This window comes from Shewanella sp. Actino-trap-3, from assembly GCF_002836275.1.
Lineage (GTDB): Bacteria > Pseudomonadota > Gammaproteobacteria > Enterobacterales > Shewanellaceae > Shewanella > Shewanella psychromarinicola.
Genome location: NZ_PJCE01000001.1, coordinates 922744 through 980414 on the forward strand (window position 1 = coordinate 922744; position 57671 = coordinate 980414).

The 57671-nt window shown below is 41.4% G+C and carries 43 protein-coding genes and 1 pseudogene; 21 read left to right on the top strand and 23 right to left on the bottom strand.

Annotated features, from left to right (window positions below; genetic code table 11):
• The first annotated feature begins 140 nt into the window (after positions 1–140).
• A complete protein-coding gene (locus tag CXF80_RS03940; RefSeq protein WP_101031436.1) occupies positions 141–590 on the top strand; it encodes a 5' nucleotidase, NT5C type in 450 nt (149 codons plus the stop codon).
• Positions 591–672: 82 nt separating this feature from the next.
• On the opposite strand, the gene CXF80_RS03945 is transcribed toward CXF80_RS03940, so the two are convergent.
• A complete protein-coding gene (locus tag CXF80_RS03945) occupies positions 673–1098 on the bottom strand; it encodes a hypothetical protein (RefSeq protein ID WP_157822174.1) in 426 nt (141 codons plus the stop codon).
• Between the two features lie 8 nt (positions 1099–1106).
• Complete coding sequence (locus tag CXF80_RS03950; RefSeq protein WP_101031440.1) at positions 1107–3530, bottom strand: winged helix-turn-helix domain-containing protein; 2424 nt, start codon at positions 3528–3530, stop codon at positions 1107–1109.
• Between the two features lie 457 nt (positions 3531–3987).
• Between CXF80_RS03950 and CXF80_RS03955 the strand changes: the two are divergent.
• Positions 3988–4203 (top strand): annotated as a pseudogene (locus CXF80_RS03955) (IS3 family transposase); the annotation flags it as partial.
• Positions 4204–4218: 15 nt separating this feature from the next.
• Here the strand turns inward: CXF80_RS03955 and CXF80_RS20730 are convergent.
• Entirely contained in the window at positions 4219–4428 is a 210-nt protein-coding gene (locus CXF80_RS20730; RefSeq protein ID WP_443018993.1) for a hypothetical protein, read from the bottom strand.
• 163 nt (positions 4429–4591) lie between these two features.
• Here CXF80_RS20730 and CXF80_RS03960 point away from each other — a divergent pair, with 163 nt between their 5' ends.
• On the top strand, positions 4592–5527 hold the full coding sequence (locus CXF80_RS03960) for an ATP-grasp domain-containing protein (protein ID WP_101031442.1): 936 nt from the start codon (positions 4592–4594) through the stop codon (positions 5525–5527).
• A 1007-nt stretch (positions 5528–6534) separates the two neighbouring features.
• On the opposite strand, the gene CXF80_RS03965 is transcribed toward CXF80_RS03960, so the two are convergent.
• Both CXF80_RS03965 and CXF80_RS03970 read right to left on the bottom strand, forming a co-directional pair.
• Positions 6535–7728: a conjugal transfer protein TraF gene (locus tag CXF80_RS03965; RefSeq protein WP_101031444.1), complete on the bottom strand. Its 1194-nt coding sequence runs from the start codon at positions 7726–7728 to the stop codon at positions 6535–6537.
• 809 nt (positions 7729–8537) lie between these two features.
• Positions 8538–9407, bottom strand: coding sequence for a LysR substrate-binding domain-containing protein (locus tag CXF80_RS03970; protein WP_101031446.1), 870 nt, complete (start codon positions 9405–9407; stop codon positions 8538–8540).
• Between the two features lie 309 nt (positions 9408–9716).
• On the opposite strand from CXF80_RS03970, the gene CXF80_RS03975 reads away from it, so the two are divergent.
• The 9 genes from CXF80_RS03975 to CXF80_RS04015 all read left to right on the top strand — a co-directional run bounded on the left by CXF80_RS03975 (position 9717) and on the right by CXF80_RS04015 (position 18354).
• Complete coding sequence (locus CXF80_RS03975) at positions 9717–10868, top strand: iron-containing alcohol dehydrogenase (protein WP_101031448.1); 1152 nt, start codon at positions 9717–9719, stop codon at positions 10866–10868.
• A 55-nt stretch (positions 10869–10923) separates the two neighbouring features.
• Positions 10924–11481 carry an S-(hydroxymethyl)glutathione synthase gene (gene gfa / locus CXF80_RS03980; RefSeq protein WP_101031450.1) on the top strand — a complete coding sequence of 186 codons (558 nt, stop codon included), beginning with the start codon at positions 10924–10926 and terminating at the stop codon, positions 11479–11481.
• Positions 11482–11912: 431 nt separating this feature from the next.
• Positions 11913–12179 (top strand): DksA/TraR family C4-type zinc finger protein, encoded by a 267-nt coding sequence (locus CXF80_RS03985; protein ID WP_101031452.1) that lies wholly within the window; start codon positions 11913–11915, stop codon positions 12177–12179.
• Positions 12180–12400: 221 nt separating this feature from the next.
• Positions 12401–13531: an S-(hydroxymethyl)glutathione dehydrogenase/class III alcohol dehydrogenase gene (locus CXF80_RS03990; protein WP_101031454.1), complete on the top strand. Its 1131-nt coding sequence runs from the start codon at positions 12401–12403 to the stop codon at positions 13529–13531.
• Positions 13532–13661: 130 nt separating this feature from the next.
• A complete protein-coding gene (fghA, locus tag CXF80_RS03995; protein ID WP_101031456.1) occupies positions 13662–14501 on the top strand; it encodes an S-formylglutathione hydrolase in 840 nt (279 codons plus the stop codon).
• 220 nt (positions 14502–14721) lie between these two features.
• Positions 14722–15048, top strand: a complete 327-nt coding sequence (locus CXF80_RS04000; protein WP_101031458.1) for a DMT family transporter — start codon at positions 14722–14724, stop codon at positions 15046–15048.
• Between the two features lie 557 nt (positions 15049–15605).
• Complete coding sequence (locus tag CXF80_RS04005) at positions 15606–15998, top strand: hypothetical protein (protein ID WP_101031460.1); 393 nt, start codon at positions 15606–15608, stop codon at positions 15996–15998.
• Positions 15999–16023: 25 nt separating this feature from the next.
• Positions 16024–16629, top strand: coding sequence for an S-(hydroxymethyl)glutathione synthase (gene gfa / locus CXF80_RS04010; protein WP_101031462.1), 606 nt, complete (start codon positions 16024–16026; stop codon positions 16627–16629).
• A gap of 375 nt (positions 16630–17004) precedes the next feature.
• Positions 17005–18354, top strand: coding sequence for an NAD(P)/FAD-dependent oxidoreductase (locus CXF80_RS04015; protein WP_332871096.1), 1350 nt, complete (start codon positions 17005–17007; stop codon positions 18352–18354).
• 258 nt (positions 18355–18612) lie between these two features.
• Here CXF80_RS04015 and CXF80_RS04020 read toward each other — a convergent pair whose 3' ends face one another.
• The 3 genes from CXF80_RS04020 to CXF80_RS04030 are packed head-to-tail and all read right to left on the bottom strand — an operon-like array spanning position 18613 to position 20033.
• Positions 18613–19185 carry a hypothetical protein gene (locus tag CXF80_RS04020; RefSeq protein ID WP_101031466.1) on the bottom strand — a complete coding sequence of 191 codons (573 nt, stop codon included), beginning with the start codon at positions 19183–19185 and terminating at the stop codon, positions 18613–18615.
• Positions 19178–19276, bottom strand: coding sequence for a proprotein convertase P-domain-containing protein (locus CXF80_RS20735; RefSeq protein WP_101031468.1), 99 nt, complete (start codon positions 19274–19276; stop codon positions 19178–19180). The genes CXF80_RS04020 and CXF80_RS20735 overlap by 8 nt, the downstream gene beginning before the upstream one ends.
• Before the next feature lie 52 nt (positions 19277–19328).
• Positions 19329–20033, bottom strand: coding sequence for a DUF4386 domain-containing protein (locus tag CXF80_RS04030; RefSeq protein ID WP_101031470.1), 705 nt, complete (start codon positions 20031–20033; stop codon positions 19329–19331).
• Positions 20034–20909: 876 nt separating this feature from the next.
• Here CXF80_RS04030 and CXF80_RS04040 point away from each other — a divergent pair.
• Both CXF80_RS04040 and CXF80_RS04045 read left to right on the top strand, forming a co-directional pair.
• A complete protein-coding gene (locus CXF80_RS04040) occupies positions 20910–22061 on the top strand; it encodes an efflux RND transporter periplasmic adaptor subunit (RefSeq protein ID WP_101031472.1) in 1152 nt (383 codons plus the stop codon).
• 9 nt (positions 22062–22070) lie between these two features.
• A complete protein-coding gene (locus CXF80_RS04045) occupies positions 22071–25208 on the top strand; it encodes an efflux RND transporter permease subunit (protein ID WP_101031474.1) in 3138 nt (1045 codons plus the stop codon).
• A gap of 590 nt (positions 25209–25798) precedes the next feature.
• Here the strand turns inward: CXF80_RS04045 and CXF80_RS04050 are convergent.
• The 9 genes from CXF80_RS04050 to sufB form a co-directional block, all read right to left on the bottom strand.
• Complete coding sequence (locus CXF80_RS04050; RefSeq protein ID WP_101031476.1) at positions 25799–26302, bottom strand: cytochrome c; 504 nt, start codon at positions 26300–26302, stop codon at positions 25799–25801.
• 160 nt (positions 26303–26462) lie between these two features.
• A complete protein-coding gene (locus CXF80_RS04055) occupies positions 26463–27245 on the bottom strand; it encodes a ferredoxin--NADP reductase (protein ID WP_101031478.1) in 783 nt (260 codons plus the stop codon).
• A 454-nt stretch (positions 27246–27699) separates the two neighbouring features.
• Entirely contained in the window at positions 27700–28158 is a 459-nt protein-coding gene (locus CXF80_RS04060) for a SufE family protein (protein ID WP_101031480.1), read from the bottom strand.
• The gene (gene sufT, locus CXF80_RS04065; RefSeq protein WP_101031482.1) at positions 28158–28694 is read right to left on the bottom strand and encodes a putative Fe-S cluster assembly protein SufT; all 537 of its coding nucleotides are present in this window, start codon (positions 28692–28694) and stop codon (positions 28158–28160) included. The genes CXF80_RS04060 and sufT overlap by 1 nt, the downstream gene beginning before the upstream one ends.
• 39 nt (positions 28695–28733) lie before the next feature.
• Positions 28734–29087 carry a HesB/IscA family protein gene (locus CXF80_RS04070; protein ID WP_101031484.1) on the bottom strand — a complete coding sequence of 118 codons (354 nt, stop codon included), beginning with the start codon at positions 29085–29087 and terminating at the stop codon, positions 28734–28736.
• Between the two features lie 33 nt (positions 29088–29120).
• Complete coding sequence (locus CXF80_RS04075; protein ID WP_101031486.1) at positions 29121–30368, bottom strand: aminotransferase class V-fold PLP-dependent enzyme; 1248 nt, start codon at positions 30366–30368, stop codon at positions 29121–29123.
• 3 nt (positions 30369–30371) lie between these two features.
• Positions 30372–31712 (bottom strand): Fe-S cluster assembly protein SufD, encoded by a 1341-nt coding sequence (gene sufD, locus CXF80_RS04080; RefSeq protein WP_101031488.1) that lies wholly within the window; start codon positions 31710–31712, stop codon positions 30372–30374.
• Positions 31713–31714: 2 nt separating this feature from the next.
• A complete protein-coding gene (gene sufC, locus CXF80_RS04085) occupies positions 31715–32488 on the bottom strand; it encodes a Fe-S cluster assembly ATPase SufC (RefSeq protein ID WP_101031490.1) in 774 nt (257 codons plus the stop codon).
• A 79-nt stretch (positions 32489–32567) separates the two neighbouring features.
• A complete protein-coding gene (gene sufB / locus CXF80_RS04090) occupies positions 32568–34010 on the bottom strand; it encodes a Fe-S cluster assembly protein SufB (protein WP_101031492.1) in 1443 nt (480 codons plus the stop codon).
• Positions 34011–34473: 463 nt separating this feature from the next.
• On the opposite strand from sufB, the gene CXF80_RS04095 reads away from it, so the two are divergent.
• Complete coding sequence (locus CXF80_RS04095) at positions 34474–34923, top strand: SUF system Fe-S cluster assembly regulator (RefSeq protein WP_101031494.1); 450 nt, start codon at positions 34474–34476, stop codon at positions 34921–34923.
• Between the two features lie 309 nt (positions 34924–35232).
• Here CXF80_RS04095 and CXF80_RS04100 read toward each other — a convergent pair whose 3' ends face one another.
• Together CXF80_RS04100 and CXF80_RS04105 are read right to left on the bottom strand one after the other, a co-directional pair.
• Entirely contained in the window at positions 35233–36093 is an 861-nt protein-coding gene (locus CXF80_RS04100; RefSeq protein ID WP_101031496.1) for an EamA family transporter, read from the bottom strand.
• 164 nt (positions 36094–36257) lie between these two features.
• A complete protein-coding gene (locus CXF80_RS04105) occupies positions 36258–38117 on the bottom strand; it encodes a TonB-dependent receptor plug domain-containing protein (protein WP_101031498.1) in 1860 nt (619 codons plus the stop codon).
• Between the two features lie 381 nt (positions 38118–38498).
• Here CXF80_RS04105 and CXF80_RS04110 point away from each other — a divergent pair, with 381 nt between their 5' ends.
• A complete protein-coding gene (locus CXF80_RS04110; protein WP_101031500.1) occupies positions 38499–39008 on the top strand; it encodes a peptide-methionine (S)-S-oxide reductase in 510 nt (169 codons plus the stop codon).
• Between the two features lie 381 nt (positions 39009–39389).
• Positions 39390–41096 carry a dihydroxy-acid dehydratase gene (ilvD, locus tag CXF80_RS04115; RefSeq protein ID WP_101031502.1) on the top strand — a complete coding sequence of 569 codons (1707 nt, stop codon included), beginning with the start codon at positions 39390–39392 and terminating at the stop codon, positions 41094–41096.
• A gap of 394 nt (positions 41097–41490) precedes the next feature.
• On the opposite strand, the gene CXF80_RS04120 is transcribed toward ilvD, so the two are convergent.
• Positions 41491–43113 (bottom strand): BCCT family transporter, encoded by a 1623-nt coding sequence (locus CXF80_RS04120; protein WP_101031504.1) that lies wholly within the window; start codon positions 43111–43113, stop codon positions 41491–41493.
• Positions 43114–44367: 1254 nt separating this feature from the next.
• On the opposite strand from CXF80_RS04120, the gene CXF80_RS04125 reads away from it, so the two are divergent.
• On the top strand, positions 44368–44811 hold the full coding sequence (locus tag CXF80_RS04125; RefSeq protein WP_101031506.1) for a SirB2 family protein: 444 nt from the start codon (positions 44368–44370) through the stop codon (positions 44809–44811).
• A 206-nt stretch (positions 44812–45017) separates the two neighbouring features.
• Here CXF80_RS04125 and CXF80_RS04130 read toward each other — a convergent pair whose 3' ends face one another.
• Positions 45018–45422 (bottom strand): GFA family protein, encoded by a 405-nt coding sequence (locus CXF80_RS04130; protein ID WP_101031508.1) that lies wholly within the window; start codon positions 45420–45422, stop codon positions 45018–45020.
• Between the two features lie 775 nt (positions 45423–46197).
• Here CXF80_RS04130 and CXF80_RS04135 point away from each other — a divergent pair.
• The 3 genes from CXF80_RS04135 (at position 46198) to CXF80_RS04145 (ending at position 51705) form a co-directional block, all read left to right on the top strand.
• Positions 46198–47568 carry a sigma-54 dependent transcriptional regulator gene (locus CXF80_RS04135; protein WP_101031509.1) on the top strand — a complete coding sequence of 457 codons (1371 nt, stop codon included), beginning with the start codon at positions 46198–46200 and terminating at the stop codon, positions 47566–47568.
• 42 nt (positions 47569–47610) lie between these two features.
• Positions 47611–48402, top strand: a complete 792-nt coding sequence (locus CXF80_RS04140; RefSeq protein WP_101031511.1) for a DsbA family protein — start codon at positions 47611–47613, stop codon at positions 48400–48402.
• Between the two features lie 957 nt (positions 48403–49359).
• A complete protein-coding gene (locus tag CXF80_RS04145) occupies positions 49360–51705 on the top strand; it encodes a hypothetical protein (protein WP_101031513.1) in 2346 nt (781 codons plus the stop codon).
• Between the two features lie 126 nt (positions 51706–51831).
• Here the strand turns inward: CXF80_RS04145 and CXF80_RS04150 are convergent, their stop codons facing one another.
• Both CXF80_RS04150 and CXF80_RS04155 read right to left on the bottom strand, forming a co-directional pair.
• On the bottom strand, positions 51832–54888 hold the full coding sequence (locus CXF80_RS04150; protein WP_101031515.1) for an Ig-like domain-containing protein: 3057 nt from the start codon (positions 54886–54888) through the stop codon (positions 51832–51834).
• A 957-nt stretch (positions 54889–55845) separates the two neighbouring features.
• Complete coding sequence (locus CXF80_RS04155; protein WP_101031517.1) at positions 55846–57123, bottom strand: MFS transporter; 1278 nt, start codon at positions 57121–57123, stop codon at positions 55846–55848.
• Positions 57124–57671 lie beyond the last annotated feature (548 nt).

Here is a 57671-nt window from a genome sequence, read left to right on the forward strand (position 1 = left end):
CCTCAGCGATGACAAAGTATGAGAATCATCTATAGCAAGTGCCCTATTTCTGTCATCCATGACTTAAGGTTTCATGGAACGTGCGCGAAAACGACCTAGCTGTATAATGCTTTTAAAGAGAATGTAGTGGAAATGAGTATATGAGTAAGAAAATTATCTATATCGACATGGATGATACCCTGTGTGATTACGCAAGTGCCCATCAACTAGCATTGAAGCTTTATTCTGAAATTCAATTCCCCCAAAGTAAGCCTGGTTTCTTTCATGATTTGCTACCAATAACAGGTGGCATTGAAGCTATGAGACAGTTATTAGCATCTCAGCATTACGATCCATTTATCCTGACAGCACCTTCCGTCATGAATCCACTTTGCTATACGGAAAAACGAACTTGGGTTGAAACACACTTAGGTATGGATTATGTGCATCGACTAATAATCTCTCCACGAAAAGATCTACTAAAAGGAGATTTTCTTATTGATGATTACAATGAAGGAAAAAGACAGGAGTTATTTACAGGTAAAGTCTTACACTTTGGTACCGATCCTTTCCAAGACTGGGCAAGCGTGCGGGCTTTTCTCGGAATATGAAAATAAAACTATACCACTACATTGCTGTTATCATAGTGGCTTTTTTTAACCATTTCGGTACGTTTGCTGATGTCTATGTCAGTTATTGAATGATAATTCTTGGATCCGAACCATTATCGCAGCCTTGCATCACCACTTGATAATCAAAAAATTGGCCAACGGTTAATGATTCTTTCACTTTGCATTTGTGTTCGCTTTTTTTAAAATTTTTGCCACAATTGTCTTTTAAAGGTGAATCACCAGAAAATTTAAGTTTAAAGTCTGAATCAACTTCATTGTCTAATTTCCAAGTAATAAAATCCCCTTTCTTTGTGCATATACAGCCAGCTTCACTAGCACATTGATCGGCATCACAGCCACTGCCACCGTTTACCGAAGCTGATACGGCACATTCATTAACGGTTAACGCTATCTGTTTGTCAGCCCCAAACGAATTCCCAGACAGCATAATTGCAATACCGAAAATAATAGTGACTAAGCTTTTTAAGTAGTTTCTTGTATAATTCATGGCCAATTTCATATTAATTTTCCTTCTTTTTCTAGAGTACTAGTTGAATAAATAGATATAAATTGAATATCTCGAGCAAGTATTTTTCTTGGATAACCTAGTGTCAATGCAGTATTAATCAGTGTTTGTGCCAATGATTTTTGACCACAATTAAGCGCTACGATTGCGGTGTCGTAATAAATATAAGGATCGTTACTTTGTGACGTCCGTAGTGTCTCAATACTGTTTAGGGCACTATCACATTGTAATAATTCGGATTGGTAACGTGCTAATGATGCTTGCATGGTTTCTTGATTGGGATTTACTTTTAATTGTTCTTTGGCAAGACCAAGCGCTTTAGTATATGACAATCTTGCATTTTTTATATCTCCAGAAAATTTTTGCGCATCGGCTAAATTCCCCCATAGCGTAGGGTCAAACGGCGTTAATTTGGTGGCCAGTAAATAATTTTTAGTCGCGAGGGTAAATTGCTTTTGGAAAAAAAATGCCGTGCCTAAATTTGAATAAGTAATGGCATTTGGGCTAATGCTTAATGAATGTTGCCATGCATCACTCGCCTTATCTAACTCATCATTAAGATAGTATGAAGAACCTAAATTACTAAATCCTTTTTCAAAATCTGGCTTCAATAAAGTGACTTTGGTATATTGTTCACTCGCCTGTGCAAAATGACCAATACTAAATAAAAAGTGACCATATATTTGATAATTTTTCCAATATCCTGGCTCAAGTTGAATCGCCTTAGCAAAGAGTAAATCAGCTTGCTTTATATCACCTTGGGTATGCTTATTTTGAGCGATACCTGTTATCGCGGGTAAGTTTTTATCGTTTAACGTCAATGCTTGTTGATAAAACTGGTCAGAAATAGCGTATTGTCCGCTAATGCGATTTAGGTTTCCTAATGCGATGTAAGCTTCTTCTTTTAATTGTGAAACTTGGGTTAAGGCACTACAGATCCTCTTTGCCGATTGAAATGACGCTATATTTTTTGAAAGTGCATATTGTTCAAGATAGGTTTGGCACAAGCCTGCATTGGCTAAAGAAAAGTTTGGATCTAATTCAAGCGCATTTAAGAAATGAATTTCAGCCGCCGCGGTTGTTTCCAGCGTAGGGATATTAGCCAGTTGGCCACGTCCTTGAATATAACTGTCGTAAGCTTTAAAATCGTCCGTGCTTATTAATGTTTCAACATTTGTAGTAGAAGATTTTGCAATAAGATCTAACGCGTTAAATACTTTACGATAAAGCTCTTTTTGTACATGCAATAAATTATCTGGTGCACCTTTAATTAACGATGCCCAAACTTGAAGAGCCGTTTCGGTATCGGTAATGTTAAGCATAACTATTATTTCTTCATTATTTGCAACGACTTGTCCATCTAGTAAATATTTAGCCCCTAACTTTTCGGCATATTGTTTAATTGTGCTACTAACAGCTACCTCATTAATAGCCCGTTGAGATACCAAATTAAAATTCTTTTGATTTGATAAAGCGTTAATGACTTCACCTTGAAAAGTGGCTTTAAAATAATCGGGTACATTGGAGTGGCTATCAAATTTAAACGGAATGACAGCTAATAAATCATGTTGAAGAGTAACAGAAGGTGGTAAGCGGCTGTTGTTAGTCAAACCATTTTGTTCTAATTCTATAGAATCAATTAGATGCATAGATAAGAAGCCAACAAATGAAGACAATAAACCAATAAATATAAAATCAAAGAGCAGTTGTTTATAAAATAATTTTTTGCGTGGGCTGTTGTTATTTATATAAAATAGATTTTTCTTTATTTTTATTTCTTGTAACCAAGTATAAAGTAAGATGAGAGGAAATCCGATAACCAATAAGAGAACAACAATTTTCAGACCCCATTCAGGCACATTAAATATAGGAAATACCAGTGCAATAATTTGAATAATAACCCAAGTACTAATAGAAAATGCTACTGTTACTTTAAATAATCGCGAATTTTTCAATAATGCGACGGATAAATGCCAATTGTCATTGCTCAATTGAGGTGCAGGCACTTCATTCGAAGGCCATAAATTGGGATAAAGCACTTTATCATCGACACTTTTTACGGCGGCAATTAAACGATACCCTCTACGGTTTAGTGTTTGAATAAACTCAGGAGATTCTTTATGATCATCCAATACATGTCTTAATTCACTAATGACATGTGATAAATTTCCCCGTTTGGTTACTTTTTCTCCCCAACCTATTTTCAACAATTGCTCAGTTGACAGTAATTTATTTTGATTACTGGCCATAAACAACAGAATTTCTAAGGCTTTAGGAGAGATATGACGTCGTTTGCCATTAAATATGGCGACATTATCATTAGGTATGATGACAATATCTCCGAGCATGAATCCTTTTAAAAGTTCAGCATTAATAGCGGCGTTATCACTTGCGCGTCTCTCTCCATATTCCATAAAAAAGGGCCTTATTCCTTATCTTACTCACGTCGCTAAGTGGGTGGAATACCATTCTTTTAGCTTGAGCTACATAGCTCTAACAGCAGAAGTCATCAATAACATTAGGTTGAATTTACCTAAATATCAAATGAGTGAATTGAACATGATTGATGATAATGTGCTTAACATCAAATTAGGTTCAAGCGGTAGGTCGTCTATTAAATGATGTATCACTATGAATTGTTATGAATAAAAGTGACCGTTACATTGCTATTTATCCGAAATTTTACTTCGACGTGCAACACACACAAATTAAATGAATAATTAAGCGAATAACTAAGCCACTCATTAAGTTATTAATTAAGTTACTCATTGTTGAAAAACAATAGTGAGCTGTTCCTTTTGCTTTTTCTACTTTCTCTCCATATTTCAACTCTATATTGTTCTGGCGGAGGCAAAGCTGCAATCATCAGATTATTGGTACAACAACGTGCATCTCCATAGCAGGATTAAGTTTGTGACACCAAACCAGAGACATGATGGTCTTGATGTTGGGATACTGGAGAAGCGAAAAGTGTTGTATCAGACAAAAAGAAATGAACATCCAGAGCGATGGTCAAAATGAGAGCGAAACTGGCAGCCCATAGGCGCTGTGGAGTTAAATCCAGAGCAAAACAAAGAAGCTGCTTAACAATTTAGGCGACAACTATCCTGACACAGGGGGTACCGAAACCATAGCGCCATCTGAAAGGTGGATACCATCTGAAATGTATTGCAGGCACAATCTGCACGTACTTCCCTCACCTCCTGTAATAAACCGTCCGCATGAACCACATTTTGCCCTCTGAACAATTCCATCTAGAGGAACCCTGTTTTTCTGATTACAAAAAGAACATTTAATGATTTCAAATGACATAACTCAACCTCTATGCAGAATACAAGAAAGGCGTACATAAATATGTGGGGATGATATCCATCCCCACGAATATCGAAACTTATTATCGAACAACCTGGGCACCATTATCCTTACTACCCAAACATCGGTATAATCGCACCATATTCACTAAGCGGGTTCAATCATGTCTGATATTTACGTTTTGCACGAAAATAGCGAGTGGGTAACGCCCCTTCATCAAGCCTTTAATGATATAGGCATTAATGCTCAAGAATGGTTTTTAGATCAAGGCCAAGTCGCGTTAGAACAGGAACCGCCTCAAGGTGTTTTTTACAATCGGATGAGTGCCTCATCGCACACTCGTGGTCATCGATTTGGGCCTGAACTCACCAGAATGGTTCTAACTTGGCTAGAAAAACATGGTCGCCGCGTGATCAATGGTACCGATGCTCTGTATCTTGAATTATGTAAAATCTCACAATATGCCGCACTAAATCGCGCCGGAATTAAAACCCCTCGAACCACGGCAGTAGTCGGCAGAGATAAGCTAGTCAGCAGTGCAAAAGAGTTTGATCAATTTCCGTTTATCCTTAAGCCAAATCGTGGTGGCAAGGGTCTTGGCGTCCAATTATTTCATAGTACAGAAGCGTTACAAACCTACCTTGACAGTACCGATTACGAAGAACCGCTCGACGGAATTTGGTTAATTCAGCAATATATTAAAGCGCCGGAAGCCTATATTACCCGTTGTGAATTTGTCGGCGGTAAGTTTATCTATAGTGTGCAAGTGAGCACTGAAGAGGGCTTTGAGTTGTGTCCGGCCGATAGTTGTCAAATTGGCGAAGGATACTGTCCAACCGTAGCACCGATTAGCAAGTTTAAAATCAGCACCGAGTTTAACGATCACCCGATCATCAAACAATATCAACAATTCTTAAGTGACAGTGGCATCGAAATTGCCGGAATTGAGCTGATTAAAGACAGTAATGGCGATATCTATACTTACGATGTTAATACCAATACTAATTATAATCGTCAGGCAGAAATCGACGGCAACGCCCCAGCCAAAGGGATGGAAGCTATTGCAGCATTTTTAGCTCAAGAGTTGCAACAGCAATAATTGTCTCAGGTGCTCAATCTATCGTAAGGAAATAGATAAGCATCGAATCAAATGCTAACAAATCAAGTGATTTGGACGTTTCAAAACACGCCGTTTCTTGAGGCGTTGCATTAAAAAAATTAATGAATGGGCATCTAAATAAAGTAAACGCTCTAAGTTGCTAACGCCCCCATTATACCCTTAGAAATAGATTTAGATCCGTCAATTTCCCTTGGTAAATATAGAAACGACAAAGTCCCTTGGTGTTCACACAAGCGAGTTCCATCCCCTAACCCATTTGGGGACATAAATGAGTTTGTCTGCTCAAGTGAAAATGTACAAATTCAACTCTTAACTTGAGGACGTTGAAGAAAATGACGTGAGCTGGCAATGGCCTTTCCCGCACATCCATGTGCTTCAAGGCATTCAGACATCCTGTCTATCATAGCTTTCGAGGGGAAGAGACGCCCCATCGAAAGCGTTAGCATTTTCGAATAAGGCCGAAGCAGGCTTCAAATGAAGTTAAAAGCTGGATCAATCCCCATGGCGACCTTTTCGCATCAGTTGTTTACGTAAATAAGGAAAATGTTGCGGGGCAGCTGGGCTAACTCTTTTATAAAGAGTAAAGAGGGAATAGCCGTTGATTTCCTCTTGGTCTGGTGTGGGTGAAGCGCCACGACGTTAGTGGCCGCAGGCCATAGCCTAAACACACAATGGGGCAAAAACGTTTTAAGGCGTATTCGTCTTTTGTGAAAAAGAATGCTAGAAATTATCAAACTATATTATAAATGGTCAGACTTTAATATAAACGCACAGGAGCAATTTGGAATGCAATGATATGTGTTGTTGGGGCTCTGTTTGCTACCAGGGTTTTCTGAGTCACAGACTCTCAGGCAAACTGGTGCACAAGATCGACAAACAAAAACCAAGGCCGAAACCTTGGTTTTATGTAGTGCAGTGAATTGTTGTTTGTCGTCAAAACCACATTAGCACTGCTCTAGCAGATCTTGCCAATAATCATCCCTCGACTAGAAATGATAAGACGTCTGGATCACACCACCGACGGCGTTATCACTGCCAAACATTCCGGTAAAATCAAAACGAAATGCATCACCCACGTTAAAGCCAGTCCCAACCGAATAAATATCGACAGTGGTATCTTCCAAATCATGGCGATAGCCTACACGCAGAGCCAGCCAGTCCGTCGGGCGCATTTCGCCGCCAACGCGCCAGTATTGAGTGCCGGCAAGCGACTCAAAACGCTGGTATTCAGTCAAATCGATATCGCTTGTTATCGTAAAGTCTGACCAATCATAGGCAATACCCGCTGTAACTAATGGTTCTACTTGGTAGCTAACTGTACGATTGTTAATCGCGAGTGTATCGACATCTTGGCTGATGAGGTTTTTACCCACCAATGCCAAGGTCATCCCTTCCATTGGCTGCAACGCAATGCCCACATCCACATTGAATGAAGTCTCATCGGTACGGTATTTATCATCATCGAAGTCTGAAGCTTCAAAGTTGTTGGCACTCACCGCATAAAAATAGGCATCTACACGCTGAATTTTAGGACTGATCCCCACAGTCACAGGCATATTGACGATAGAAAAAGGCATACTGAATGCCACACCAATATCGGTGGTCGAGCCCGCAGCGACAATACCAGCAGAATCAAGATCGTTAATCTGTGGCGGGTTCAAAGGATCAATGGTCGACAACATATCAATATCAGATTGCTCAATAGCAGCCAAGCCAATAGCATCCATATAAGTATTTAAGAAAATAGCCATGGGAATGCGCGTTGTCGGCAATGCCAGCGCAAAACCAAAGCCTGCACTCACATAACCAGAGGTATTTTGCAAGGCCTGCAAGTCGTCAATTAACTCACCACGATATTGATTAATATCACTGACATCGCTAGCACTGATTGCTGCATCGAGTCCATCATAAGAGTCCTGCAGGTTATCGAATTTATCAATCATATCGTCTTTATCAGCGCCATCAGCCCCTAGAACTGGCAAAAGTAAGGCATAATCATCGGTCTTGTTAGCGTAAAAGCCTATCAAAGCCGGGTTGGCTAACGCCGCCCCTTCTAGACTCGATGAAGCAACGGCAGCTCCTCCCATCGCATCACTTCTTGCTTCATAATAATGCTGGCCCGCGAAGGCTGTCGAGCATGGCATCAATGCTAAGCAAAGCGCCAGTTTTGTCATTCTCATCATACTATCCCTAAGTCTTTTATTTATTTTTATGAATATATACTAACAAAATGTACATTACCTTGATGAGAGACCATTTTTATTCATAAAATTGCTATGTTCCATAATACTTTTGCCCAGCATTAGCCGACTTTTATACTTGCTGTTTATCTCGCTTTGCACAACGTTACCCCCCAGTATCCAAACCTACTAGGACCGTTGTCGCTTCAATTAATTTTATCAATAAACAGGGTGCGGTAAGTTAAAACGAGTGGATTATCAAAGGTATTCAAATCAGTTTAAAGAAGCCATATTAAATAAGCTCAATTGATTGCAACAATGTAAGAATTACAAGCTTATCGACCGGTGGTTCAGGCGGTGAAGACCGTTTGACCGAGAATTTATCATTCAGTTTTAGCGATGCTACCTACACTTATACACCGCAAACAAGTGATACAAGTCCCGGCACGCCGATTACTGCAACTATCGGCGGTTGCTAATATCGTGCATTCGTAAATATTAAATTGCGCTCAACGATCTTAGCAAAAATTGGTTTGAGCGCATCATTAATAAAAGTTGAACGGTATGGCTGAAATTTCGCTGCGTTGTTTCTAGTCACATCAATATTGAATACTTGTCTCAACTAATTAAACTTTCAAATTTTTCAATCGGCAGAGGTTTGCTAAATAAATGTATCCGTCCGGCGATTGCCGTCTAGTCTTGCCTAACTTAACATCCCATGGTAGCAAATGCTCGATGCTCGGCTCAAAATACATAGCCAGATATGGCTATGTTAATTCAATAGCCAGAGCGATAGACCCAAGTTACTGTTAGCTTAAAGCCTCACCTAGGTAATCCAGTAGCATGCGAACTTTTGGTGATAAGTGTCTATTATGCGGATAGAGAGCCCAGATCCCCTCTTCGGGTTGTCGATTAAGCTCTAAGACTGGCACCAGCTGACCAGATTGAATGAAAGGTAAAACATAATAATCGGGTAATTGTATTATGCCTATACTCTTGATTGCCGCATCGACAAGTGCATGACCGCTATTGCAGCTTAAATTACCTCTGACTCTGATGTTTCTTGTCTTACCATTTTCTTGAAAGCGCCAGTAATCGAGTGTGCCTTGCAAGCAATTATGTTGATCTAACTCAGACAATGAGTGAGGCAAGCCATATGTTGCAAGGTAATGAGGTGAAGCGCAAACATATTGAGTCCTCGAACCTAGCCTTTTTGCCATCATACTTGAGTCTTCGAGTTGTCCCAGCCTAATGGCGAGATCGAAGCCTTCATCAATCATGTCGACCTTCTGGTTTGTTAAGGTTATTTTGATCTCAAGTTCGGGGTATTTGGATATAAAATCATTGATTAACGGTGCTATCGTCCCTTCACCATAGGTTACTGGAGCGGTAATCTTTAACAGTCCCCTAGGCGTGCTCTGCAAGTTAGTGATGGCACGCTCCGCTTCTTCGAGTCCATCGAGTACCTGGCGACAATGTTGATAATAGACTTTTCCCACTTCAGTGACTGATACTTTTCGTGTGGTTCGATGAAACAGTTTAGTTGCCATTCTGGTTTCCAGCGCGCTGACCTGTCTGCTGACTTGCGCTGTGGAGATCTCCAGATGTTGTGCTGCCTTGGTAAAGCTTTCAGCTTCTGCTACAGCAACGAATTCACTTACCCCTTCCCACTTCATCATTGTTACCCTTATGAAATTATTCTCAGCAAATATAGAGTAATTATTACCAAATTTAAGTTAAAAGCAATTTAAATTTAAATCTCATTTAAAATCGCTATCACATCCTAGCCATCGTTATAGCAAGAGTGTTAATGGTTTTTATTATTACTACAAGTAAAAAGTGTTTTCCAATTTACATGGATTATCAACTTATTCATAAAGAATATAATCACTGCCATCGAATGACCAAGAAGTCGTCCAGCCTCAGTTTAAATCGTTCCATATGATGTAGATAGGCTGCAAATATTTTTTTAATCTAAGGAAATACACATGAGTACAACATTTTATATGCCTGCGATGTCGATGATGGGACCCGATGCCATTAAGCAACTCGGTAGCGAGCTCAAGGCTAGAAACTTTAATAAAGCGCTTATCGTGACAGATAAGACGCTGGTCGATATTAAATTAGTCGACAGGCTGACCGATGAATTATCTGCTCACGCTATCGCGTTTACCATCTTTGATGGTGTAAAGCCTAACCCAACAGAGAAAAACATCGAGCAAGGTCTTGAGTTACTTAAGATTGAAGACTGTGATTTTGTTATTTCATTTGGTGGAGGCTCTCCTCACGATTGTGCTAAAGGCATTGCCTTAGTCGCTACTAATGGTGGTCATATTCGTGACTACTCTAAAGGTGTGCATTTATCAGCTAAGCCACAATTACCTCTGGTCACAGTAAATACCACCGCGGGTACTGCGGCAGAGATGACCATATTTGCCATTGTTCATAATGAAGAAGATGAGACGAAATACCCGATTGTAGATAAAAATATGACTCCGATTATTGCAGTAAATGATTCAGAACTTATGGTAGCGATGCCTAAATTTCTCACAGCGGCTACGGGTATGGATGCATTGACCCATGCGGTTGAAGCTTATGTCTCAACCGCAGCAACGCCAATAACAGACGCGTCTGCCATTAAGGCCATTGAACTTATCTCAATGAACTTACAGAAGGCTGTTGATAACGGTGAAGACCGCGAAGCACGTGATGCTATGCAGTACGCTGAATACCTAGCAGGCATGGCTTTCTCCAATGCCTCATTAGGGTATTCACATTCTATGGCACACCAACTAGGGGGAGTTTATGACTTAGTGCACGGCTTATGTAATGCGATTTTGCTGCCTTATGTTTCTCGTTTCAATGCAACCGTTAGTCCTGATCGATTTGCCGACATTGCCAAAGCAATGGGTGTCGATACGAGAGGCATGGATGCAGCCGATGCCGCAGAAGCAGGTATTGTCGCAATCGAGCAACTTTCAACTTCAGTGGGTACCGCGCAGAAGTTTACTGATCTTGGCGTAAAGCAAGAAAGGCTCGAATTTATGGCAATAAATGCCTTAAATGACGCGTGTTCTTTAACCAATCCAAGAAAAGCCAACACACAAGATATTATCAATCTTTTTAATCAAGCTATGTAAATAGCCTTGCTAAGCCTTGAACAACAAGGCTTAGCTAAACTTTGGAGTCATCATTATGAAAACGTTAATTCATCCCCAGGTCGATAGTGGCATAGTAGCAACGGCAGAAGCTTTTACCGGTGGTTCATTGCAATGCCAGTGCACTCATAAGCCTGTAGAAGTGCTTGTGTCAGCGCAAACTGCGCATAACCATGTCTGCGGTTGCAGCAAATGCTGGAAGCCAGAAGGCGCTTTGTTCGCTCAAATAGCCGTAGTCGCCAAAGACAAAGTCAGCGTGACTGCTAATGCGGATAAATTGCAGATAGTTGATGATTCGGCCGCCATTCAGCGCCATGCTTGTACAGAATGTGGTACTCATATGTACGGCAGAATCGAAAATATTGGACACCCTTTCTATGGTTTAGACTTTGTGCATACAGAGCTATCTAAACAGCAAGGGTGGTCAGCGCCTGAGTTCGCTGCCTTTGTCTCTTCAATCATTGAGTCAGGTACTGCACCTGAAGCGATGACAGATGTTCGTAATACATTAACTGACTTGGGATTAGCACCATATGACTGTTTATCACCAGCATTAATGGATGTCATTGCAACTCACGTTGCGAGTCATAAGTAATCTTGTATTTTGTGTCAGACTTAACTGGCATCAACATAAAAAAAAGCGCTTAGGCGCTTTTTTTTATGAACCTATTTTTTATGTATCTTTTATTAATTTCAGTTTGAACTGACAGTGTTGAATGTTAATCGCTTCTATTATTACCAATAGGTAAAAGAGTTTTATATATGTAGCCGATTATCATTTATATTAAAACGACTATAATGTTTGTAATCCAATGACGTCATTTAATGATATTTAAAGCATGGGTTATTTAACCCAATGTAGAGTGAAATAGACAAGTTAAATATTAGTCACTATCAAAAATTGATTGACTATTTAACCCTAGATATTGCAGGACACTGTCCATCTCATCGACAATAGATTAATGGCAGCAAAATGGGCTAAATCAGCTAAGGGATAAGCGTTAATTGTTATAGTGAGGTATTAGTATGGCTGGAGGATGGTCGAAAGATGGTGCGGTACAAGAGCAAATCGATAGTAGTGTTGAAGATGCTGTGGCCGCAGTAAGAAGCCAACTCGGCGCTGGCGATAGTTTACTGCATTGTGAAGAGTGTGGTGAAGCGATCGCTGATGCAAGGCGTATTGCGGTTCCAGGGGTTAAACTCTGTATTCATTGTCAAAACGAAATAGACAGCAATCAGGCGAAACAACACCTGTTTAATCGTAGAGGCAGTAAAGATAGCCAATTACGTTAATTTGCCAGAAAAAAATGGTTAACAAGCTAACTTGAACTGAGATGTAGCCTAAAGCCCCTTCAGTCTTAAATAAAATCAATTTACACGTAATTATTACCATATGGTAAAAGTTAATTGCCTATTGATGGGATTATCAATATAGCAAAGATCGTTATAATCGTTGCCATACCATCACGGTGACATACACCGTATTTAAAGTTTATTCAAAGTAGGAATACAAGATGACAGCACAAACTCTTAAATCTAAAGCCGCCGTTGCTTGGGCTGTAGGTCAGCCTTTATCTATGGAAATCGTAGATGTTATGCCTCCTCAGCAAGGTGAAGTACGCGTTAAAATGATCGCCACTGGGGTATGTCATACCGATGCGTTTACGCTTTCCGGTGATGATCCAGAAGGTATCTTCCCTTGTATTCTTGGTCACGAAGGCGGCGGGATCGTCGAGTCTATCGGTGAAGGTGTTACGAGCGTACAAGTGGGGGACCACGTTATTCCACTTTACACGCCTGAATGTGGCGAATGTAAATTTTGTAAGTCTGGCAAAACTAACCTTTGTCAAAAAATCCGTGAAACACAAGGTAAAGGCTTAATGCCTGACGGCACCACACGTTTCTCTAAAGATGGCGTAGAAATCTTCCATTATATGGGCTGTTCCACTTTTTCTGAGTACACAGTACTACCTGAAATATCACTTGCCAAAGTGAACCCAGAAGCACCACTTGAAGAAGTGTGTTTATTGGGTTGTGGTGTGACAACCGGTATGGGCGCAGTAATGAATACCGCCAACGTTGAAGAAGGTGCCACGGTGGCTATTTTCGGCATGGGGGGGATCGGCCTTTCGGCAGTTATCGGCGCGACAATGGCTAAAGCTTCTCGCATCATAGTCATCGACATTAACGAGAGTAAATTTGAGCTGGCACGTAAACTTGGTGCTACCGATTTTATTAACCCTAAAAATTACGATAAACCAATTCAAGATGTGATTGTCGAATTAACCGATGGCGGCGTTGATTACTCATTTGAGTGTATCGGTAACGTTAACGTGATGCGATCAGCGCTTGAATGTTGTCATAAAGGTTGGGGGGAATCAGTGGTGATCGGTGTTGCTGGCGCAGGACAAGAGATCTCAACGCGTCCGTTTCAGTTAGTGACTGGGCGTGTATGGAAAGGATCAGCATTCGGCGGTGTTAAAGGTCGCACTGAGTTACCTCAATATGTTGAGCGTTACATGGCGGGTGAATTTAAGTTAAGTGACTTTATTACTCATACCATGGGACTTGAACAAGTTAACGAAGCATTCGACTTAATGCATGAAGGCAAAAGTATTCGTACTGTTATTCATTTCGATAAATAAGTCGTCATTCCAAAAGACAAGCGCCCTAGGGCGCTTGTCTTTTTTTAAAGAAAACAATCGATAATAGCTATTGAGAGCAACGCTAGAAAGTATAGTGCTCTGAAGCAGATTTTATAGGAGTCGATATTAAATGACCGTTGAAAATATCAGTGTAAATAAGAGTTTTGGTGGTTGGCATAAACAGTATAGCCATGATTCAAAGACTCTTAATTGCGCCATGCGATTTGCCATTTATTTACCGCCTCAAGCGTCTAATGGTGAGAACGTCCCCGTACTTTACTGGCTTTCCGGGTTAACCTGTAGCGATGAAAACTTCATGCAAAAATCGGGAGTACAGCGTATTGCTGCAGAGCTGGGTATTGCTATTGTCGCCCCAGACACGAGCCCAAGAGGTGATGATGTTGCCGATGACGAGGGTTATGATCTCGGCAAGGGAGCAGGCTTTTACGTTAATGCGACTCAAGCGCCATGGAATCGTCACTACCGTATGTATGACTATGTGGTCAATGAGCTACCCGATCTGATTGAAACGATGTTCCCCGTTACTAATAAGCGATCTATTGCCGGCCACTCTATGGGAGGTCATGGTGCATTAGTCATCGCGCTGCGTAACACCGATGCTTATCAGTCGGTATCGGCCTTTAGCCCTATCAGTAACCCCATTAATTGTCCTTGGGGGAAGAAAGCGTTCGCGGCCTACTTAGGTAGAAATACTGCAAATTGGGCTCAATATGATGCGAGCTTATTGATGCGTCAAGCGAGTCATTTTGTACCTGCATTGGTCGATCAAGGTGATGCCGATGACTTTCTTGTTGAGCAGCTGAAGCCGGAAATACTTAAAGCTGCGGCTCAGGTTAACCGTTATCCGTTAGAGCTTAATTATCGTGAAGGTTATGATCATAGTTACTATTTCATCTCTAGCTTCATCGAAAACCACTTACGTTTTCATGCCAAATATCTAACAAAGTAACTTCTGTTCCGTCCACAGATGTAATTAAAAAAGGTGTCTACATTTATGTCGACACCTTTTTACTTTGGTTTAAATTACTTTATTACCAATGGGTAAAAGTAATTTGCTATTTAGCTAGATTATCATCTGAGTGGTTATACATATAATAACCGCAACTAAACAGTATCCCAATCAATGCGCGGGCTTAGCCTGCCGACCACTTTACATTAAGGCTTATTTTATGAGTTGGATTTTTCTACTACTGGGTGTCATGGCCGAAGCGTTATCTCATGTGGCGTTAAAAGCAACCGATGGGTTTAGTAAACCTTTACCTGCGTTGATGGTGATTTTGGGGCATTTAGCCGCTTTTCTGTTTCTAGGTCAAGCGATGAAGGGGATGCCTGTAGGGGTGGCACATGCGCTTTGGGCTGGCTTAGCCATCGTGACCGTTACACTGCTATCAGCTTTGTTTTATCGACAACATTTAGACTTAACCGCTTGGGTTGGCATGGCGTTGGTTGCCTCTGGTGTAATCATGATTAATTTATCTCAGGGACATAGCCATTAATGAGTTCGTACTCCCTTTTCTAAATACTTCGGAGGCCTTCGCTCATTGTTCAGAATAATGGTTGTCATTAAAAAAATAAGTATGGGTTATAAAAGTAATGGATCAGCAAGCCTAAGGTGTTTTTTGTGAAATGTAGCTTTCGTGTCTCAAGCACAACTCAAGATGTTGTACTTATCTAAAGCACCGTAATTATCCGTATCAGTAATACTACGCTATAAGAATTAAGGCTGAAAGAGTAATAATCTTTTACCAAAAACCGGTATTATCATTATTTTAAAATCAATTAAACTACCTTCATTACTTAAAACATGAAAAGGGAAAAATTTTATCTTTATACTTAGTCATTAAAGTTACTTGGGAAGTGGTTGCTTAATTTCCTCGTGTCAATTTAGTGGAAACATATTTGTTATGCCATCTTGTTAAATGGAGAACAACAGTATCAACATTTCTTAGGGATTATAATCCTTGATAAAGTTAATTACATACAATGAATTTCAACCATATTGAAATAATCAATAGTGGATGCAATGCAACAAACAAAAACAAAGGAACATATGATGAACACGCTATCATATAAGCCAGGGATAACCCTATTAAAGTCAGGCTCATTTAAACTAAATGATTTGAGTCAACTTCTTGAAGTTGACGGTTTAAAAAGCCAAATGGCAGAAGTTGCAGTAACAAATAATTCGGAAGCACTCTCGATTGGTCACTTTACTATGCAGCCAGGAGTTGAATTCGAATATTTCTATGATTCTGTAGAATATAAAGTAATTATAAAAGGTAAAATAGTAGTACGAGATCTACAAGGTAATAAGTATATTGCTGAAGTTGGTGACGTGATTATTTTTTCAGCTGATGTAGCTGTTATTTTTGATGCCGAAAGTGATGGTGAAGCTATTTATACCGCTCATCGAAAAGCAGCAACTGAATTTGCACCACAAGTATAATACTTAAACTTAAGAGTTCAATTAAATGATAAATAAAATTATAAGTAAATATAAAGCAACATTCTGTTGTACCAATGGTGTTCTTATCCATCCTAATATTGACAAAGGCATTCAGCCAGCATTGAATAATTTTAAGGGCGGCGAGTTAAAATGCCATTGCCGCTCAAAAGCAGTTATAGTCGAGATTAAAGGACAAAGTGCTCATAATCACGCTTGTGGCTGCTCTAAATGTTGGAAACCTGCTGACGCTCTTTTCTCAGTGGTAGCAGTGATCTCAAAAGATAACCTTAAAGTAACAAATAATGAGTCAAAGCTTAAGGTTGTTGATGGCAGTGCTGCAATTAAGCGATTTGCCTGTAAGGAGTGTGGAGTTCATATGTACGGTCGCATTGACAATACAGAACATCCTTTCTTTGGCTTAGATTTTATTCATACTGAACTCTCTACGCAAAAAGGCTGGTCTGCACCAGAATTTGCAGCGTTTGTATCGTCAATTATTGAAACAGGAACGAAGCCTGAAGATATGGATGCAATACGTCAGCAATTAACATCACAAGGGTTAACTCCTTATGATTGCCTTTCTCCTGCATTGATGGATGTAATCGCAACACATACCGAAAATAATAAGTAACTATAAATGCTCTTTTGAGCCTTTTTGATCCACTTACGTCTAGCTTTACCCATTTTTATATTTTGATAATCATATTGGAATAACAGAACGTATAAGCTGAAAAAAATTCAATTAATTTAGAAAACAAGATCAATTTTTGATTCCGCAAATTCAAATTCACTATTTTCACTGATATTATTACTTATTAGTAAAAGTGATTTAACAAACGTGGGTATTACCTTTTTCAGCAACGCAATATAATATATTTCATCTAAGAGAAGGCTTTCCTACCTATTATTTGAGCATAAATTCCTGCTATTTGGCTTCTTAAAAAATAAGAGTTGAGAGTATTGTCTTTTTACATTTGAAAATATAACTGTTAAGGCATAAGTCAGATTGAAATCTGAAAAGCAAATACGGGAATACATTTTAACATTTACTAATTTGGAGTTTATGATGACTAATATTATTGTTGTTGGTGGTGGTGCCGGTGGTATGGAGTTGCTGGGTAAAATCGGAAAAAAACTGGGAAAAAATGGCAAAGCTAATATTACGTTGGTGGATATAAGTGCCTACCATATATGGAAACCACTCTTGCATGAGTTAGCAGTAGGCAGCTTGGATGAAGGCCTCAATGCGGTAGATTATCGTGCTCACGCCTCTAAGAATGGTTATAAATTCGAACAGGGTGCCCTTACAGGTGTAGACCGTAGCAATAGAAAAATCATTCTAGCTTCAATGAAAGATAAGAATGGCGTTGAAATTCTCCCTGAGCGCTATATCGATTATGACTATTTGGTACTTGGTATCGGTGCTATCACCAATGATTTTGGTATTCCGGGTGTTCGTGAACATTGTGAATTTTTGGACCTTACCGAACAGGCTATGACTATGCGCCAAAAAATTCTCAACAGATTCTTGCAACATGCAAAGAAGCCTGATCAAGGGTATTTCGATATCACAATCGTAGGAGCCGGTGCCACAGGCACCGAGATGGCTGCCGAGATGCACCACGTTGCCGACACCCTTAGTGGTTATGGATATGAAATCGCCAAAGATCTTCTGAGAATAAACCTGATCGAGGCCTCAGATCGTGTCATGCCTAGCCTTAAAAAGGAGTGTCTGTACGAAGCCGTCGATAAACAGCTACGAGCTCTGGGTGTAAATATCATGACCAATACAATCATTACCGAAGTGACTGCTGAAGGGATGTACACCAAAGAAGAGTGGTTTATCAAATCAGATATGATGATTTGGGCGGCGGGAGTCAAGGGACCTGATATCCTAGGGACGCTCGATCTTGAGGTCAATACGATGAACCGGCTGATTGTTCACGCGAATTGCCAAAGTACCACAGATGAACGCATATTTTCTTTTGGTGACTGCGCTGCGTGCCCACAGCCGGATGGTTCTTATACTCCGCCCCGTGGTCAGACAGCCCGTCAGATGGCTCTTCTGGTCGGTGACAATTTGATCCGTCTATTGAAAGACAAGGATGCCAAACTTAAAGATTATCTTTACAAGGACCTGGGAGGATTTGTGAACATGTCTAAGTTCTATACTGTGGGTAATATGTTCTCATTCCTCGGAGGAGGAGTTGCCATTAAAGGATGCCCCGCCCGTTTTGTCTATGCCTCACTATATCGTAGGCATATACTCGCCATACATGGCCCAATAAAGGGGTTATTACTGTTGGCGCTAAATGGTGTACAAAGCCGACTGCGTCCGCAATTGAAATTGTGGTGATAAATGATTTTTAGTCAGAAATTGAATAGTTTCGAATAAAATGCCGGGCCAAATTGGCCCGGCATTTAAAATAAAAATATGCAAAATAAAAATATGCCACCCATTTTTTGAAGTAACAACATAACCCTTTCTATTTGAGTCGCGAGCACCTTGTATAATTTTCTCTACGGGCAATTCAACGGAACAATCATGGGTGGCTAAATTAAATCATTGAATGATGTTGAAGTGTTGTTGGATGGTGTCCATAATTTATGCGACTTATTTCTTATGCCAAATAAATGAGGGATCGGATGACCATGTTCCACTTTTAATATCCAGAGTTCCCCAAAATGATTCTCTAACAAACACCTCAAATTGCCCATGCTTTTCTAGATCCCAGGAATCATCAGTTTCTACTTCACTGGGAAATTTATTATTGGCGTAAACACGAATAGCCCAATAATGAGGTCTAAATGGATCAAACAAGCTTCTAGTCCGTGCAATTGCCCTGAAATCACTATATAAGACATTGTTGTCATCCAAATACTGTGCCGCCGCGGCAACTATCTTGCTTGGGGGCTGATAAATTCTTTTTTCAACAGGGTATGCCAAGACAACAGCCAACATGCCTATGGCCCCAAAAATCAACATATTCGGCCATTTAGCAGGCCCGAAATACCAAGCGACAAGACCGGATAATATCAGCCAGATAGCAAAGCATATGTAGAGCGGCTCCAAATCCAGCAACATAGGGAAAAAAGAGACACCTTTATCTCCGGGCGCTGCACTGTAAAACAGTGCGGCGCAGAATAATAGCGAACACAACGCCTCTAACATTCTTAACTTAATCAAACTGAATGCTCCACTGTGTTAATGTGCCAAGATTATCTTTCTTTTGATCGCTAACCTTGAGCGTCCAAACACCCTTCACCGTTTCAATCATATTCGAGTCAATAGTCCATAGTCGCTTGTTAAATGAATATTTCAGCGTGTGGCTAACTTTGTTTACGCCAACCGAATGCAAGTAACCAAACCATCAATACGAGTTCTCCTAGTGCAAAGAGAATTAACCAGCCCCAATCGACATCTGGAGCAAAGTATTTGCCTAAATACATACCAATATAAGACGTGCCGGCTAGCCCCACTGGAATACTAAGCCAGCTTGGAGTAACGGTAGAACGCCATAACAAAATACTGAGCATACCTAGGTGAACCCCAAACAACATCAGCGCCATCGACTCCATCGACTTAGCCGCTGACAGGTGGGCAAAAACCATAGATTGGATATCTGATTCGCTGAATAAATTTGATATCGACAGACTCACAGCCAAGTCGTAGGCTAGAATACTCGAAGATAGACCAACGAAAGCAAGCGCAGTGTAAATAAGCCGAGACCACGCAACCAACTGTGAAAGCGCTCTTTGATCTTTACGCAAATACCAAAATAAAGCCCATGCGACAATAATATCCATCACATAAGTAACAAATAACAAGAATGTGCCAATTAGAAATGGAGTTCCATTGGATTGCAAGCCATTGACTGTTGCAGCGATATCACCTTTGACAACGCTTTGCGACATGAAATAAAAATTTGCTATGGGTGCTGCGAAAACCATTACCAACAGACCTAACCCAGCGATTATGGCTGAGTTTCTTTGCGTTAGACCATTAGAAAAATCCTGTGCAGAATCATTGTCCATCAAGTTAATCCTTTAATTCATTGATAAGAGGTGCCATATCGGCTTCTAAAAATACATAGCCAGCCATTTTTTGAAGTAACAACATAACCCTTTCCTATTTGAGTCGCGATCACCTTGTATATTTTGCTCTACTGCCAATTCAACGGAACCATCATGGCTAAATTAAATCATTCAAATTGGTTGAGGTCTTCCCTTTTGACAAACTTATTAGTTAACAATGTGCCTTTAAAGCTTTTATGCCACTGCATAAGCACGTCTTTATCTGACCATTGTTTAGCCTTATCTGCATCAACTTTTATCACCACATGCAAATGGTCGCTCCCTGCTTATTAATAAGAATGCATAAGTGCAGATATCAATCGCAAAGATGGTAGCCAATTCAAGAATACGTAAATCAACCCACTCTCGGCGATGCTCAAAATTTTCGCCTGTTGAGTTATCAATGCCGCACAGAAAAGCCTTACGCACTCCACGCGAGCAACAATGATAACTTTCTATATACAGTGAGAAGGTGTGTCATCTAAGCTAATGATTGTTTGTCTGGGTATGGCCAACTTCAATTACCATTTTGAAAGGGTAAATAAAGCGTAGATTATTGTTTGTTATTTAGCCAACCATCTTGGATGGCAATGTTAATTTATCTCCGATCAATACGATGGGGCTATAGCTCAGCTAGGTCAGCGGTTCGGTCCCGCATAGCTCCACCAATTTAAAACATAGAACTTAGTATTTAGCTAATGGCTAAATACTTCCGACTAACAACTCCCCTTCCAAGCATCACTACAATATAAATAAAACCATTAAATAATAGCAATCATTGAACTTATTTAATAAGCTTAATTTTTAAGCAATAAAATTGACTTATAAGGCTTACTCATGAACACATTTTCACTGCCACGCTCCCTACTTATTGTTTCATTATTATTGCTTCTTTCTGCTTGTAACGATGCAGCCATAACACAGGTTGCAGCTCCGGCACCACATGTTGTTGTTGAGATAATAAAAGAGATCGATATTGTGCCAGAAATGGCTTTTATAGGTAGAACAGAAGCAACTGAAGATGTATCGCTCCGTGCGCAAGTTGAAGGTGTTTTATTAAAGCGTCATTTTACTGGTGGTGATGATGTAGAAGCAGGTGATCTTTTATTCGAAATTGACGCTACCCCTTATAATACAGAAGTAAATCAACAAAAAGCATCTTTAAAACATGCGCAGTCAGCTTACAAAATTGCTAAAAACCGTTGGCAACGTGGTCAAAAATTAATTAACACGGGTGCAATTTCAGAGTTGGACATAGATGAATTAACAGCCAGTATGAATCAAACAGAGTCAGATGTAGCGATTAAACAAGCCTATCTAGATAATGCTTTATTAAACCTTTCTTATACAAAAATAATGGCACCTATTTCAGGCCGAATTAGTCGCTCAAAAGTGAGCACAGGGGACTTAATCACTGCAAATAATTTAGAGTTAGCGACATTAGTACAACTCGACCCTATTTGGGTTAACTTTCAAATTCCTGAAAAAACATTAACTAAAGCGCGTAAAGAGTTTACCGATGGACTCACTGTAGACACAGATGACTTGACGGCGACAATTAACTTGTCAGATACACTGGACTACCCTCATACAGGGAAAATTGACTTCATTGATAACCGTATTGATCAAAGCACAGGTACATTAGCTATTAGAGCGATATTTATTAACCCCAAGGCATCCTTATTACCAGGGCAATATACTAAATTGTCACTCGCAATGCCCCACGAAGAAAAAATTGTTGTGATTTCACAATCAGCCGTACAAGAAGAGCAACAAGGACGTTTTGTATTAGTGGTTAACGAAGAAAACAAAATTGAAAAACGCATGGTTAAACTAGGTACTCGTTATGATGTTCGTTGGGAAGTGATAAAAGGGTTAAAACTCGGTGAAAAAATAGTCGTTGAAGGGTTACAAAAAGTGCGTGTCGGTATTGTAGTTGAAACAACAGAGCAGACTGAAACTCCTTTCGCTTCAAAAAATGAAAAATAGGTTACCAATATGATTAGTACATTCTTTATTCATCGACCTAAATTTGCTTTTGTTATTTCAATTGTATTAACGCTTGCAGGTTTATTATCTATTCCCATTTTATCTGTCGCCGAATTCCCTGAAATTGCACCTCCACAGGTGAGTGTTACGACAAGTTACCGGGGCGCAAGTGCTGAAACAGTAAAATCTACCGTTGCTCAAGCAATCGAGTCATCAGTAAACGGTGTAGAGGATATGTTATACATGTCTTCAAGTAGTGCAAATGATGGTAGTTATTCACTTAGTATTACCTTTGCTGTAGGAACTGATGCTGATATGGCTCAGGTCAACGTGCAAAACCGTGTTACCTCAGTGATGGCAAAACTGCCTGCAGAAGTGCAACAATCAGGTGTGTCTGTAAAGAAAAAATCACCGAATATGTTATTAGTAGTGAATTTAAACTCACCTAATGAAACCTTCGACTCTCTGTTTTTAAGCAATTATGCCAATATCAATATTAAAGATTCTTTAGCCCGTCAGCCAGGCGTATCAGAAGTACAAATTATTGGTGCGATGGATTATGCAATGCGTATCTGGCTTGATCCGAATAAAATGTCTACCTTAAATGTCACCACAGAAGATGTGATTGCATCTATACGAGAACAAAATATTCAAGTCGCAGCAGGTCGTGTTGGTGCGTCCCCCTCCTCTAAAGATCAAAGTTTTCAATATACTTTGCAAACTAAAGGTCGCTTCCAAACTGCTGAAGAATTTTCAGAGATTATGATCCGTGCGAATCCTGACGGTTCGAAAGTTTATTTAAATGCAGTTGCTCGCATAGAATTAGGCTCAAGTAGCTACGATGCTGAAGGTAAGTTTAATAATAAACCCTCGGCCATTATTGCCGTATATCAATCTCCGGGGGCAAACGCGTTAGAGGTAGCAGAATCAATCAAAAAAGATCTCGAACGTTTATCGGTTAGCTTCCCAACGGATATTGAAAGTGTCATCGCTTATGATACGACCGAAGCCGTTAGCGCTTCTATTGGTGAAGTGATTGAAACATTATTAGTTGCAGTTGCGCTTGTTATTTTAATTGTATTCCTGTTTTTGCAAGATGTACGTTCAACTCTTATTCCCGCGATTGCAATTCCAGTTTCATTGATCGGTACCTTTGCCTTTATGCTTGCCATTGGCATGAGTATTAATACCATCTCACTGTTCGCTCTGGTGCTCGCAATTGGTATTGTGGTAGATGATGCAATCGTAGTGATAGAAAATGTAACGCGCTTAATGGAAGATGAAGGATTATCCCCCATAGATGCCACTGAAAAAGCAATGAAAGAGGTGACTGGGCCCATCATTGCGACAACATTAGTATTATTAGCTGTTTTTGCCCCAACAGCCGTAATGCCAGGTATTACAGGGCAAATGTATGCTCAATTCTCTATTACTATCTGTATTTCAGTGCTTATCTCGTCAGTCAATGCATTGACCTTAAGCCCTGCATTAGCGGCAACATTATTACGCAAACCCAAAAAACATACAAAAGGCTTTCATTTTCAGTTTAACAAGTTCTTTAATAAATTAACCGAACGTTATACTGCGATAGTCAGTCTATTAGTACGTCGATTATTACTCGTCGGCATCGGCTTTGTGATACTAATGGGTGCATTATTCGTACTTGCCGGTAATACACCTTCAGGCTTTATCCCCATCGAAGATAAAAAATCATTTATGGTAGATATTCAGCTACCTGATGGTGCTTCACTTAACCGTACAGAAGATGTTATAGATGAATTAGTGACGATTGCGAGCGATGAGCCAGGTGTAGCTGATGTTATTCATGTGAGTGGTTTTAGTATTTTAACGGGCTCAGTTGCATCTAATGGTGGTTTGCTCATTATTACCCTTGAAGATTGGGATGAACGTAGTGATAAAAGCATGCATCAGAATCAAATCATCGCACGCTTACAAGGGAAATTTAATACATTACCTTCTGCAAAAGTAATGGCCTTTGCCCTGCCCTCTGTCCCTGGTTTAGGTGCTACCAGTGGACTTTCATTTGTATTGCAAGATACGCAAGGAAGAACTCCAGAACAATTATCACAAGTGATGGGATCCTTTATATTAAATCTCAATAGTTTACCTGAAGTTGCCTTTTCATTTAGTAACTTTCGATCTAATGTGCCTCAGATGTATCTGGATATTAACCGTAAAAAGGCAAAAGATTTAGGCATCGAATTGAGCGTTATCTTTAATACCTTACAAACCCAACTGGGTGGCTATTACGTGAATGATTTTAATCGCTTTGGTAAAGTGTTTAGTGTCATGGTGCAAGCGGATAATGAGTTCAGAGACAGTGAAACAGATATTAATAGCTACTATGTGCGCACAAAAAACAATGAGATGGTGCCACTCAGCACGCTAGTTGAAATAACACCGATTCTTGGACCCGAATCCGTTAAACAGTACAATTTATTTAGCTCAACAGATATCAATATTTTCCCCACACCAGGATACAGTACCGGTGAAGCGATAGCGGCAGTCGAACGTGCTGTGAATACATTACCCTCTGGTTACAGTTATGAATGGACTGGACAAACGTTCCAAGAGCTACAAGCGGGAAATTTAGCGCCATATATTTTTGCTTTAGCTTTTTTATTTACGTATCTATTCCTAGTCGCACAATATGAGAGTTGGACCATTCCATTAGCGGTAATGCTTTCTGTTCCCCTCGCTATGTTAGGTGCTTTTATTTACCTTAACATTATGGGTTATGAGCTGAATTTGTATGCTCAAATCGGTTTAGTGTTATTAATTGGTCTCGCCAGTAAGAGTGCTATCTTGATAGTAGAGTTTGCTAAAGAATTACAAGAAGGTGGCAAGCCAACGCTGGAAGCCGCTGTTGAAGCGGGTCGTTTGCGTTTCCGTGCTGTACTGATGACTGGGCTATCTTTTGTATTAGGTGTTGTACCACTTGTTCTTGCAACAGGCGCAGGTGCTGAAAGCCGAAAATCATTAGGTTATGCTGTATTAGGGGGCATGGTTGCATCAGTAATACTCGCAACCATACTGGTACCTATCTTCTACGCGATGATGCAAAAGATGCGTGAATCATTTAAAGCGCCAAAAGATAAAACTGCACTGATAGAAGATGATAAATAAAAGTGCGATAAAAGCTGAGAGGCTGAATGCGGAGGATAAGTAGAATAAACGTCATTTTTCATTAGATCTAAAATATACTTTAGTTGATAATTTCAACTTTTTCTTCATATTTGTTTTGTATTTACTTAACTTTCATCTTAATGAAGCTACGAAAGTCAGACATTTCTCCCATGTACTCACCGGTTTCATAAAATGTGAGGTAAAGGGCAACTGCGGCCCACTGTTGGGCAAACCAGCTCTGAATATTGCTTTTGTTTATGATTAACTTATGTTTATTCAAATAGACTTGCCTGAGGAGGTGCTCTACTTACCGTAAGAATGATTTTGACAATTTCGTCATTTTTTTATTCAGATGACTTAGTATCTTTGTTATCACTGCTGGATCTTCAATGCTTAATGATCTTAACCACACCGCCATATTGATGACAGGTTTCAATATCTATCCCATAGCAAATACATGCCACCCATTTTTTGAAGTAACAACATAACCCCTTTCTATTTGAGTTGCGATCACCTTGTATAATTTTCTCTACGAGCAATTCAACGGAACAATCATAGGTGGCTAAATTAAATCCTATTAGTTATACATATTAGTGTGCATGCCTATCTTTTCCCTCTGGTTTCAAGGCTGGAAATTTATGCGTTGCAAATACGGCATGACAACTAGCGCACGACTCATTCATTTCAGAAAAATAAAAATTTATTAGTTCTGGCTTTTTACTTTGTGCGGCATGTTCAAGCATTCCTGCTAAATAATGAAACCGCTGATCTTTTTCAATAAATTCAGGTGGCAATACTGAATGTAGTTCTTTTACTTGGCTTTCTGTTAGGCTTTGTTTCAATATATAACTATTCTTTATTTTCTGTGCCGTAGTTTCTATTTCGCTCCAGTTTCCAGAAATGTATGCAGGGATGATAGACATCATTCCACCCTGTAATGCTTTCATTTCTTCAGATAATAGTTTGCGCAAATCAGGAGAAAGCGCCTCCACACCAGAAGCCTTTTCGTGTTCTTCATGCTTATGTACATCTTCTGCATAACTCATTGTTGGTAATAGGATAGCCAAGAGTGCGATGCTAATAAAAGTTTTCATATAAGTCTCTGTTTAAGTTGATTTATAGACACCTTAATAACAGGCTGGGTGGCTAAATTAGATCCCCTAAATCCCTCGCGACTTTCGTTTCGCTCGGGTCTCGGGGTTTTTCGCCGAATGAGTGTAATTGAGCTATTTAGTTCTATTGGCTTCAAAACGGCTATTTTTCAACAAAAGCTCTCTCAACAACGTAGTCTCCTTGCACTCCCTTTTTAGGACTTTCCTTAAAGCCTTTTTCATCAAGCATGGTACAAGTGTCTTCTAACATGGAAGGACTACCGCACAACATTATTCGATCAAATTCAGGGTCGAGTTCGGCTATCCCAATATCTGTATATAATTTCCCCGAATTAATTAAATCAGTAATTCGTCCTTGATTTTTATAGGGTTCACGAGTGACACACGGATAGTAGATGAGTTGTTCAGTTATCATCTCACCAAGATATTCATGATTAGGAAGATCTGTTGTTAATATGTCATGGTATGCCAATTCATTGGTATACCTTACGCCATGGAACAAAATAATTTTTTCAAAACGTTCATAGGTTTCAGGATCTTTAATAATACTTAAAAACGGGGCTAGCCCTGTACCAGTACCAATCAAGAGTAAATTTCTACCGTCTTTTAAATCATCAATAACCAGTGTTCCTGTTGGCTTACTACCAATAATAACTTCATCTCCAATAGCTAAATGTTGTAATTTTGATGTAAAAGCACCCCCCTCGACTTTAATACTGAAAAACTCTAAGTAATCTTCATGGTTTGCGCTAGCAAGACTATAGGCTCGCAGGATTGGTTTAGCCTCTTTCTGCGCTAAGCCAATGATGACATATTCCCCATTTCTAAATCGAAGGCCTTGACTACGCGTTGTCTTGAAAGAAAATAATGTATCGTTCCAATGAACGACATCTGTGACTTTTTCGGGGTTGAATTTTCTATTCATGTTTTTCCTGTACATTTTAATAATTAATTTACCTGTGGGATACAGGTATACATGGCAGATTGAAAGTACGAATGGCCCTCTGCCGCTGCGTAAAACCAAGCTCTTTGGGGATGACACAACTCTGTTGAAAAACACCGGCAGGGAAAAGATCTCATTTAACCGCAAAATGGTGCTTATTTGAATCCAGTATTACCCTAGAGAATGCTGTGGACTGCTGTTCAATAAAGCACCCAGCGTCTAAGTTGGTAGTCCTTCTTTTTTGACGTTTATTTCCCTATGGCGTACAAGGATTTTGGCGGCTATAGTGAAAAACGCCTTACCCACACGGCTTTTTTTTTACCTTATATAAGACCTTACGCTTTATTACCTAATATGGTTTAAAATACGGGCTAAGTAATATGACTAACATGATATCCATTTATCATTCCTAGTTATTTGTTATTTAAAATTTGCTTTAGCTATACTTCTTGGCTAAGTGTAAAATCTTTTTGACCATGGCGCGTAAACCATTACCACGCTGCGCACTTAAGTGACTGAATAAATCAATTTCGGTGAAGAACGCTTCGATATCAACACCGGTAATATCCTGAGGTGTTCTTTTATTAAATACACTAAGAACAATAGCCGCTAATCCTTTAACAATTTGAGCTTCACTGTCGACAGCCATCAAAAGGATGTTATTTATTTCATCGTATTCGCATACTAGCCATACCTGACTTTGGCAACCGACGATAAAATTCTCATCGGTTCTAAACGCTACTGGCATGCTGGGAAGTTCCTTACCAAGGTCGATGATATAATGGTAACGTTCTTCCCAGTCATCAAAAAAATGTAGGGCCTCTTTGATGTCTTCAGATTTGATTTCACTACCAAAAGGGCTTTCTGGTAAACCGATAATAGACAGTGTGCTCATCAAAATAACCCCATTTCTAATTGCGCCTCTTCCGTCATCATTTCTCGACTCCAAGGCGGGTCAAGAACAAGGTCCACTAAGACAGTATTGACATTAGGCACTAGCCCAACTTTGTATTTGAGATCCTCGATCAATACCGGTCCCATGCCGCAGCCTGGCGCGGTTAACGTCATGGTAATCACTACGGTGTTGGCTTCTATCTTACAATGGTATATCAAACCCAAATCAACAATGCTTACAGGTATTTCTGGATCGTAAACAGCAGATAACGCCTTCCATACATTACTTTCAAGCACCGTTTGATTGCCTGACTTTTCATCTGAGAGTTCAAATTCTAAGACGATGGGTTTAAACCCAAGTGCATCGCCATCGGTACCATCGATGCGAGCCATATTGCCGTTAACCAAAACGGTATAGGCTCCTCCTAAAGATTGGGTCAGAGTGACAAAAGTATCTTTTTTTATTGTAATAGAGGTTCCGACTGGTACTAATCGTGCTGGACAGTCTCTATTCACTACAATTATCTTTTTTTCCATAATATTATTCAGTATTCGTCAATGTTTTTGAATGGATCATTAAACTGAAAAGCTTTCTCCACAACCGCACTCAGCTGAACTTTTTGGGTTGTTGAACTTAATGACTTTGTTCAATCCCTCCGTGACACAATCAATCTCAGTCCCGTTTACATAAGGTAAGGCTTCTTGGGTGACGTACAGTTTGAGCTTATCGTTGATAACAATAAACCCCTCTTCAGTAATGGGATTGTCAATAAAATCCAACACATATCTAAAACCATTGCAGCCACTTTTTTTCACTGAAAAACACAGACCAAAAGCGTTTTTATTAAGGATTTCTTTCTCCAGGTAACTACGAGCATCGTCACTCAAGGTAACACTGGTTTTATTTGGTTCAAATTTCATTACTGTCATAATAAGATTACCCTTGTTATCGTCATTATTTAGTTATAAGAAGGTTTTAACTTTAGTCAACGCTGCAAATAACATGGCCACTTCTTCTTCTGTGTTATAGAGAGAAAATGAGGCGCGTACCGTGCCTGAAATACCCAGCTCATTCATCAATGGCATAGTGCAATGATGCCCGGTTCGAACAGCTACGCCTTGTTGGTTGAGTAAAGTCCCCACATCACTTGGATGCGAATCCCCCATGAGAAAAGAGAAAATAGCCGTTTTATTTTCTGCCGTACCATAGAGGTGAATATCATCCATACTCTGTGCTAACGCTAAGCAATAATTCATTAATCGCTTTTCGTGTAACATGGCCCCGACTCGATCAATGCTATTAAGGTAATCTATTGCCGCTGCAAGTCCGACAGCCCCCGCTATATTTGGCGTGCCCGCTTCAAATTTATAGGGCAACTCATTCCATGTAGCCTGTTCAAAAGTAACCGTTTTAATCATCTCGCCCCCCATTTGAAATGGGGGGAGTTGTTCAAGACGATCCTCTTTCCCGTACAATACGCCTATACCCGTTGGACCAAATAACTTATGCCCTGAGAAGGCATAAAAATCGCAATCGAGTTGCTGCACATCGACAGGACAATGAGCAACGGCTTGGGCACCGTCTATCACAGTAATCGCATCGACTTGCTTAGCAAACCTCACGATTTCTTTTACCTGATTAATCGTGCCGAGTGCGTTGGAAACATGGGTCATGGCAACAATGGCGGTTTTTTTGTTAAGTAATTTTTTAAAAGTTGAAAAAATTAGCTCGCCTTTCTCATTAATTGGCACAACCATTAGTTTTGCACCGCTTCGAAGTGCCGCTATTTGCCAAGGTACAATGTTGGCATGGTGCTCCATTGCTGAAATAAGAATTTCATCACCCGGCTTCAAATGACTTTGTGCTAATCCACTTGCGATCATGTTAATCGCTTCGGTGGTCCCTTTTGTCCAAATTATTTCGTGACTGTGCTTGGCATTAATAAAGCCTTGTACGCTACTGCGTGCTTTCTCGAAAAGCTCAGTGGCATCATCGCTCAAGGTATGGGCACCTCGATGTACATTCGCGTTGCTATTACTATAAAATTGATTTGTAGCATCAATAACAATTTGTGGTTTTTGAGTTGTAGCGGCATTATCCAAATAAATTAACGGTCGACCTTTAATACTCTTATTTAATAAAGGAAAATCCTGACGGATCTTTACAATATCAAAGGTGTTATCTTCCACAACTGCCGATAAAGGAGACATTGGTTATTTCCCCCCGGGGTACTGTAATGATAAAAATAAGCTAGAAAAACGTTGTGTAATAAACGCTTGTACACTCGTTTCTGGAACCTTATCGACTATCTCAGCAATAAAGGCTAGGCTCAACAGTCGTTTCGCTTCGCTCCTTGAAATGCCTCTAGATTGTAAATAAAACAGCGCATCACTATCAATTTGACCTACCGTGGCACCATGTGAACATCTCACATCATCAGCATAGATCTCTAATTCAGGTTTAGTATTAATCGTTGCAAAATCTGACAGTAATAAATTTTTATTGCTTAGCTTGGCTACCGTTTTTTGAGCGTCTGGATGAATATGAATACGGCCATTGAACACGGCATTGGCTTCGTTATCGGCTAAACCTCGAAATATCTCGTTGCTGGTACAATTTGGTGCCATATGTTCCATGCAAGTATGGTTATCAATAGTTTGTTGGTTGCGACCGTAAAAACTGCCTCGAATATCCGCACTCGCATACTCCCCTACTAAAGCCACGGTAAGATCATTACGCTTTAGTTTAGAGGCTAGGCTAATTTGATACTGTTGATAAAGGCTATTACGACCTTGTTTAACGCGCTGACTACATAGACTAGTCACGCTCTCATCAAGTTGGATCCGGCTATGAGTAATATCTGCGTTGTCATTAACAAAGCATTCAATCACAGTATTAACCATTCCTGTATGTGTGACAGGGGTGTCCTCATGCTCGATTATTGTCGCTTTACTGCCCGTTTCAGCAATAATCAATACCCGCATCATATGCGTTTTTGGCTGTTCGCCTATTAATAAATTTACAATATAAAAAGGCTTATCAACAAGGCAATGCTCAGGAATATGTATAAGCAAACCGTCTTCAAGTTGCTCGCTGTTTAGGCTTGAAAAATAGTCATGGTAATGGCTATGACTACTGTCTAGGTGATCAACAATGATTTGCTGCTGAGCTGTGCTAGCCTCGGAGAATAAAACACTATATGGGTTGCTATCATGTTGCGATAACTCACCCACGAATACTCCATTAACAAACACTAACCGATACGCATCAAAATCACTTATCAAAGACTGTGAAAGTACGTTATTGATCTCATGGGTATCTCTGATGTTATTGACACTTTTTGGATCGAACTCCCCAGTACTGTGTATGTCTGTTGGGTCACTCGCTAACAGTTGTTCAAGCTTCAGATATTTCCAATCTTCGGTTTTCTGCGTCGGGATTTGTAGATAGGTTAAGCGCTCGCTTGCCGCTGCACGGATGGGTTGTAACCAAGCATTTTTCTGGTGAATTGGAATGTTGGAAACACCCGTTGCTATTTGTGTTTGATTATTCATTGTTAAACCTCAATTGGATTAACGGCTTGCTCAGTTCCATTCTCTAACCAACCGTAGCCCTTTTGTTCTAATTCCAACGCCAACTCACTTCCGCCAGATTTAACGATCTGTCCCTCGGACAATACATGGACAAAGTCAGGTTGAACGTAATCTAATAATCGTTGGTAGTGAGTGATCACAATAAAGGAGCGATCGGGACTGCGTAAGGTATTGATACCATCAGCTACCACTTTGAGTGCATCGATATCTAAGCCTGAGTCGGTCTCATCAAGTATGCATAGCGTAGGCTCTAACATTAGCATCTGCATAATTTCATTGCGTTTTTTCTCTCCACCCGAAAAACCTTCATTGACTCCACGCTTAAGAAAATCAGTACTTAGGTCAACGAGCTTGCATTTTTCACGCGCCAGCTTCATAAACTCAACCGCACTTAGCAGTGGCTTGTTTTGATGTGTATAGAGGCATTCAAGGGATGTTTTTAAAAATTCGAGATTGCTGACTCCTGGAATTTCAACCGGATATTGAAAAGCAAGAAAAATACCTTCGCGGGCACGCTCTTCAGGCTTAAGTGCTAATAAATCTTTGCCTTCAAGCATCGCTGTTCCATCTGTCACTTCATAGCCATCACGACCTACTAGGACATTGGATAATGTACTCTTTCCGCTGCCATTAGGTCCCATAATTGCATGGACTTCACCCGGTTTAATCTCGATATTTAATCCTTTAAGGATCTCTTTGCCATCAACTTTGGCTTTTAAATTTATAATTTTTAGCATCTGTAACCTTTATCTATTTAAGTAACGTCTTTATTAACGTGATACAACGCCTGTTGTCAGGGTTGACCTACCTAGCGCGTTATCCAACCGAGCCTTCTAGGCTAACCTCTAACAGTTTTCCGGCTTCAACAGCAAACTCCATTGGCAGCTCTTTGAAAACGGATTTACAGAAGCCATTAACAATCATTGATACTGCTTTTTCAGGGTCGATACCGCGTTGCTGACACAGAAATAACTGATCGTCACTGACTTTTGAAGTCGTTGCTTCATGTTCAACTATCGCACTGGGATTTTTGCTGACAATATAAGGGAATGTATGAGCTGCACATTTATCACCAATTAACAGTGAATCACATTGGGTGAAATTACGTGCGCCATCTGCTTTGGGCGACATATGGACTAATCCACGATATGAGTTTGAGCCTTTGCCCGCTGAAATACCCTTTGAGATAATGGTGCTGCGAGTATTACGACCAAGATGGATCATCTTGGTTCCCGTATCAGCTTGTTGCGCGTGACGAGTTAAGGCAACGGAATAAAATTCACCGACACTATTATCACCCAGTAATATCACACTGGGGTACTTCCATGTAATGGCTGAACCCGTTTCTACCTGAGTCCAAGATATTTTCGCATCTGTGTGGCAGACACCCCGTTTGGTCACAAAATTATAGATCCCGCCTTTACCGTTTACATCGCCTGGATACCAGTTCTGAACGGTTGAATATTTGATTTGTGCACCTTTTAACGCAACTAACTCAACGACGGCGCCATGAAGTTGGTTTTCATCTCGCGATGGGGCAGTACAGCCTTCAAGATAGCTAACATAGCTGCCCTCATCAGCAATAATTAAGGTACGCTCAAACTGGCCGGTATTCATTTCATTGATCCGAAAATAGGTCGACAACTCCATCGGACATCTAACTCCTTTTGGAATATAAACAAACGAGCCGTCACTAAATACTGCACAGTTTAATGCCGAATAAAAGTTATCGCTAATGGGCACAACAGAGCCCAAATATTTTTTAATTAATTCAGGATGTTCGATAATCGCTTCTGAAAGTGAACAGAAAATAACCCCAGATTCAGCCAGCTTTTCTTTGAAGGTGGTAATAATAGACACACTATCAAACACGATATCAACGGCAACACCAGCCAGTGCCGCTTGCTCATGCAATGGGATACCTAATTTTTCATAGGTACGCAACAATTCAGGGTCGACCTCATCCAAGCTTTTTGGTGCATCGTCTTGACTTTTCGGACTTGAATAGTAAGAAATAGCGTCGAAGTCAATTTCAGGATAATTGACCTGCGCCCATTCTGGGCGTTCCATCTTTAGCCATTGTTGATAGGCATTTAACCGCCATTCCAACATAAATGCGGGTTCATTTTTTTTGGCCGATATTTTCCTAATGACATTTTCATCTAATCCAGGATCAAACGTTTGCATTTCAATATCGGTTATAAAACCTGCGTCGTAACCGGAATTAATACGATCATCAATAACACTGCTATCGCTCATAGTGATCCACTCTCTTTTTATAGGTTTGCCAAGTAAATAGTGCCGAGTCACATACCAGATACCAGATACTAAACATCTTCATTTGGCACGGATCTTTCGCTAGCGGTCACATAGCCACTTTTATGTTCTAGATTGTATTCAAAGAGACTCTAGCACCATTAAGAATACTAAATTAGTAATGTTATTAATTTATATGACACGCAGTAACAATACAATACCAAATTAGTATTTATTATGCCTTTTTTGAAGATAAGGAACCCTACTTGATAGCATTACAATGAGAAGCGGTTTGATATATAGAGTAGAAGTAATGAGGTTATTTTTTGACTTTATGTTAGACAAGAATTTCCTGGCCCGTTAAATTTACTGAGCGAGGTATGGCATAAAAAATAATATCATTGGCGTAGACTATATATTATGATTATCACTGATTAAGACTATTATTTTCTTGCGGGAGTCTTTTATGATAAGAATTAGCCGCATGGCCGATTATGCGTTGTTGGTGGTATTCAAAATGTGTGGTCGCGAGGAGTTAATCACTCTAGATAACTTGTGCGAGTTAACTGCTTTGCCTCTGCCGACCTTGCGTAAATTGATGCGAGCGCTTACCCATAGCAAATTAGTGGAATCTGTTAGGGGGCCTCACGGTGGTTATAAACTTAGTAGTCAACCCGATCAAATATCAATTGCAGAAGTCATTGAAGCTATCGATGGACCGATTGCATTAACGGAATGTGTTAAGTTAGATGGCGGTGATTGTGAAATCGTAGACACATGTGGATTGAAAGGAAATTGGAATATCGTTAATCGTTTAATTTCAAATGCTTTGCATAACGTAAAACTTGATGCAATGGGAAAAGCGCCAATGGATGTCAAACGTCTGAAGTCAGCACTCATAACGATATCAGAGTGAACGCCCCCCAAAAAACTAGCAACGCTAGCCGATAGATAGCGCTTCGCTAGGACGTTACATCACCTGCCTGAGTGCCTAGCTGATCTCGCAAATGATTAGATAGGCAAACAGGATTAGGAATAAACGGTATTGCCTTCCTATTAAATTACACATAAACGAGGCATCATTACTGATGCTATTGAGACATTCATTAAAATATCAGCTTTTAGTGAATGAAGTAAATACGTATTGACTTCATTTAGTGCTGATTTATAGGGGATGGGTGCAAAACCCCTATCAGCAAAACTGAGCCAATTATCATCAAAACATTTATTTTCGTTTTGCAATCAATAGAGCCGCCAAAATCAATAGTGATCCGATGGCAAGCCTGACAAGTTCTTCTGGTGTTCCTCCCTTAGCTTCACCAAAAATAAACAAGGAGGCAAACATAGCCAGTGGCACTACCGCATTGTTAAAGACGCCTAATACTCCGACGCTTGTTTGGGTTGCGCCTTTATTCCAAAGGAAGAAACCAAGCCCTGATGCAATGACTCCCATATAAACTAAAACGAACCACTGTGTTGGTGTTGCGCTTAAAGGAATGGGTGGCTGCTGAGAAATCACCAGAGTAACAATGGTGGTAAAAGCGGCTGCACCTAAAAATAAAAAGCCAAATACAGAGCTGTGGCTAATATGTGGTCTATCTAGCTTCCAATCTCGATAATAAATTTGCCCAAAAGCAAAAGCGATATTGGCTATTTGCATAAGACCAAATCCTAACCAAATTTCGTTTGAGTCTATATCGCCCATTTTTATAATTGCGGCGCCAAAAATTGAAAGCAGAGTGGCCAATAAATACCATGGGGTAAAACACCGCTGTCTAAGATCGTTGATAATAACTATATAAAGTGGTGTAAAAACGCTAAATAGCGCAACCAGATGTGATGGTATAAAACGAAAAGCAGAAAGATAGCAGGTGTACATTACCCCGTATTGAAGTGCGCCAAGCAGTATGAGCTGCCATTTTTCTTGCCCGTTTGTGTTGCGTAGTTTTATAAAGGGAAGAAAAACAATTAGCGCCAGTAATAGGCGCGTATCTGCTATTTGAAGTGGGTCAATACCTTTGAGCGTGTTGCCAATAAGACCAAAGGAAAAAGCCCAAATCAAGGTAGTGATAACTAGATAAATCATTAAAATCTCTAATATTTAATGTCAATTGATTCAATAGCTATTTGTAATAGTTAACTATCTACACGATTTGTATTTATTATATGTTGTCTATTATTCAAGTGCTACAGAGTAACGATTTTACCCCAGTCAAAAAGTGGGGCCGATATAGATTACTTGAGACAAGGTTACCAGTTGTAAGCCGCACTGATGGTGTATTGTTCACCTCGTCCAGGTGTTCCAGGTACCTCTTCAAATGATTCCCCCCAAAGATTGTCTGCTGCAAGCATGATATCCAGACCGTTAAACTGCGAAGGAGTAATCTTTAACGTGAGGTGGGTGAATAAAGCATCATCGTCACCGTTTCGTAGAATATTGTCTTCTTGTTTACGCCACTCGTTATCAACACGGACTTCCACTATGTCGCTAGGTCGCCAAATAACACCTAAGGTTACTCGATGATCAGGGTAGTTCAATGCATAAAAGCTAGCATCAATATCCGTAGCACCATAATTTTCCGATTTATCAAGGAAGGTATAGCTGGTGATTATTTCTGCATTATTTAAACGTTTTACCGCAAGTAACTCTACACCTAGCGTATTTATATCGACCGGATTTGCTGAACGAGCAGAGGTTGAACTCAAGCTATAGGTCCAATCGGCTAAATCATCATCTTGTCGATAAAAAATAGCCGAATCAAGGCGCCAGCTTTCTCGGTCTAATGCCAGGCCTAATTCAATATTGTTAGTGGTTTCTCGCTCAAGATCATAGTTACTTCTAAATAACCCACTGCTGTCACTTCCACCTATAGCGGTATAACCTGCCACTTGACTGGCTTCGGCATAAGAGAGATAAAGTGTTTGCGAGGTATCGTCAGCATTTATTGAATTCCAGGTTATATCACCAATAAGTGACGCTTGTGAATCGTCCCGGTTAGTATCATCAAAAGCAGCGCCAAGACGAAAAGTTAACTGTTGATCATCTTGTAGAGACATTCGGTATTCAGGTAATACACTGAGTTTGTAATACTCACGCGAGGTAAAGTTATTTTCAAGAGTGGTTGATTCAATACTGTCTGTTATAAACTGGCTTGAGTAATTGAGGGCAAACGATGCTGTTTGTGCATGGCGACCTGAAATTGCGATTGATGTAACATCGGTTTCATGAAAGGCTTGAAATACATCAGGATTTTCACGCGAAAAAACATAATGATCGGTGTTACGACGATTGTAAGCGGACATTTCAAATGTGCTGCCTCGTGCATAATGCTGTTTATGATTAAGCAATAATAGTCGCGTTTTGAGGTCTTCGGTTTCATTAACATTAAATGGCGTGTACATATTTGGCCAGCCAAAGAATTTTTCTTGAGAACCAAAAAATAGATCTGTCTGTGATGATGAGCCAACTAACTGAATACGACCAGAGGCACGTTGAAAATCATGGTCGCCATTCTCTATCGTACCGTCACTTTCAGAGCGTGAATATTCACCTTCAAAACCGATAGTCCAATCGGTAGAGTCAGCGAGTGCCATACTCACACCACTGTGAACCCGTTGAAGAGTAAAGTTGTTATTACCTGCGCCAATTGAAGCACTACCTGCGGTTTTTATGGCTGTCCAGTCGCGGGAAACGGTGCCTACCGAGCTGTTAACACCGAAAAGCGCATTATCTGCGCCAGTAAGTACCTTAGCGTTAGATAACATTTCCTGAGCAATCGGAATTTCGGCAAAGTAATGTCCCGTTTGCGGATCCAATAACGTCGCGCTGCCGACCCTAAAGCCAGTATTTTCGAATATACCACCTCGAATCGTCACATCAGCTTGAGCTTCTGCCATATTGCGCGACTGTAGATCAACGCGCGGATCATATTCTAGATTTGAAACTGGCGAACCAAAAGTGCCTACAGGTTTAGTATTAGCCGTGGTTGAGCCCTGAACCGTAATTTTCTCAATATCTGTACTTACATCATTAGCATCGTCGGCTGCCGATGAAACAGGCGATAGGCTAAATAACAAAGCGGACAAGGCAATTTGTACAACTCGAATCATGTTAATGTTCTCTATTTACACTGTTTGAACTATCTGTAAAAACGCTTATTTTCACTTCCCCTGCCCCCAATCATATGACCAAGTAGCAGAAAAAGTCATTGCTCATCTTCGTGCTATACAGCCATGGGGTTAACGAATTGGAACAAGCAAACGAAATACCGTAAGATAGGTTTCAGTTGAAAGCGAGTAATCGATACGTTAATTGATACGTTATTCAATAGTGTATCTTAGCGGGTAAAATATTACACATGATAACTATTCTCAACTGATAATAATTTATCACTGAACACATAACAAACAGATCTATAACGCTCTACTTGCTATTACAGTAATCAATAGAATAACTCATAAAACTGAATTCATTTTTTATAAAGACCTAATATGAAAATACAACAAGATAATAGGATTGCTTACAACGAGCGAGAAATAATTTATTTTGCCGGCGGTTGTCTTTGGGGCGTGCAAGAATTTATGAAGTACTTGCCTGGCATTTTTGCAACACAGGCAGGTCGAGCCAATGGCTTAACCGATACCACCAAGAGCAATTATGATGGCTATGCAGAGTGTGTAAAAGTGACCTTCTGCCCAAGCACGGTTAATGTTAATGAGCTTATAGGTTACTTTTTTGAAATTATTGATCCTTACAGCATCAATAAGCAAGGCGAGGATGTGGGAAAAAAATACCGCACCGGAATATACAGTAAACACGCTAGTCACCTCGAGACTGCTATTGAGTATATTAGGCACCGTGACGATGCAGATAAGATTGTCGTTGAAATTTTGCCGCTGCTCAACTATGTAAAAAGCGATGAAGAACACCAACAAAGATTAACTCGGTTTCCAAATGATTATTGTCATATTCCTAAGAAGATATTACATAAATACAAGTAGGGTGAACATTGGCTTCAGAAACGATAACAAGCGAACGCTGCGCTCACGGATAAAGCGGTCTAGCTCCTAAGCCCCTTCGCTTGCTATCGTTCTTTCGCTTGCTATCGCCTTTTCGCTTGCTATCGCTCTTTCGCTTGATATCGCCCCTTCGCTTGATATCGCCCTTTCGCTTGATATCGCCCTTTCGCTTGATATCGCTCGTCACCTAGCATCTAAGCTTTGCTTTTATAGAATCTAGCCGCGTAGCGTTCTAGCAGCGAAGCGATCTAGGTTTTAGGAATAGTGATATTAACAAAGGCGTCAGCATGCTAAATATCTGGAGTCGTTTCATTCCCTCGGGCATACTTTACTTTTATTAACGTTAATTCGACGAGAAACACTATGACGCAAGACAATAAAAACACTAGCGACCAGATTAATCGTCGTAGTAAAAATATTACCGAAGGACCGACACGCGCGCCAAATCGTTCGATGTATTACGCTATGGGTTACCAAGCAGAAGACTTCAATAAACCTATGGTTGGTGTAGCCAACGGACACAGCACTATCACTCCGTGCAACAGTGGCCTGCAAAAGTTAGCCGATGCCGCAATCGCAGGTATTGAAGAAGCGGGTGGTAACGCCCAAGTTTTTGGCACCCCGACCATTTCAGATGGTATGGCCATGGGCACCGAGGGCATGAAGTATTCATTGATCAGCCGCGAAGTGATCTCTGACTGTATTGAAACCTGCGTACAGGGTCAGTGGATGGACGGCGTATTAGTTATTGGTGGTTGTGATAAAAATATGCCTGGCGGCCTAATGGGTATGCTGCGTGCCAACGTGCCTTCTATCTATGTGTATGGCGGCACCGTACTACCCGGGCATTATAAGGGTAAAGCACTCAATATCGTCAGTGTTTTCGAAGCCGTGGGTCAACATGCCGCTGGAAAAATGAGCGACGAGGACTTATTGCAAATTGAGCGTAGGGCCGTTCCAAGCACAGGTAGCTGCGGTGGTATGTACACAGCAAATACCATGTCTAGCTCATTTGAAGCCTTAGGTATTTCTCTGCCCTATTCATCAACTATGGCTAACCCCCATGACGAGAAAGTGGATTCCGCCAAAGAGTCTGCCAAGGTACTGATTGAAGCAATAAGGCAAAATATCAAACCCCGCGATATTGTTACCCGTAAATCGATTGAAAACGCGGTGGCGGTCATCATGGCCACGGGTGGCTCGACTAATGCCGTGCTGCACTTTTTAGCTATCGCCCATGCGGCTGAAGTGGAATGGACGATTGACGACTTTGAGCGAGTGCGCCAAAAGACACCCGTACTGTGCAACCTCAAACCTAGTGGAGAATACTTGGCTGTCGATCTGCACCAAGCCGGTGGGATCCCGCAGGTCATGAAAATATTATTGTCCGCAGGCCTACTGCATGGCGACTGTTTAACCATCACCGGTCAGAACATTGCAGAAGTACTGAAAGACGTGCCCGATGTGCCACGTGCCGATCAGGATGTGATTCGTCCGATAAGCAACCCTATGTACCAGCAGGGCCACCTGGCCATTCTTAAGGGTAATTTGTCACCCGAAGGCTGTGTAGCCAAAATCACCGGCCTAAAAAATCCGGTAATGACAGGCCCAGCCCGGGTGTTCAACGATGAACAAACCGCTCTGGCAGCCATATTGGCGGGGAAAATCAACGCAGGTGACGTTATGGTATTGCGCTACCTAGGACCTAAAGGTGGCCCCGGGATGCCAGAAATGCTTGCACCTACAGGCGCATTAGTTGGTGCAGGTTTAGGTGAAAGCGTTGGCTTAATCACCGACGGTCGCTTTTCCGGTGGTACCTGGGGAATGGTAGTCGGACATGTGGCACCTGAAGCGGCCGCTGGGGGTAACATCGCGTTCATTAATGAAAACGACTCCATCACAATTGATGCTAAACAGTTGCTACTGCAACTGAACATCAGCGATGAGGAGCTTTTTGAGCGTAAAAAAAGCTGGCAAGCGCCAATGCCACGTTACAACCGAGGAGTGCAAGCAAAGTTTGCTTTTAACGCTTCTAGCGCCAGTAAAGGTGCCGTACTCGATGACTTTTAAGCATGACGTTCGTTAGTGCATCATAAAGCCCTATGCAGAATTTTCTGCTTGGGCTTTTTTACAATCTTTTACATCGATCCTAAGACAACAATATGGCTGGAAATATCAGCCGCCGAGATAAGACATCGCCACTTTTTTGTTTCTTAGGGTTTCTTCTGTACCAAGTTCAAAATAGCGGATTCGTTAGTAGATTAGCCTCATCCCTGAGGTCACAGATTAGTCATTTCAACACAGTGCTAGGCTTCGGCCTAAACACCTAAGCGCAAGCCGAGAAACGATGGTCTTCGTTGTTATAAGTTGTTGATTAAGCGTCACTAGATTTTCAACTTTAGGCCTCGAACCACATCATTTATCGTCTTACTAATGCTTATATATTGTCTTTAATGATGGATTTTTATAACCCTTGATCCTTGGCCATTTGCATCGCGATTTGTGGTGCATTCCAAAGAGAAGGCAGCAATATGATCGATACAGGGACCGCGGTGATAATAATGAAGGATTGCAGCGCAGATATCCCCCCAGAACCGAGGGAAATCAAAATTAATGCTGTGACCCCCATCATGACACCCCAAAATATACGGATCATTGCATTGGGCTCTGTTTCACCACTGATGACGACACTGATGGTATAAGTCATCGAATCACCGGTGGTGACGATAAAAATAGTCGTCAATACTAAGAATAAAATCGAGATCACCGTCGGAAAAGGCAATTGTGATGTTACGGCCAGTAATGCACCGGGCAAGTTAAAACCTTCAAACGCGCCACTCACGCTGCCAGGATTGGCAATTTCAAATGCCAAGCCAGAGCCACCCACAACAGTAAACCAAAAACACGTTACCAAGGGCGCAATAATGCTAGTCGTCGAGATGAGTTGACGAAGACTTCTGCCACGAGAAATTCGCGCAATAAAAATTGCCATCATTGGGCTATAACCAACGAACCATCCCCAAAAGAAGACTGTCCATCCGCTTAACCAACTTTCATCACCTCTAAATGTCGCCATCGGAATGAAGTTATTAAGCAGACTACCCACCCCTTGGATATAACCATTAATAATAAAGTTTGTTGGACCAAAAATGAGAATATAAAGCATTAAAGCAGAGGCGAGGATCACATTATAACGACTCAATGTTTGCATGCCTCGATTCAAACCACTTAACGCCGATAAGGTATACAAGGCAATGGCAAACAAGATAATGATTAATTGTGTCGTAAAACCATCAGGAATTTCAAACAGCGCATTTAATGCGTAACTAACCTGTAACCCAAGGAAACCAATAGGACCGATGGTGCCAGCGGCAACACCGATAATGCAGCAGGCATCAATCAATGCACCAGTATGGCCTTTCAGCGCTCGCTCACCAAGAACAGGATAAAGAAGGATCCTTGGTTTTAGCGGTAAACCTTTATCATAATGTAGATGCATCACCACAATAGCCGTTAAGCTACCGACGATAGCCCACGCGAGGAAGCCCCAATGCATAAAGGATTGCGATAATGCATTAACAGCAACTTGCTGAATATCTCCTGATGCGCCATACAAAGGCGGAGGACTAACAAAATGGGCTATAGGCTCTGCAGCAGCCCAAAAAACACCACCACCGGCAAGTAGCGTACAAAATATAATAGCCATCCAACGAAAGGTACCCATTTCAGGTTTAGCAATCCCACCTAAAATAACATTCCCAGTACGACCTGCAGCTAACGCTAGACTAATTAAAAAGGTCAGTAATAATAATACTTGCCAATAAGGGCCGAACACATTTACCGACCACGAAAAACCAGTATTGACCAAACTGGCTAACAGTTCACTGTCGAATAAAGCCAGTAAAACAAACAAGCAGATAAATCCACCACTATACCAAAAGGCTGGATTGCTTAAGGCCAATTTTTCCGCTGTAGAGCTCTTCTCTACTGAGCGGGGGGCCGAACGAGGATCGCATACATTACTGCTAGTTGCAGCTAACGAAGTCGTTATATCAGCCACTTTAAAGCTGTCCGTTAAATCAGTCATCTCTGACTCCAAAAGTTTTTTGCTACTAAAAGATTTTTGCCACTACTAGTACCTAGTACCAAAAAAAACGACAGAGACTATCAGCCTATATTTTTAAAATCAACCCTAACTAGGTTGTGAGTTTTCTTCGGAAGATCTTTTTCGTCGCTAGTTTAGGGTCAGCTGAAGCGATTTAAATCGTATCTTACAATTTTATCAAGGCAGAACATTGGCTTACTGCAACTCGTACCTTGCTAAGTACTCAATGAAAAGATAAACAGTGAAATGATTAAATGAAATTAACTTACAGTTCCGTTCGCTAAGTCCAACTTGAGCAGAAGATTTAATCGCGGCAATCTCAATTAAGCATAATAAATATGCCGTTTGAGCACTTTTTATTCTGCTGGTTATCAACTTTAGTGGGTGATTATTTATAGAATAAATTTTTCAGCGCTGTAAACATTGCAGCCCATTCTTCTGGTCACTATCTCAATATGAGCTCGGCGATTATATGAGTCTTGCCATTGTTACTAAGCTCACTTTGTAGTGGTTAAGTAATGCTCGCCGATTTTTTAGACTCATGGTTGTAAATTGATTGAGATAGAAACTAGTCCCATTCATTACAGATGTCAGTTTATGGCAAATTGATATGAGGATATTGTTAATGGCTAGTTACTCTAAATTGCTTTGGAGCTTTAATGAGTGAGATAAATACCCTAAGTTAATGAGTAACTTAATTGATCTTAATCTCAGTATCAATCGTAAGGATGGTATTGATAATAAAAATGACCCTTTAACAAGGTCAGTAAAAATTTAACATATTCATAGTTCCAGCATTCAGGCAATAACGGCGACGCTTACTAGTTGCATGTTTTGTTTTTGTGCCGGCGTCTGATGCTGACCACCATGGTATGAAAGGCCATTGTTGATATAGCCGCTGACAATGATTGTTTAACAATGTTGTCGTAACAGGCAAAGCGGGTTAACTTGTCGATACGCTATGAAATGTGGATGATAACGTGGTATTAAAAGACGAGGTAAAGGTATATATTTTGTAGGTGATTTATCTTTTAGACAAAACACCTTTACAAGCGCCCTTTTAAATTCGATGGTATTTCCATGTTCAAAGTCAGATGTTGGATCACCTCATTATTTAAAGGGTAAGCCGTAAACAATGGAACTAGAAGCATTAGACCAGAGCCTTTTATTTGACTTTACACTATATTCAGTCAGTCTAAATATTAAATAAAAAAATTATTTTTAGGGAACAACACCATGTACATGATAGTTAAACATACCCATTTGACCATAATTGCGCTTACGTTTATTTTTTTCATCATTAACTTTGTGTTGACGATGAAAGGGTCTGACAAGGTTAATAATAAACTACTGAAGATTGGCCCACATATTTTATATACTCTGTTTATCTTCACCTTTATCTATCTGGTTGCCGTTAATCCACTAAAATTGTACCCCTTCGTAAATGGGTGGGCATCATCTAAATTAGGTGGTTTCGTACTCTATGTACTGTCTATTACCTTTGCGCTTAAGTGGGCTAAGTCAAATTTGTGGCGTATTGTAGGCTTAATTAGTGCAATATTTTGGTTCGTCATGAGTGCACGACTTGGTTTTGCCGATCATCTTAAAGTCAAAGGTATAAGCGAAGATACTAATGCTTATATTGAGTTAGGACAGTCTATGTTAACAGCGATTTGCTAGGCTATTTCAATTGAAGTGGTTAAGTAATGTTAACCACGATTTGATAAAATAAGCACTGACTCGGTCGATCTTTATGTCATTCGATAGTTTTTTGTCACTGGCAAAAGATAGTCATTCACGCTGAGGCAAAAGCGTTCTAGGGAAGATGAATGGTTGATAGTCCTAGAGAGCAGTAAATCTATGATTAACTTCTCGATAAGTGTAATTTACTCTGCAAATTCCAAAAATGATTTAACATAAATAGCCTTATCGTACCATTCTGGTTTTTCAGAGCAGAAAATTTTGTCTTGGGGGGCGATATCAGGGTTAGCATCTAAGCACCCTGCAGGCACAACTAAAGCTTTACCTGAACCAGAAAGGTAAGGTACTCCACATCCACACTCAGTACAAAACGCTTTCGATATAGAACGACCAGCAACATCAAAACGTTTAACTAATTCGAAACCACTCAACCATGTAATATTATCAGGGTGTGTGAATAAATTTGATGCATGAGCACTTCCGGTTGTCTTTTGGCATTGTCTGCAATAACAAAAGTGAAATTTATCGAAATTATTATTCGTTTCGAAAGTAACTTTCCCGCATAAGCAACTACCTGTAATTTTTGACATTAAACTCCCTCCGTAACTGCATGTATTAATCGCTATATTATATTGATTTGAGTTATCTGTAACAATCGTCAATTATTATTGCATTTAACGCTTCACGTCACAGCCCATCTTGTTAGGTGCATATAATAGATTTGTTATACGACTAAATTTTATTAATATAGTCAACAGCTTGTATAAGAAATCCATTTCATAAAGGTAATAAATGAGATTTAGTCCTTGTCAGGTTTACCATTCTCTTCGTATGTATTAATCGCTATATCATATTGATTTGAGTTATCTGTAGCATTCGTCAATTATTACTTTCGATGTTCACGGAAGTATTGCGTGATCTAGACGCACGAGTGAAAGTCATTTTAGGTCATGTTACGTTAGCTAATAAACGGAATATAACATGTAAACCCAGATTGCATTCTGTAAACACATGTTGCATACATCGATTAATTGGATGAAAGACCTAGAAACATCAGGCCTAACCTTATAAAAATTTAAAGGCAAAGGGTATGCCTAAAAAATAAACAGGCTGGATCTAGGAGCTTATTACTGAAGATAAGTAGCTAGAGACCTTGTCTCTAGCTCTTTAGTATGTAATTCAAAAATGTAAATTTAACGTAAAAAGAGAATAACCACATAATATGAGGGTGTTAGCACTGCTACCTGTCAATTATATGGCATATTATCGCCCTACTGACTTGCGATCCGGTAAATTTTTCCTAAAATTTAACTAATCATAATTTGTTATTGCAGTGCTGACACAGCATTCCTTTAAAGGAATATCGTGCACAAATTCCAGCATAAAATAAACATAACTTATAGGGACATTTTAATACTAGACCTCACAGGTGAAGGGATTTTACGGGGTGAAGAACTCAAAAAATTTCATTGGCGCTGTTGCCTATCCAATACGCTATCGGCTGCCTTAAAAGCAATGAAAAGATGTCATTTTCATCTTGCTATTGCACTGATCTCAACGACTAACCTTCAGCGTGTATTACATTCCATCAACGCGCTCAATGAGGAGCAAGACAGCCTTATTTGGGTTGCTATATCGGTTGACAGCACGCTTGATAATGACCAATTAGCATCGTGCCTACCCCGTTACTTTATCGACTATCATCATTTGCCTATCGACTGGGAACGCCTCAACTACACATTAGGTCACGCCTATGGTATTGCGCGATTAAAGAAAACAAGCCAACCGCAAATTAATAACACTAGTCATGAAAATTTGCTCTTGGGTAACACAAGCCTGATCAATACACTCAGAGCCAATATCGCTAAAGTCGCTAAAGCCGATGAGGCCGTTTTCATCAGTGGAGAAACGGGCACAGGTAAAGGTCTGTGCGCACATTTAATTCATAGCCAATCAAATCGTAGAAAGGGTCCCTTCATTACAATCAATTGCGGAGCTTTACCGACAAGTTTGATCAACTCAGAGCTGTTTGGCCATGAAAAAGGCGCCTTCACTGGCGCCGATAAACAATATATTGGCCACATAGAACGAGCGGATAATGGCACTTTGTTTCTCGATGAAATTGGCGATCTCTCATTAGAGTCTCAAGTGCATTTATTACAGTTTCTGGAAGATCACATCATTGAACGTTTAGGCGGCACGAGAACCATTACTATTAATTGCCGGATAATATTCGCCTCTCATGTCAATTTAGAGTGCGCTATAGAAGAAGGACGTTTCCGCGAAGATCTCTACTATCGAATCAATATATTGCATCTTCATGCCCCGAGCCTCAGAGAACATAAAGAAGACATTACATTGCTCGCTAATGAGTACCTTCATCAATTCAGCCCCAGCCACAAACGATATACCCTTATACCTGAAGCGATAGAGGCGATACTTGAGTATGAGTGGCCAGGCAATGTCAGAGAGCTCAAGAATCGTATACACCGAGCCGTTATTATGGCCGAGAGTGAACAGCTGAGCGAAAAGGACTTAGGGATTAAAGTGGTCAACTATCCGTCAGATGAAAACGGTATAGTCAACCTCGCCCAGCACAGAGTTGAGATTGATACAGAGCGGCTACTAGACGCTATCAAACGTAACGGTCACAACATATCAGCCGCCGCGAGAGAACTGAATATATCCAGAACGACTTTTTATCGCCTAATTAAAAAATGCAAAATAAAACTCTAGCAGTAGCAAACCAAGTTCATTTAACCACCGAGGATCACGGCAATGTTAAGATATAAAAAACAATCTATTGTGTTAATACTGACATCGCTATTGATTGCGGCTTGTCAGCCACAAGGTGATGCAAACTTACAAGACGAGATAAGCTCACTCAAGCAAGATGTTAGGCTATTGAAAAAAGATATCAGTCGCATAGGTAGCCAGGTTAAGGATATTCATACCATCGCTATGAGCTCTCAAAAGCCGCAATATAAAACCTTACCCACGCAAACTAACTTTACAGCAGACGGCAGTCTTCCATTACTGGGGAGCGCAGCTTCACAGCTCGCAATCATTGAATTTTCTGATTACCAATGCCCTTACTGCAAGCGTTTCATTGATCAAACATTCACTAAGATAAAATCCAACTATATCGATTCGGGTAAAGTTCAATACTTAACGCGAGATTTTCCGCTTAATTTCCACCCAAAAGCCAAGGGTGCCGCCATTGCCGCTAATTGCGGTTTTAAACAAGATGCATACTGGCCAATGCGCGGCTTATTGTTCAACAATATGAAACAGCTCAATGAAGCACTATACCAACAGACAGCCACAGACTTATCTTTAGATATCACTCAATTTACCAACTGCCTCGCCGATGAAACTATTGCGAGTAAAATAGAACAAGATATCGCCTATGGCTCATCTCTAGGGATAAAAGGTACGCCAAGCTTTATCATTGGTCGAGTCGAAGGCAATCAATTAATAAGTCCAAAACTTGTCGTTGGCGCGCAAAGTTATGAAACCTTCGCCGTGCTGATCGATGAATTGCTCGAAAAATCTGCAGAAAATGATTAATTAGCCACAGGCAAGTAGGAGCGATGCGTTAATTAGCAGCAATATTGGCTCGCACAGTGCCAGTAGAGTTCATATCGATCTCTTACTGGCAATTTACCTATACATAATTCACCCTCAACGGTGCATAACCTTAATATCAGCTTAAGCCAGTGGCAAATATATGATAATGAAACATCCATCAAAGTGCCTGTTATGGCCAATTCCCCTTAACCTGCTAACGCGATCGACCACAGAGCATCTATTTATAACGCTCTGTTTTACTCATTCAATAGATCCAGCCTGACGTTCGCTTTTAACAGTGCCGAACAGGCCCCTGCGCAAGTTAGATTTAAAACAGACCTCAACTGAATAACTCACCCCGACCTGAATATGATCAACATATCCTCAATTGATATGTTGATCATATTCTGCGAGTGATAAAAATTGACCCCACCAGTTTACCCTGCATTGCAACTGCAACAGGCGTAAACGTGCGCAGGTGAACAACTCATAAATAAAATCAATATAACTAATTACTTACAACAAAACGTCATTTTCAGCTGTTACATAAGTGTTACGCAGAAGTTACATGATCGCGCTAATAACTCAAGCAATTAAGGCATTTATTAAACATATCCAATGACTTATATAAATGGCCTAACACTTGCTTACTCTTTAAGCATAAGTTTGATATTCACCTCACTGTAACCCAGTAACAAGCGCTCGCTTCAGTCAGGTGCTCAGGCTTATCGGCAATATGCTGATCATGGTGTAACCATGCTTATACGCTGAATATCGAAATACCCCAAGCACCACAATTTTATTGAAAACGTTTAACAAGTAAGAGGTAACAAGTTAGAGGAAAGAGGTATGAGGTATGAGGTATGAGGAAACATGTAAAAAGTAACAAGTAACAAGTAACAAATAACAAATAATACGCACGTTTTATCCTTATTCACTTATAGGACGGTAAATATTATGAAACGATTTACATGCAAACGACTTATCAGAGCGCTAGCTATTGCGCTGATAAGCATAACCTCCCTTTATGGAGTCACGAGTCTTAACGCTGCCAACGCAGGCGCTTATGACTGGCTAAATTTGGCGCCGCCACAACAGGCTGAAAAATTCTGTATGGCAGATGCCTACCTACTCGAACCGGGCAATAGACTTGCCCAAGATGCACTAAACTGTACCGCTAATGACGTCGAAATCACCAACGTGACACCGATTGATGCTAGCGCAGAGTGTAACCTCGGGGACGTGTTCACCTTTGCGGCCGATGTGACGGTGCGAACCAATGCTAACGAGCGTTGGGACACCACCTTCTATCTACCTTTAACGGATGCAAGTCCTCAAGTCGTGCATGGCCCAGGTCTTCGCGACTGTAGTATGATCTTACCCATACCGGGTGACAGTGGCGAGACCGCCGATGTTGAGTTAGACGGCGATCAGTGTGGCGATATTACCAAGGCTCTTGGCCCAGATGAATACGTGCTACTGGCCGAGCCTATCACTATGCTATGTGCGGATGCGGATCAGGACAATCGCGCCGACTTCACTTACTGTGCGGCTTGGGATAACCAAGATAGGAATAACTGTACCACAGATGAAGATCCCTATGCGGGACAGATCCCAAGTACTAAATCCAAGTGTAATTGTGACACCTTTAATATTGATGTATTTATCAAACCTGCTCCACCAACGGTAATTAAAACGCTAACCAGCCAGTCTTCTAGAAGTGAGCCTGGTGGCACCTTTAGCTATACCGTGAGCTTTACCAACCCTAATGCGCAAACCTCACTGTTTATTACATCACTGACTGATGAGATTGACATTGGCGGCGACGGAACTTTCGACAGATCTGTGGATCTGTGGAACGGCACCGAGACTGTATTGCCTATGGTAGACGGTGTATACCTGACTGCAACCAACTGTTCGATGCCTGCTAACGGTGAAATATTGCCTAGTGGTTCATACAGTTGTGCCTTCACTGTGCATATTGTTGACCGAGACTTGCCCAACGATCAAAGCCCTGAGTTTTATGACGACTTAGTGAAGCTAGCGTTGGTAGATAAAAATGGTGATGCGGTAACTGACGGTGATAGCTGTGCGGCTATTCCTAGTAGCATTGACGGCGATCATTGTAGTAACGAAATCACGGTGCAAATCACTAATCTTGCACCAGCGATTACGGTGACCAAGACAGCCAACCCTGCGGAAGTGTTAGAACCGGGTGCTGACGTCGTATTTACGGTAACAGTCGCCAATGATGCTGCGTTCTGGGATTCTCCACTGACACTCACCGCGTTAAATGACAGCGTATTTGGTGACCTGTTAGCCGGTAAGTGTTCTGCTGTTTCCACCAGTATCGCCTTAAACGGAACTTACACTTGTACCTTCACGGAGTTCATTGGCGGCGATGCCGGCGATTTACACTCTAATACAGCGTCTGCAACCGCTATAGACGATGAGAACGATACCGCAACCGGTAGCGACTCTGCAATGGTCGATATCCGCGATGTGCCATCGATGATCACCTTGTCTAAAACGGCGACACCCACCTCTGTTCTTGAGACCGGTGACGATCCAAACAATTATAGCTTCGTTAGCTATAACTTTGAATTCGCTGTTAACGAGAATGGTGTCGATGAAGTGACCTTCACCAGTCTAACTGATGTGCCATTCGGTGTCCTAACCGGGGATTGTATGGTGGACAGTAAGAATGGCGTAGATATCACGCCGACACCACTGAACGGCTTTATGCTGCTTCCTGGCGATTATGCTAGTTGTGATATCAGTAAAGGCCTACAGGGCAACGCCGGTGACACCCACTTGAATGTGGCCACCATCAGAGGTATCGATGAAGACGGTCAGGCCGTAGACGCATCAAACGATGCGACTGTGACCTTTACACCGCAAGCACCTGATACGGATATGGCATTCGCCACCAGTATGTTAGTGGTACTTGAGCTAACCAATGCCGGTGTCGAAAATGTGACCTTAACCGCACTCACGGTTCAAGGAATCACTGTTGCTGACGGTAATGCTAACCCTGCCTTTACCATTCTGAATGCTATTGGCGGTGAACATGCCGGCATAACATATTCAGCCTGTAGTATAGGAACGGTATTGGGTTACAGTGGCTCTGCCAGCGATACCTATAGCTGTGCCTTTACCATAGAGCTCAAGCCTGGCATTGAGAATACTGACGCTATCAATTTCCTCGCAAGCGGAGTTGACGGCATAGTAGCGGTAGTCGCAGACGATGACGGAGAAGAAGTTGTCAATGGCGTATCGGTTGAAGTTAATACTGTCGAGTAACGGATAGCACTCAAATGTTAACCAAGCCAAAAGCTTGATATAGCAAAGAGGGCGACGGTCAATACCGTCGCCCTCTTTATATTGAAATCAATGAAAATTGACTTAATATTAAAACGTTATCGCTAACTATTTTTTACCCTTACCATGACCATTGCCACCACCGCTTGAACCGCTAAGGCTAAGACTGACCGAAGCCGTTGCCGTCATATCACCATCGCTAATGGTATAACTAAAGCTGTCGCTGCTCTTAAAGCTGTTTGCCGGTGTATATAACACCTGACCATTGCTAGTAATTTGTACACTGCCTTTTGTGCCTTGGCTCACCGAGACGACAATAAGTTCATCGTTTTGTGTATCCCAGTCGTTAGCTAAAACATCGATGGTGACTGATGTTTTAGCCGTCATACTCACACTATCATCAACCGCGACAGGCGCCGTATTAGTAACCGATTGCACCGTATAACTGACACTGTCACTGCCCAAATAGCTTTTTTCAATGGCGTTTTGCACGTTAACCGCGATGTTAAATGAACCTTCGGCCGTTGCGTCAGAAGTGATACTAAGATTGACCACAGTACTGCCACCCGGTAATAGGTTCACCCCTGTACTACTTGCGCTCCAGCCAGTAGGTACCTCGGCAAACACATCAAAACGGGCCTCTAAACAAGCCTCGCTATCTTGACTGGTCACAGTCGCACTGTAATTGACCTGACTCCCGGCTATAACATCGACTCCCTGAGGATCCGACATCACAATAGTCGGCGCTGCTAGGGTACAAGTTGGTAGCGGTTTTGATACGATATAACTGGCGATATCATTGCCGGAATAGTTATTGTCTAGACGATTTTGAGCACTTAAATTGAAATCATAAGTGCCGTCTTGAGCCACTATGGATGACTCGACATTTAAGCTGATATCACGGCTCTCACCCGGCGCTAAACTCACACCTAGGGTACCAGCACTCCAACCCGCAGGAACATTAGCTGCCACATCGAAATCACTGCTGGCACAGCTGCTACTATCAAGACTCGTTATGGTGCCGCTGTAGGTCGCCACGGCCCCCGGCGCCAGCTCACCACTGTTGTCAACTGACAAGATAAATCTTGGACTCGCCATTACGCAAGTCGCTATAGGAGAGTCGATCACATAACTGACAATACCTGTCTGGGCGTACTGGCTATTATTGCTGTCTACTGTACTTATTTCGATATCGTAAAATCCATCGACGGTGGTATTTGCAGAGCTAACATCAAGCGTCACCGTGCCACTCATCCCTGGTGCTAAACTGAGACTCTTCTGTGTTGCAGACCAGTCACTAGGCACAAACGCAGACACATCATAATTAGCGGTTGCACAGCCGGCACTGTCATTGTTAATTACCGATGCACTAAAGACCACTGAAGTCCCCGCCTCTACCCAAGCACTTTCATTGGGCTGCAATGACAAACTTGGGTTAGCCTTAACGCAGCTTAGGCCTGAATAACTTATATTCACGCTAGCACCGGTAGTATCGGTCCACTCTGTGGTTATCGTCACGCCAGCATCAACATCGGTATAACTCGTTCCAGCCAATAGGGCTGCATCATCAAAGTCATTAAGGCCACTATTGGGGGTCATATCGAGTAACAAATTACTTTGCATATCGTTATCAGTCGCTGTATGCAACACCACACCGTTGGTAATACCGCTTTTCCCTTCGAGGAAATTATCGAAGCCAATCGGCTGTCTATACTCAAGGTAATACCACAGCGCGAGTCCTGTATCAGCATCAATGCCACGTTGTACCCTAATCCCCTTGGCTTCACCAGCTGGCGCAGTTTCATAGGGTTCAAGTTGATAGCTGCCATCACTTTGAGCAGTGATAATGTCGCCGGCAGAAGAGCGGATCCAACCGAGTTGTTGCTTACTAAAAGCATTGAAATGGCCAGTGACTTCAGACTTGCCCATGATATCCATAGTATCGCCATATTCAAATGACAAACAACGACCCGTCAATACCCCATCAGAACAGTCCAGATCCTTAGCATGGTGTAATCCAAGGTTGTGGCCCAATTCATGGCCTAAAGTGCGAAGCGTCATTGAGCCATTAATAAAGGCACGAGAAGGACTGCCAGCAATAGTCCCCTGACCCGTCCAGCCGCAATCGGTGTTCTCTGGATAGATATACACCCAGCGATCGTAATTGGTGACATCGATACCACTGTCGACAACCGCTTGACGTCCATAATTGTCGATTGCATTCGTACTACAAGTCGCGTCAATGGGTAAGGTGAAGTAGCCTTGTACATCTCCGCTTAACCAAGTCTGACCATAAGACGCTTCTTGGTAATAGTCGTTCACACGACCAAAAACCAATTCCTGCGCCTGTTCAACAGTCCAAGGCTGGCTGGTATTATTTTGAAAGTTGACCAGAAGAACTAATGTGCGTTGTTCGCCGGTAGTATTAGATAACGTTGACTCAGAAACTGTGGTCGTAGCAATAGATGTCGCGGAGCCAGTATCAGCCAGAAGCGCCAAGCTATCTAACTCATCATTGAGGACTAACGCGCTTGAGTCCATGTCATCTGAGTTATTGCCCGTAAACATCCAGCCTTTAGCACTAACCTGAGAGCCAGATTTCAGTGCATCAAACTTGGTGTTTTTAGACAGATACAACTCAATAGGTCCATTCTGGGTCATTAACGAGTGACGCAGATGACTCTTACCACTCTGTTCATAATCAACGTATAACACTTCTAGCTCGCCTTTAAGCTCACGCTTTTGAGTCAGCATAGCCAGCACTTCCTCTGGCATACCGGTTCTGGACGCGGTTGGCAACACAGCGCGAACAGCCGCAGCAGAGTCTGTTTTGACGAGGTCAATAAGCAGTGCCTGACGTGCCTGTGTAAGTGTAATCAACTCTTGTTTAAGTTGTTTTTTAGTTGATTTGTTCGCATGGCGATATTCAGTCATACGATTGGCAAGCACCAAAGTCTGTTCTTCTGCTTGTTTTTTGTGGGCGTGTTGATCTTTGGTTTGCGTGTTGCTTTGGGCTGAGTACCTCTCGTGTGTTTCTGCATTTACAGATACGGCAAAGGAAGAGGTGGAAAAAGTGAAGGCCGAAAAAACTAACAATCCAGCGGCAGATAGCTTTAAAAAATTGGCAGCCGAGTTCGATGCCAAGATGACATTTTCTTTATTCAAAAATCATTACCCCTAAGAGTCAAACTTACTTAATTAAACCGATCTAATGACAGATTTCTTATTGTGGATTTTCTGGTTTAAAGATTATTAAATAATCGTCAGCAGAGAGTCACAGCGCATAGTGGCTCTGGGCTGACCAGCTAAATCAGCCGGCATACTAGCAAAGGGGATGGTGGACTTACAAACAGTAATTGATCGTTTTTTGATCAGACGCTCACTTTTTAAACAAGATTAGCCCTAAGTAATTGAAAAGGTATAGATGGCCAAAATCGTTGTATTTTTGAACAGTTATGGTGATAGTTGTTAACAGAAGGTAAGGTTTACTAAGTGATCATATAAACCCAATGATGTCGATTAAACGATTTCAATATTCAGTCATACCGTCATCAACGCTTGTTCGTTCAAGTTTGTTTAGGTGTTCAGCTTTAACAAACTTTTGGGTTAACATTTTGCCTTTACCCCCTTCTGCATTGGGCCATGACATTGCTATCTGACCCGCTTATAGTTATATCTACATCCACTTTCAAGACCATCAGCAAATGATGACTCTCTGCTCATTAACAAGAGTGCATAGGCACAAATATCAATAGCAAAAATGATAGCGAGTTCAAAAATTTGAGGACCAACCCATTTCATCGGATGTTCACGTTTCCAACTGTATTGGCGTCTACCCGCACATGAAAACGGGGCTAACGACGCAGTGCAGCAGTGGCAACGTTCCATATACAGGGGAAGGTCTCTCTTCTAAGCACAATTGTTGGTATAGGTCGGGTCATCCACTCATTACCACAAAATACACTTAACGAAAGACGAGCGTTTAAATAATTGCCACAGATCTTAGGTGGTCCAGTTTACGCAATACGCGCGCCCGATAGGGACCAAACGGACGCAATTGGTCTGGTCGCCGCGGTCGAGCTTCCATGTCGGCTGCCTGTTTGCGCCACTGCGCCAAAGCGATCAGGATTGATCGTCAGCTTCCACATCGGCCTCGCGTTCAGCCTCGGCCTTTTCGGCGGCCCAAGCACCTGCTGCCTCCACCGCCACGAATGACGCGGTGGGCAGTACACCAAGATAGCTTTCGGTTTCGTCCACTGGGGTGACCGCGCGCTGCGTCATGCGGTAAAGCGCATAAAACGCGATGGCACAAAAGGTCGCGCCAAGCACCAGCCAGAATCCGTAGGGGCCAAGCCCTTGCATCGCCAAGCCAGTAACCAGTGGACCTAAGATCGCGCCCAGACCGAAGGTGAAAACCAGCCCCCCGGAGGCCGCTGGCATATCTTCGGTCGAAAGAGAATCGTTAGCGTGGGCCAGTAACAAGGCATAGAGCGGCATTGCCACACCGCCAGCGAAGAAGGCGGACACCATCAAGGGCCATAGACCGCCGCTAGTGAGCCAACCCAATGCGCAAGATGCCGCGCCGAGAGAGGCCGCTCCAAAAATCAGCTTGCGCCGATCCATCTGGTCCGAAAGCCAGCCGATGGGATATTGCAATACCAAAGCCCCGGAGAACAGCATCGCGATGAACAGCGCTATCTGTGTCGCCGTGAGCCCTATCTGAGTGCCGAAAACCGCGCCCATACCCGTTTGCGTCGCGAAGGCGCTGCCTAGCAAAAATATCCCGACGGTGCCGAGCGGCGAGCCGGTGTAAAGGTCACGCAAAGGCATAGGACGGACAACTTCGACAACTGGGACCGGGGTGGCGGAAAGCAGGATTGGCGCAAAGGAGATCGAAACGAGAATCGAGGCACACATAAATAGCACTGAGGTCCCGGCATCGCCTAACGTCAGCAGGCCCTGTGCGCCGATGATACCCAGCGTCTGCGCGATCATATAAGCCGACAGCACCTTGCCGCGCGTTTCATTGGTGGCAGCGTTGTTCAGCCAACTCTCGGCAGTGACATAGATGCCCGACATGCAAATGCCCAAGAGCAGTCGCAGCACAGTCCAAGCCCAAGGTTCGGTCAGCAACGGAAAGGCGATCAGCCCCGCCGACATAAAGCTGCCAAGCGCCGCGAACACGCGCACATGCCCCACCCGTTTGATCATCAGTGGAGATAAGCGCGCGCCCAACAGAAAACCCATAAAATAGCCCGATGTAACGATGGCCAGTTCAGCAGTCGAAAACCCCTCAATCCCGCCGCGCAGGCCGATAAGGGTGAAATGCATGCCGTTGCCGAGCATGATGAACACAATGCCGAGTAAAAGGGGCCAGACCCTGAACAACACTTTAATCATGAAACCTCCTTTCGCGCCCTGTTGATTTTTTGTTCATCCTGCGGCTTTGCCGCGTCCAACTGCATGCGTTTGTTATTTGAGCCGATAATTGCCATTGAAAGTTCAAATCCCGATGGTTTTGTGCGCAGCTGTGAAGATAAAGCTTGATTAGCCATTGAAAAGGAATGCTTTTGTCGTCAGCCATTTCGTTAGAATAGGCAATAGTCTCTTTATCAAGCCTGATTGTGATTTATTCGTTTAATGTCTGTGTATAGGAATGGGTGGACAGAATTTGAAAAGTCATATTGTTTACCCATGGCGAAATTCCTCGAATATTTACGTTCGAATTTTCTGGTTTTCGAGCAGAGATGATTCGAATTGATTCATCTGTTTCACTCAAAGGCAAACCACAAGCAATGTTAACGCTATGCCGATTCCAAGAGGGATGAATCTATCTTCCTCATCAGAATGGTCGGAGTCTTTAATCAATCGAGCATGTGGATCAAAAAACTGTTTGTGTTCCCTAAAAAAATGCCGTGTTACTTCCAAATTGAAGACTCTTTAGCTCG

Bases quoted from the DNA above. Each gene is read 5' to 3' on its own strand.
- CXF80_RS03940 (WP_101031436.1), top strand. From the start codon at position 141: ATGAGTAAGAAAATTATCTATATCGACATGGATGATACCCTGTGTGAT.
- CXF80_RS03945 (WP_157822174.1), bottom strand. From the start codon at position 1,098: ATGAATTATACAAGAAACTACTTAAAAAGCTTAGTCACTATTATTTTC.
- CXF80_RS03950 (WP_101031440.1), bottom strand. From the start codon at position 3,530: ATGGAATATGGAGAGAGACGCGCAAGTGATAACGCCGCTATTAATGCT.
- CXF80_RS20730 (WP_443018993.1), bottom strand. From the start codon at position 4,428: ATGTCATTTGAAATCATTAAATGTTCTTTTTGTAATCAGAAAAACAGG.
- CXF80_RS03960 (WP_101031442.1), top strand. From the start codon at position 4,592: ATGTCTGATATTTACGTTTTGCACGAAAATAGCGAGTGGGTAACGCCC.
- CXF80_RS03965 (WP_101031444.1), bottom strand. From the start codon at position 7,728: ATGAGAATGACAAAACTGGCGCTTTGCTTAGCATTGATGCCATGCTCG.
- CXF80_RS03970 (WP_101031446.1), bottom strand. From the start codon at position 9,407: ATGATGAAGTGGGAAGGGGTAAGTGAATTCGTTGCTGTAGCAGAAGCT.
- CXF80_RS03975 (WP_101031448.1), top strand. From the start codon at position 9,717: ATGAGTACAACATTTTATATGCCTGCGATGTCGATGATGGGACCCGAT.
- gfa (WP_101031450.1), top strand. From the start codon at position 10,924: ATGAAAACGTTAATTCATCCCCAGGTCGATAGTGGCATAGTAGCAACG.
- CXF80_RS03985 (WP_101031452.1), top strand. From the start codon at position 11,913: ATGGCTGGAGGATGGTCGAAAGATGGTGCGGTACAAGAGCAAATCGAT.
- CXF80_RS03990 (WP_101031454.1), top strand. From the start codon at position 12,401: ATGACAGCACAAACTCTTAAATCTAAAGCCGCCGTTGCTTGGGCTGTA.
- fghA (WP_101031456.1), top strand. From the start codon at position 13,662: ATGACCGTTGAAAATATCAGTGTAAATAAGAGTTTTGGTGGTTGGCAT.
- CXF80_RS04000 (WP_101031458.1), top strand. From the start codon at position 14,722: ATGAGTTGGATTTTTCTACTACTGGGTGTCATGGCCGAAGCGTTATCT.
- CXF80_RS04005 (WP_101031460.1), top strand. From the start codon at position 15,606: ATGAACACGCTATCATATAAGCCAGGGATAACCCTATTAAAGTCAGGC.
- gfa (WP_101031462.1), top strand. From the start codon at position 16,024: ATGATAAATAAAATTATAAGTAAATATAAAGCAACATTCTGTTGTACC.
- CXF80_RS20735 (WP_101031468.1), bottom strand. From the start codon at position 19,276: ATGATTGAAACGGTGAAGGGTGTTTGGACGCTCAAGGTTAGCGATCAA.
- CXF80_RS04030 (WP_101031470.1), bottom strand. From the start codon at position 20,033: ATGGACAATGATTCTGCACAGGATTTTTCTAATGGTCTAACGCAAAGA.
- CXF80_RS04040 (WP_101031472.1), top strand. From the start codon at position 20,910: ATGAACACATTTTCACTGCCACGCTCCCTACTTATTGTTTCATTATTA.
- CXF80_RS04045 (WP_101031474.1), top strand. From the start codon at position 22,071: ATGATTAGTACATTCTTTATTCATCGACCTAAATTTGCTTTTGTTATT.
- CXF80_RS04050 (WP_101031476.1), bottom strand. From the start codon at position 26,302: ATGAAAACTTTTATTAGCATCGCACTCTTGGCTATCCTATTACCAACA.
- CXF80_RS04055 (WP_101031478.1), bottom strand. From the start codon at position 27,245: ATGAATAGAAAATTCAACCCCGAAAAAGTCACAGATGTCGTTCATTGG.
- CXF80_RS04060 (WP_101031480.1), bottom strand. From the start codon at position 28,158: ATGAGCACACTGTCTATTATCGGTTTACCAGAAAGCCCTTTTGGTAGT.
- sufT (WP_101031482.1), bottom strand. From the start codon at position 28,694: ATGGAAAAAAAGATAATTGTAGTGAATAGAGACTGTCCAGCACGATTA.
- CXF80_RS04070 (WP_101031484.1), bottom strand. From the start codon at position 29,087: ATGACAGTAATGAAATTTGAACCAAATAAAACCAGTGTTACCTTGAGT.
- CXF80_RS04075 (WP_101031486.1), bottom strand. From the start codon at position 30,368: ATGTCTCCTTTATCGGCAGTTGTGGAAGATAACACCTTTGATATTGTA.
- sufD (WP_101031488.1), bottom strand. From the start codon at position 31,712: ATGAATAATCAAACACAAATAGCAACGGGTGTTTCCAACATTCCAATT.
- sufC (WP_101031490.1), bottom strand. From the start codon at position 32,488: ATGCTAAAAATTATAAATTTAAAAGCCAAAGTTGATGGCAAAGAGATC.
- sufB (WP_101031492.1), bottom strand. From the start codon at position 34,010: ATGAGCGATAGCAGTGTTATTGATGATCGTATTAATTCCGGTTACGAC.
- CXF80_RS04095 (WP_101031494.1), top strand. From the start codon at position 34,474: ATGATAAGAATTAGCCGCATGGCCGATTATGCGTTGTTGGTGGTATTC.
- CXF80_RS04100 (WP_101031496.1), bottom strand. From the start codon at position 36,093: ATGATTTATCTAGTTATCACTACCTTGATTTGGGCTTTTTCCTTTGGT.
- CXF80_RS04105 (WP_101031498.1), bottom strand. From the start codon at position 38,117: ATGATTCGAGTTGTACAAATTGCCTTGTCCGCTTTGTTATTTAGCCTA.
- CXF80_RS04110 (WP_101031500.1), top strand. From the start codon at position 38,499: ATGAAAATACAACAAGATAATAGGATTGCTTACAACGAGCGAGAAATA.
- ilvD (WP_101031502.1), top strand. From the start codon at position 39,390: ATGACGCAAGACAATAAAAACACTAGCGACCAGATTAATCGTCGTAGT.
- CXF80_RS04120 (WP_101031504.1), bottom strand. From the start codon at position 43,113: ATGACTGATTTAACGGACAGCTTTAAAGTGGCTGATATAACGACTTCG.
- CXF80_RS04125 (WP_101031506.1), top strand. From the start codon at position 44,368: ATGTACATGATAGTTAAACATACCCATTTGACCATAATTGCGCTTACG.
- CXF80_RS04130 (WP_101031508.1), bottom strand. From the start codon at position 45,422: ATGTCAAAAATTACAGGTAGTTGCTTATGCGGGAAAGTTACTTTCGAA.
- CXF80_RS04140 (WP_101031511.1), top strand. From the start codon at position 47,611: ATGTTAAGATATAAAAAACAATCTATTGTGTTAATACTGACATCGCTA.
- CXF80_RS04145 (WP_101031513.1), top strand. From the start codon at position 49,360: ATGAAACGATTTACATGCAAACGACTTATCAGAGCGCTAGCTATTGCG.
- CXF80_RS04155 (WP_101031517.1), bottom strand. From the start codon at position 57,123: ATGATTAAAGTGTTGTTCAGGGTCTGGCCCCTTTTACTCGGCATTGTG.